Annotated in this window: 54 protein-coding genes, 1 tRNA gene, 3 pseudogenes and 1 riboswitch (2 of these 59 only partly in view); of the genes and pseudogenes, 34 read left to right on the plus strand and 24 right to left on the minus strand. The window is 62.0% G+C overall.

The genetic code is table 11. The features are described 5' to 3' along the window. The 4 genes from ETW23_RS01845 to ETW23_RS01860 all read left to right on the plus strand — a co-directional run. Positions 1 to 936, plus strand: the 3' portion of a protein-coding gene (locus ETW23_RS01845; protein ID WP_134828935.1) for an ABC transporter ATP-binding protein. The gene continues 60 nt to the left of window position 1, outside the view; 936 of the gene's 996 nt are visible here — the last part of the coding sequence; the start codon falls outside the window, past its left edge; the stop codon is at positions 934 to 936. Next, on the plus strand, positions 933 to 1,976 hold the full coding sequence (locus tag ETW23_RS01850; protein ID WP_129372166.1) for an ABC transporter ATP-binding protein: 1,044 nt from the start codon (positions 933 to 935) through the stop codon (positions 1,974 to 1,976). Before ETW23_RS01845 ends, ETW23_RS01850 begins: the two co-directional genes overlap by 4 nt. Positions 1,977 to 1,990: 14 nt before the next feature. Further along, entirely contained in the window at positions 1,991 to 2,911 is a 921-nt protein-coding gene (locus tag ETW23_RS01855; RefSeq protein WP_134828936.1) for a LysR family transcriptional regulator, read from the plus strand. 347 nt (positions 2,912 to 3,258) lie between these two features. Then, complete coding sequence (locus tag ETW23_RS01860; protein ID WP_134828937.1) at positions 3,259 to 4,254, plus strand: SEC-C metal-binding domain-containing protein; 996 nt, start codon at positions 3,259 to 3,261, stop codon at positions 4,252 to 4,254. Between the two features lie 61 nt (positions 4,255 to 4,315). On the opposite strand, the gene ETW23_RS01865 is transcribed toward ETW23_RS01860, so the two are convergent. Continuing rightward, entirely contained in the window at positions 4,316 to 4,873 is a 558-nt protein-coding gene (locus tag ETW23_RS01865) for a 3TM-type holin (RefSeq protein WP_134828938.1), read from the minus strand. Next, the gene (locus ETW23_RS01870; RefSeq protein WP_134828939.1) at positions 4,864 to 5,421 is read right to left on the minus strand and encodes a holin-associated N-acetylmuramidase; all 558 of its coding nucleotides are present in this window, start codon (positions 5,419 to 5,421) and stop codon (positions 4,864 to 4,866) included. Before ETW23_RS01870 ends, ETW23_RS01865 begins: the two co-directional genes overlap by 10 nt. Here ETW23_RS01870 and ETW23_RS01875 point away from each other — a divergent pair. Beyond that, a complete protein-coding gene (locus tag ETW23_RS01875; RefSeq protein ID WP_134828940.1) occupies positions 5,420 to 6,031 on the plus strand; it encodes a hypothetical protein in 612 nt (203 codons plus the stop codon). The two genes, ETW23_RS01870 and ETW23_RS01875, sit on opposite strands and share 2 nt — an antisense overlap. A gap of 46 nt (positions 6,032 to 6,077) precedes the next feature. On the opposite strand, the pseudogene ETW23_RS25595 reads toward ETW23_RS01875, so the two are convergent. Beyond that, positions 6,078 to 6,722, minus strand: a pseudogene (locus ETW23_RS25595) (transposase); the annotation flags it as partial. After that, a pseudogene (locus ETW23_RS25600) lies at positions 6,723 to 7,165 on the minus strand (transposase); the annotation flags it as partial. It abuts the pseudogene before it with no gap. A gap of 14 nt (positions 7,166 to 7,179) precedes the next feature. Between ETW23_RS25600 and ETW23_RS01885 the strand changes: the two are divergent. Then, positions 7,180 to 7,389, plus strand: a complete 210-nt coding sequence (locus ETW23_RS01885) for a hypothetical protein (RefSeq protein ID WP_134828941.1) — start codon at positions 7,180 to 7,182, stop codon at positions 7,387 to 7,389. A 54-nt stretch (positions 7,390 to 7,443) separates the two neighbouring features. Here ETW23_RS01885 and ETW23_RS01890 read toward each other — a convergent pair. The 8 genes and pseudogenes from ETW23_RS01890 to ETW23_RS01925 form a co-directional block, all read right to left on the minus strand. Beyond that, positions 7,444 to 7,520 (minus strand) — tRNA-Pro (locus ETW23_RS01890). A 184-nt stretch (positions 7,521 to 7,704) separates the two neighbouring features. Next, positions 7,705 to 8,808 carry a 3-isopropylmalate dehydrogenase gene (gene leuB, locus ETW23_RS01895; RefSeq protein ID WP_129372161.1) on the minus strand — a complete coding sequence of 368 codons (1,104 nt, stop codon included), beginning with the start codon at positions 8,806 to 8,808 and terminating at the stop codon, positions 7,705 to 7,707. 120 nt (positions 8,809 to 8,928) lie between these two features. Further along, positions 8,929 to 9,975 (minus strand): endonuclease/exonuclease/phosphatase family protein, encoded by a 1,047-nt coding sequence (locus ETW23_RS01900; RefSeq protein WP_134828942.1) that lies wholly within the window; start codon positions 9,973 to 9,975, stop codon positions 8,929 to 8,931. Next, positions 9,972 to 10,808, minus strand: a complete 837-nt coding sequence (locus ETW23_RS01905) for a hypothetical protein (protein ID WP_134828943.1) — start codon at positions 10,806 to 10,808, stop codon at positions 9,972 to 9,974. Before ETW23_RS01905 ends, ETW23_RS01900 begins: the two co-directional genes overlap by 4 nt. 390 nt (positions 10,809 to 11,198) lie before the next feature. Then, positions 11,199 to 11,795 (minus strand): annotated as a pseudogene (gene leuD / locus ETW23_RS01910) (3-isopropylmalate dehydratase small subunit); the annotation flags it as partial. Beyond that, positions 11,795 to 12,622 (minus strand): hypothetical protein, encoded by an 828-nt coding sequence (locus ETW23_RS01915; RefSeq protein ID WP_134828944.1) that lies wholly within the window; start codon positions 12,620 to 12,622, stop codon positions 11,795 to 11,797. The pseudogene leuD and the gene ETW23_RS01915, both read right to left, overlap by 1 nt. A gap of 16 nt (positions 12,623 to 12,638) precedes the next feature. Continuing rightward, positions 12,639 to 14,042 carry a 3-isopropylmalate dehydratase large subunit gene (gene leuC / locus ETW23_RS01920; RefSeq protein WP_129372156.1) on the minus strand — a complete coding sequence of 468 codons (1,404 nt, stop codon included), beginning with the start codon at positions 14,040 to 14,042 and terminating at the stop codon, positions 12,639 to 12,641. 53 nt (positions 14,043 to 14,095) lie between these two features. Further along, positions 14,096 to 14,194, minus strand: a complete 99-nt coding sequence (locus ETW23_RS01925) for an isopropylmalate isomerase (protein ID WP_245602898.1) — start codon at positions 14,192 to 14,194, stop codon at positions 14,096 to 14,098. 174 nt (positions 14,195 to 14,368) lie between these two features. Here ETW23_RS01925 and ETW23_RS01930 point away from each other — a divergent pair, with 174 nt between their 5' ends. The 3 genes from ETW23_RS01930 to rlmH all read left to right on the plus strand — a co-directional run bounded on the left by ETW23_RS01930 (position 14,369) and on the right by rlmH (position 16,825). Further along, positions 14,369 to 15,745, plus strand: a complete 1,377-nt coding sequence (locus ETW23_RS01930; RefSeq protein ID WP_134828945.1) for a mechanosensitive ion channel family protein — start codon at positions 14,369 to 14,371, stop codon at positions 15,743 to 15,745. A gap of 167 nt (positions 15,746 to 15,912) precedes the next feature. After that, positions 15,913 to 16,293 carry a ribosome silencing factor gene (gene rsfS, locus ETW23_RS01935; protein WP_129372154.1) on the plus strand — a complete coding sequence of 127 codons (381 nt, stop codon included), beginning with the start codon at positions 15,913 to 15,915 and terminating at the stop codon, positions 16,291 to 16,293. A gap of 61 nt (positions 16,294 to 16,354) precedes the next feature. Further along, a complete protein-coding gene (gene rlmH / locus ETW23_RS01940; RefSeq protein ID WP_129372153.1) occupies positions 16,355 to 16,825 on the plus strand; it encodes a 23S rRNA (pseudouridine(1915)-N(3))-methyltransferase RlmH in 471 nt (156 codons plus the stop codon). Between the two features lie 38 nt (positions 16,826 to 16,863). Here rlmH and ETW23_RS01945 read toward each other — a convergent pair whose 3' ends face one another. Together ETW23_RS01945 and ETW23_RS01950 are read right to left on the minus strand one after the other, a co-directional pair. Beyond that, entirely contained in the window at positions 16,864 to 17,220 is a 357-nt protein-coding gene (locus ETW23_RS01945) for a hypothetical protein (RefSeq protein ID WP_134828946.1), read from the minus strand. Between the two features lie 36 nt (positions 17,221 to 17,256). Beyond that, complete coding sequence (locus ETW23_RS01950; protein WP_129372151.1) at positions 17,257 to 17,979, minus strand: DUF599 domain-containing protein; 723 nt, start codon at positions 17,977 to 17,979, stop codon at positions 17,257 to 17,259. 93 nt (positions 17,980 to 18,072) lie between these two features. On the opposite strand from ETW23_RS01950, the gene ETW23_RS01955 reads away from it, so the two are divergent. The 7 genes from ETW23_RS01955 to ETW23_RS01985 all read left to right on the plus strand — a co-directional run bounded on the left by ETW23_RS01955 (position 18,073) and on the right by ETW23_RS01985 (position 24,892). After that, positions 18,073 to 19,509, plus strand: coding sequence for an FAD-linked oxidase C-terminal domain-containing protein (locus ETW23_RS01955; RefSeq protein ID WP_134828947.1), 1,437 nt, complete (start codon positions 18,073 to 18,075; stop codon positions 19,507 to 19,509). A 52-nt stretch (positions 19,510 to 19,561) separates the two neighbouring features. Further along, positions 19,562 to 20,668, plus strand: a complete 1,107-nt coding sequence (locus tag ETW23_RS01960) for an FAD-binding protein (RefSeq protein WP_167738056.1) — start codon at positions 19,562 to 19,564, stop codon at positions 20,666 to 20,668. Positions 20,669 to 20,672: 4 nt separating this feature from the next. Further along, a complete protein-coding gene (gene glcF / locus ETW23_RS01965; protein ID WP_134828949.1) occupies positions 20,673 to 21,995 on the plus strand; it encodes a glycolate oxidase subunit GlcF in 1,323 nt (440 codons plus the stop codon). A gap of 150 nt (positions 21,996 to 22,145) precedes the next feature. Beyond that, the gene (locus ETW23_RS01970) at positions 22,146 to 22,904 is read left to right on the plus strand and encodes a serine protease (protein WP_247676900.1); all 759 of its coding nucleotides are present in this window, start codon (positions 22,146 to 22,148) and stop codon (positions 22,902 to 22,904) included. Further along, on the plus strand, positions 22,901 to 23,716 hold the full coding sequence (locus tag ETW23_RS01975) for a serine protease (RefSeq protein WP_134828951.1): 816 nt from the start codon (positions 22,901 to 22,903) through the stop codon (positions 23,714 to 23,716). The genes ETW23_RS01970 and ETW23_RS01975 overlap by 4 nt, the downstream gene beginning before the upstream one ends. Positions 23,717 to 23,849: 133 nt before the next feature. Beyond that, on the plus strand, positions 23,850 to 24,314 hold the full coding sequence (locus tag ETW23_RS01980) for an Hsp20 family protein (protein WP_129372145.1): 465 nt from the start codon (positions 23,850 to 23,852) through the stop codon (positions 24,312 to 24,314). A 179-nt stretch (positions 24,315 to 24,493) separates the two neighbouring features. Then, positions 24,494 to 24,892 (plus strand): globin domain-containing protein, encoded by a 399-nt coding sequence (locus ETW23_RS01985; RefSeq protein WP_129372144.1) that lies wholly within the window; start codon positions 24,494 to 24,496, stop codon positions 24,890 to 24,892. 34 nt (positions 24,893 to 24,926) lie between these two features. Here the strand turns inward: ETW23_RS01985 and ETW23_RS01990 are convergent, their stop codons facing one another. After that, positions 24,927 to 26,399 (minus strand): NAD-dependent succinate-semialdehyde dehydrogenase, encoded by a 1,473-nt coding sequence (locus ETW23_RS01990; protein ID WP_134828952.1) that lies wholly within the window; start codon positions 26,397 to 26,399, stop codon positions 24,927 to 24,929. Between the two features lie 196 nt (positions 26,400 to 26,595). Here ETW23_RS01990 and ETW23_RS01995 point away from each other — a divergent pair, with 196 nt between their 5' ends. After that, positions 26,596 to 27,381 (plus strand): alpha/beta hydrolase, encoded by a 786-nt coding sequence (locus ETW23_RS01995; RefSeq protein ID WP_134828953.1) that lies wholly within the window; start codon positions 26,596 to 26,598, stop codon positions 27,379 to 27,381. Positions 27,382 to 27,592: 211 nt separating this feature from the next. After that, the gene (locus ETW23_RS02000; RefSeq protein ID WP_129372141.1) at positions 27,593 to 28,801 is read left to right on the plus strand and encodes an aminopeptidase P family protein; all 1,209 of its coding nucleotides are present in this window, start codon (positions 27,593 to 27,595) and stop codon (positions 28,799 to 28,801) included. Between the two features lie 98 nt (positions 28,802 to 28,899). Here the strand turns inward: ETW23_RS02000 and ETW23_RS02005 are convergent, their stop codons facing one another. After that, positions 28,900 to 29,394, minus strand: a complete 495-nt coding sequence (locus tag ETW23_RS02005; protein WP_134828954.1) for a heme-binding protein — start codon at positions 29,392 to 29,394, stop codon at positions 28,900 to 28,902. Between the two features lie 80 nt (positions 29,395 to 29,474). Here ETW23_RS02005 and ETW23_RS02010 point away from each other — a divergent pair, with 80 nt between their 5' ends. The 10 genes from ETW23_RS02010 to ETW23_RS02055 all read left to right on the plus strand — a co-directional run bounded on the left by ETW23_RS02010 (position 29,475) and on the right by ETW23_RS02055 (position 39,416). Further along, entirely contained in the window at positions 29,475 to 30,110 is a 636-nt protein-coding gene (locus tag ETW23_RS02010) for a Crp/Fnr family transcriptional regulator (RefSeq protein ID WP_134828955.1), read from the plus strand. Between the two features lie 231 nt (positions 30,111 to 30,341). Next, the gene (locus tag ETW23_RS02015; RefSeq protein WP_129372138.1) at positions 30,342 to 31,082 is read left to right on the plus strand and encodes a phosphatidylcholine/phosphatidylserine synthase; all 741 of its coding nucleotides are present in this window, start codon (positions 30,342 to 30,344) and stop codon (positions 31,080 to 31,082) included. A 25-nt stretch (positions 31,083 to 31,107) separates the two neighbouring features. Beyond that, the gene (locus ETW23_RS02020) at positions 31,108 to 31,731 is read left to right on the plus strand and encodes a class I SAM-dependent methyltransferase (RefSeq protein WP_129372137.1); all 624 of its coding nucleotides are present in this window, start codon (positions 31,108 to 31,110) and stop codon (positions 31,729 to 31,731) included. A gap of 171 nt (positions 31,732 to 31,902) precedes the next feature. Next, positions 31,903 to 32,985, plus strand: coding sequence for a hypothetical protein (locus ETW23_RS02025; RefSeq protein ID WP_134828956.1), 1,083 nt, complete (start codon positions 31,903 to 31,905; stop codon positions 32,983 to 32,985). 421 nt (positions 32,986 to 33,406) lie between these two features. Beyond that, positions 33,407 to 34,528, plus strand: coding sequence for a hypothetical protein (locus ETW23_RS02030; RefSeq protein WP_134828957.1), 1,122 nt, complete (start codon positions 33,407 to 33,409; stop codon positions 34,526 to 34,528). 104 nt (positions 34,529 to 34,632) lie between these two features. Beyond that, entirely contained in the window at positions 34,633 to 36,567 is a 1,935-nt protein-coding gene (locus ETW23_RS02035; protein WP_134828958.1) for an ATP-binding protein, read from the plus strand. A 3-nt stretch (positions 36,568 to 36,570) separates the two neighbouring features. Further along, complete coding sequence (locus ETW23_RS02040) at positions 36,571 to 36,936, plus strand: hypothetical protein (RefSeq protein ID WP_134828959.1); 366 nt, start codon at positions 36,571 to 36,573, stop codon at positions 36,934 to 36,936. A gap of 196 nt (positions 36,937 to 37,132) precedes the next feature. Beyond that, on the plus strand, positions 37,133 to 38,494 hold the full coding sequence (locus ETW23_RS02045) for a DUF6638 family protein (protein ID WP_134828960.1): 1,362 nt from the start codon (positions 37,133 to 37,135) through the stop codon (positions 38,492 to 38,494). After that, a complete protein-coding gene (locus ETW23_RS02050) occupies positions 38,495 to 38,761 on the plus strand; it encodes a hypothetical protein (protein ID WP_129372131.1) in 267 nt (88 codons plus the stop codon). A 10-nt stretch (positions 38,762 to 38,771) separates the two neighbouring features. After that, a complete protein-coding gene (locus ETW23_RS02055; RefSeq protein ID WP_134828961.1) occupies positions 38,772 to 39,416 on the plus strand; it encodes a DUF1523 family protein in 645 nt (214 codons plus the stop codon). Positions 39,417 to 39,490: 74 nt separating this feature from the next. Here ETW23_RS02055 and ETW23_RS02060 read toward each other — a convergent pair whose 3' ends face one another. Together ETW23_RS02060 and ETW23_RS02065 are read right to left on the minus strand one after the other, a co-directional pair. After that, positions 39,491 to 40,042, minus strand: a complete 552-nt coding sequence (locus tag ETW23_RS02060; RefSeq protein WP_129372129.1) for a TetR/AcrR family transcriptional regulator — start codon at positions 40,040 to 40,042, stop codon at positions 39,491 to 39,493. Positions 40,043 to 40,045: 3 nt separating this feature from the next. Then, entirely contained in the window at positions 40,046 to 40,582 is a 537-nt protein-coding gene (locus ETW23_RS02065; RefSeq protein ID WP_134828962.1) for a dihydrofolate reductase family protein, read from the minus strand. Between the two features lie 272 nt (positions 40,583 to 40,854). Next, a riboswitch (cobalamin riboswitch) is annotated at positions 40,855 to 41,056 on the plus strand. A 104-nt stretch (positions 41,057 to 41,160) separates the two neighbouring features. Here ETW23_RS02065 and ETW23_RS02070 point away from each other — a divergent pair. Then, the gene (locus ETW23_RS02070) at positions 41,161 to 42,396 is read left to right on the plus strand and encodes an SRPBCC family protein (RefSeq protein WP_134828963.1); all 1,236 of its coding nucleotides are present in this window, start codon (positions 41,161 to 41,163) and stop codon (positions 42,394 to 42,396) included. Between the two features lie 4 nt (positions 42,397 to 42,400). Further along, complete coding sequence (locus ETW23_RS02075; protein WP_134828964.1) at positions 42,401 to 43,486, plus strand: hybrid-cluster NAD(P)-dependent oxidoreductase; 1,086 nt, start codon at positions 42,401 to 42,403, stop codon at positions 43,484 to 43,486. 52 nt (positions 43,487 to 43,538) lie between these two features. Here the strand turns inward: ETW23_RS02075 and ETW23_RS02080 are convergent, their stop codons facing one another. After that, a complete protein-coding gene (locus ETW23_RS02080) occupies positions 43,539 to 45,146 on the minus strand; it encodes an ABC transporter substrate-binding protein (protein WP_134828965.1) in 1,608 nt (535 codons plus the stop codon). A 147-nt stretch (positions 45,147 to 45,293) separates the two neighbouring features. Continuing rightward, positions 45,294 to 46,952, minus strand: a complete 1,659-nt coding sequence (locus tag ETW23_RS02085; protein ID WP_134828966.1) for a BCCT family transporter — start codon at positions 46,950 to 46,952, stop codon at positions 45,294 to 45,296. Between the two features lie 119 nt (positions 46,953 to 47,071). On the opposite strand from ETW23_RS02085, the gene ETW23_RS02090 reads away from it, so the two are divergent. Further along, complete coding sequence (locus ETW23_RS02090; RefSeq protein WP_134828967.1) at positions 47,072 to 47,839, plus strand: LysR family transcriptional regulator; 768 nt, start codon at positions 47,072 to 47,074, stop codon at positions 47,837 to 47,839. 38 nt (positions 47,840 to 47,877) lie between these two features. Next, entirely contained in the window at positions 47,878 to 48,003 is a 126-nt protein-coding gene (locus tag ETW23_RS26540) for a hypothetical protein (RefSeq protein WP_302657716.1), read from the plus strand. A gap of 13 nt (positions 48,004 to 48,016) precedes the next feature. On the opposite strand, the gene ETW23_RS02095 is transcribed toward ETW23_RS26540, so the two are convergent. Then, positions 48,017 to 49,420: an MATE family efflux transporter gene (locus tag ETW23_RS02095; RefSeq protein ID WP_254695113.1), complete on the minus strand. Its 1,404-nt coding sequence runs from the start codon at positions 49,418 to 49,420 to the stop codon at positions 48,017 to 48,019. 123 nt (positions 49,421 to 49,543) lie between these two features. Then, the gene (locus ETW23_RS02100) at positions 49,544 to 51,121 is read right to left on the minus strand and encodes a DUF5928 domain-containing protein (protein WP_134828968.1); all 1,578 of its coding nucleotides are present in this window, start codon (positions 51,119 to 51,121) and stop codon (positions 49,544 to 49,546) included. A gap of 143 nt (positions 51,122 to 51,264) precedes the next feature. Here ETW23_RS02100 and ETW23_RS02105 point away from each other — a divergent pair, with 143 nt between their 5' ends. Beyond that, the gene (locus ETW23_RS02105) at positions 51,265 to 52,083 is read left to right on the plus strand and encodes a sulfotransferase family protein (RefSeq protein ID WP_134828969.1); all 819 of its coding nucleotides are present in this window, start codon (positions 51,265 to 51,267) and stop codon (positions 52,081 to 52,083) included. Positions 52,084 to 52,426: 343 nt separating this feature from the next. Here ETW23_RS02105 and ilvD read toward each other — a convergent pair whose 3' ends face one another. Together ilvD and ETW23_RS02115 are read right to left on the minus strand one after the other, a co-directional pair. Continuing rightward, on the minus strand, positions 52,427 to 54,271 hold the full coding sequence (gene ilvD, locus ETW23_RS02110; RefSeq protein WP_134828970.1) for a dihydroxy-acid dehydratase: 1,845 nt from the start codon (positions 54,269 to 54,271) through the stop codon (positions 52,427 to 52,429). A gap of 133 nt (positions 54,272 to 54,404) precedes the next feature. Further along, positions 54,405 to 55,583, minus strand: a complete 1,179-nt coding sequence (locus ETW23_RS02115; protein ID WP_134828971.1) for a benzoate/H(+) symporter BenE family transporter — start codon at positions 55,581 to 55,583, stop codon at positions 54,405 to 54,407. Positions 55,584 to 55,688: 105 nt separating this feature from the next. Here ETW23_RS02115 and ETW23_RS02120 point away from each other — a divergent pair, with 105 nt between their 5' ends. After that, positions 55,689 to 55,697, plus strand: the beginning of a protein-coding gene (locus tag ETW23_RS02120; protein WP_129372119.1) for a helix-turn-helix domain-containing protein. Its footprint extends 552 nt past the window's final position; only the first 9 of its 561 coding nucleotides appear in the window; its start codon is at positions 55,689 to 55,691; the stop codon falls past the right edge of the window.

The raw sequence follows: 55,697 nt of genomic DNA on the forward strand, positions 1-55,697 counted from the left end.
ACAGCCCTCAACGGCATTTCCTTTGATCTGGCCAAGGGCGAGCGCTTGGGCATCGTCGGCGAAAGCGGCGCCGGCAAGTCGATCACCGGGTTTTCGCTGATGAACCTGCTCAGCCGCCCCGGTTACATCGACAATGGCCAGATCCTGTTCGATGGCGATGATGTCGTGCAGATGAACGACAAGCGCCTGCGCACCATGCGCGGCAACCGGATGGCGATGATCTTTCAGGATCCGATGGTGACGCTGAACCCGGTGCTGACCATCGGCCAGCAGATGGTTGAAACCCTGCTGGCGCACCGCAAGCTGAGCCGCGAAGAAGCGCGCCAGATCGCCATCGTCAAGCTGCGCGAAGTTTATATTCCGTCGCCGGAAGAACGTCTGGAACAATACCCGCACGAGCTGTCGGGCGGCATGCGCCAGCGGATCATCATTGCAATTGCGCTGCTGCTTGATCCGCAGCTGATCATCGCGGATGAACCCACGACGGCGCTGGATGTGACCATCCAGGCCGACATCATGGAGCTGCTGCTGGAGCTGTGCCAGTCGAACCAGGTGGGGCTGATCCTGATCACCCATGATCTGGGCGTGGTCAGCCAGATGACCGAGCGCACGCTGGTCATGTATGCCGGCCGCATCATCGAGGCGGGGCGCACGCGGGAAATCATCAATGATCCGCAGCACCCCTATACCCAGGGTCTGATCAACGCGCTGCCGCAGCAGACCGTGCCCGGCCAGCGGCTGAAGCAAATCCCCGGCAACATGCCGGGCCTTACCAATGCACCCGCAGGCTGTGCCTTTAATCCGCGTTGCAAATACGCCACCGACCTATGCCGCAGCCGGGTGCCGGAAACCGTGCAATACGGTGAGGTCGAGGTGGCCTGCCACGAGGTGCAGCGCCTGCACAGCGACGAAGACCGTAAGGAGGCACGGGCATGAAAGACGCAAAGACTGACCGCCCGCTGCTGCAGATCAAGAACCTGGAAAAACGGTTCGATCTGGATCAGGGCTTCCTTGAGACGCTGAAGTTCAAACAGGGCAAGATCGTGCGTGAAAGCCGTGCGGTCCATGCGGTGAACAATGTTTCGCTGGAGGTGGGCCGCGGCGAGGCGCTGTGTGTGGTCGGCGAATCGGGCTGCGGGAAATCCACTGTGGCGCGGCTGGTGGCGGGCCTGCTGACCCCCACCGCAGGCGAAATCCATTATGACGGCCAGCGCATTGATGACCTGTCGCGCGGCGCTATGCAGCCCCTGCGCAAGAAGATCCAGATGATCTTTCAGAACCCCTATGCCTCGCTCAACCCGCGCATGACCATCCGGCAAGCGCTGGAGGAACCGGTGCGCCATCACAACCCCGGCGCCTCGGCGGCCGAGGTGCGCGACAAGGTGACCGAGGTGATGCTGTCGGTGGGGGTCGATCCTAGCTGGGCCAAGCGCTACCCGCATGAATTCTCCGGCGGCCAGCGCCAGCGGATCGCCATTGCCCGCGCTCTGACAGTGGACCCGGAATTCATCATCGCGGATGAGCCGATCAGCGCGCTGGACGTGTCGATCCAGGCGCAGGTGCTGAACCTGATGCTGGAGGCCAAGGAAAGCCGTGGCCTTACCTATCTGTTCATCACCCACGACCTGAGCGTGGTAGAGCATTTCGGCACCCGTGTTGCGGTTCTGTACCTTGGGTCGGTTTGCGAGGTTGCGGACACGGCAACGCTGTTCTCCAACCCCAAACACCCCTATACTCGGGCCTTGCTGTCCGCAGTGCCGCAGCTGAAGGATGACCGGCCGAACCACATCCGCCTCAAGGGCGAGATCCCGACGCCGATCAATCTGCCGCAAGGCTGTCCCTTCCAAAGCCGCTGCGCCTTTGCGGACGCACGATGCAAAAGTGAACAGCCAAAAGCCATTCACCAGCCCGATGGCAGCACCGTTGCTTGCCATGCTGTCGAGGAAGACAGGCTGGATGCGGTGGCCGCCGGTTAAGACGGGACACCCAGTTGGACATCATCTGGCTTAAGGATTTCGAAGCTTTGGTCGCGTGCAAGAACTTCTCGCGCGCGGCCGAGGAACGCAATGTCAGCCAGCCGGCCTTCTCCCGCCGCATCCGGGCGCTGGAGAATGAGATCGGCGTGCGGCTGATCAACCGCGAAACCCTGCCGCTGACCCTGACCCCGGCGGGCGAGGTGTTCCTGTCCCAGTCCCGCATCATGCTGCGCACCTACGAGGAAACCATCGAACGCTGCCAGACGATTGATGCGGCGGGCGAAAATGTGATCCGCTTTGCCGCCTCGCAGTCGCTTTACATGACGCATTACAAGACGCTGATCGCGCCCCTGGCCAGCGAGGGAGGGGTGGATACCGACCTCAATTCCACCTCCTGGGCCGCCGACCAGTTCGTCAGCGCGCTGCAGCAGGGCTATTGCGATGTGATCCTGACTTACTGGCATCCGTCGATGGATTTCCTTGGGCCCCTGGAAGTCGCCAACTTCGAGCATCTGACCCTGTCCACCGACCGATATGTGCCGGTTTCCCGCACAACCCCTGACGGCGTGCCGGAATTCTCCTTTCCCAAAGGCGGCAAGGACGCGGTGCCGCTGTTGTCTTATGGCGCGGTCTCGGCGCTGCGCTCGGTTCAGGAATTCGCACTGGCACAGCTGTTGCCCGGCCAGAAGGTCTTTGTGGTCAACCAGAACGCGCTGGCCAACAGTGTCAAGGCGATGATCCAAGAGGGCTTTGGCATGGGCTGGCTGCCCCTCAGCCTGTGCCGTGAGGAAATCAAGCAGGGGCGCTTTGCGGTGGTGGACGACCGGCTGGCCACCGATCTGGAAATCCGCCTTTACCGCGATCCGCGCAGCACCAAGCCGGCGTTGGATGTTCTGTGGAAAAAGCTGCATATGTCCGCGCTGGCAAAGGTCTGATCCCACCTCCAGAAAGCACTGAGCACCGCTTCAAAAAACCACCCTAAGGCACCTTGTTATATTGGCCGGAGCGCGAGAGTTTGAACCTCCCGCCCCTGTCTTCCGAAGACAGTTCAGCGGGGGTGGGGCTTTGTTTTGTTGGGTTCAAGGGGATCTTAGGCGCCGCTTGAGGGCTTTCAATGTCGGTATTTCCTGGCAGTGCCAAGAAACACCGCTAGGACGGCTCCGAGACGCTACTATCCGTAAGCGGTTGTGGCACCGCCGTACCACTGGAAAGACTGTTCGAAGTCCCGTAAAGGTTGCGGTGCCTGTTTGAGTATCACCCAATCATTTGCGAGTACCGAAACATGGAAAACAAGCACGGACTACCAAGGCAAATTGACGCAGATACGTGCAGAACGATCCGACAGGAAGCAGGTTTCGGATGTGTGATCTGTGGCCACGCAATCTGTGATTACGAGCACATCGACCCGGTCTATAGCGAAGCTAAAAGCCACGACGCGGGGAGGATGACCCTCTTGTGCAAACGGTGTCATGGCAACGTCACCAGTAAGCTATGGTCCAAGGAAAAAGTTTGGGAGCACAAGAGTAAACCAGCATGTCACAGAGACGGGTTTTCACACGGTATTTTCGACTTTTCAGGCGAGATGCCAATTGTGAAACTCGGACCAGTGACGGCTAAGAATTGTGATTACATTCTTACTATCAAGAATGAGCCGGTTCTTTGGTTCAACCCACCTGAAGAGAACGGCGGCCCGATCCGTCTGAACGCTGACTTTAGAAACTCTGGTGGCAAGTCTATTCTCAAGATCGAAGATAACGAGTGGCGGTCTGACGCTGAAAACTGGGATGTCGAGCAAACCTGTAACGCACTAATCTTTAGAAACGGGCCAGGAAGTGTCGCTCTTAAACTTAGGGTGGTCCCCAGGTCCAAAATTATTGTCGAGAGTATGGATCTTTCAAGTTTCGGGTACCGTCTGACTTGCGACGGTAAGGACTTAGGAATTACAAATCCAGATGGGTACCATCAGCATGCGGCCGGCCAGAAAATCAACGATTGCGTTGTGGCTTTGGGTGTCGGTGACGATAGAGTGGCGTATGACCCTGCCGTACCTCTCGCAAGAGGCCAGGGTGCTGCATTGAGCCTTGCGGGAATCGACTATGGAAGAGGAATGAAGCCCGGTAGCGTAGTTGAAAGTGGCCGAATAAATGTAGGTGCGCCAGTATCGCCAAAGATCAAACGCACCCAAACGTTGGCAGCAAAAGTGGGACGGAAGCTTGGTCGTAACGCCGCCTGTCCTTGCGGAAGTGGCCAAAAATTCAAACGCTGCTGCGGACAGTAGAGTACCTTAAATGCGCCCAGGGTAACTCCCCAAGGCACAACAAGTCTGAGCGGCTGAGGTTTCAGATTTGGTTGCCCAATTTCCATGCGGCTACTGCAGCGTTTTCTTCGCCGTCCCGCGGATCGTCGTCTGCTTCGGCTTCGCCGGGTGACAAATGGTCGCGCAAACGTCGCATGTTCTCGATAACCTGGGGCGCCCGGGCGACGGCATCGGAAACGGATCGTTCGAAGTCCTGGGCTTTCAGCTGCATTCGCCCGCCGTAGTAAAAGCCGGTAATCACGCTCACCAAGGCCCAGTAGCCCGTCGGCAGGAGCGCGAGTGCAGCGAAGGTGACGGCCATCTGTTCAGGCCACAGCATCACCGCCGGGATCACGCCCAGGACGGTCAGGGTTATCACGGGCCGCACCATGCGGTTCAGGCTGTCCATCAGGCTGTCGAAACATGTGCGCTGCTGGTGGGCTTGGAACTCTGCCGCGTATTGCGACAGGGCGGCAGCGTCAATGTCATGCGCCCGCGCGGCGGACGCCTCCGCATTTGGGCGAAAAAACCCGCCGACCCGCTCCACGGTCGCCCCGATCTGCTCGGCGCCGCCGCCAATAAGCCACTTGATCAGCCCCATGTTGCTACCCTCTGTTTGAACTGCGTTTCGGTCAGGCGGTACTTTGGCGCCATGAATTCTTCGGCGCGTTTGATCCACCCGTCTTTATCGCCTGCGCGGACCCGGGCGTATTTGCGCGACGCCGGGCGCTGGTCTGCCAGCCGGAAAGTATAATCGCGCCAGGCGATGCCGTAGGCATCGACCAGATACTGCCCGGCCTTTGCAAAGGCGCGATTTGTTGTGCCGATGGATTGCGGTCCCAGCGCGCCGTCAACGGTCACACGCTCGCCAAATTCAGCCATAAGCCGCTGCAAGATCCGCACACCATTGGAACCAGTATCAACTTGCATGTCGTAGACGCTGGCCTGTAGCGGCGCGGGCTGCTGGTCGATCTTGGGGCCGTAGAAATAGTGACGCTTGTAGATTTCGACCGCCTCAGACACGTTCAGCGCCCGGACGTCTGCCGCCGTGGCAGAGCCGCGAAGACGGCGCAAGGTGCGGATCGTGACGCCGTATTCGGTCGGGCCGCCGGGGTCGTTGGGGTCGTTCACATACGCCAATACCCGCATGGTCTATGTCGACACCAAGCATGAACGCCCCGCGGCGCCGAACACGGTTCGTCGGGAACTGGGCTGCCTCGAAACGGCGCTGCGGTATTTTGTGAGGGAAGGACACCAGACCCAAGCTTCAAAGGTAACGTTGCCCGCGAAAGGGGAGGCCAAAGAGAGCTGGCTGACCCGGGACAAGGTCGCGAAACTGATCCGGGCGGCACGCGCCCGCCCGACGGAGGACAGCACAAAGAGCAAGAGCCGGCATATGGCGTGGTTCATTCTGGCGGGGGTCTACACGGGCACGTGCAAAGAGGCGTTCTTGAACACCAAGCTCGAACACCAGACCAAAGGTGGCTGGATCGACACCACTACCGGGACCTACCACCGGAAGGGCGTCGAAGAACGCACGACTAAAAAGCGGCGCGCTCCAGCGAAGTTGCCCCGAAAGTTCCTGGGGCATGTTCGGCGCCTGAAAGCGAACGGCAAGATCTGGCTGGTGGAACACGACGGCGCCCGTGTCGGCTCCATCAAAACGAGTTGGCGGACGATTCGTCAGAATGCCGGGCTAGGGGGCGACGTCACGCCGCACACTCTCAAACACACAACGATTACCTGGGGTGGGCCCTGATGCACAAATCGGGGTTTGACCGTAGTTCCCCTTTCCCCGGACGGACTTACCCCACGGGCCGCGTAACAGATATGCCAAGCGCAGTGTAGCCGTTCAGCACGGCGATACGGACCTGCAGCTCGGCGACTTGGCGTTCGAAGTCTCGTGCCATCAAGGATTGGCCAAGGAGTTTGATGCAATTCATACAATCGTCGGGAAAAGGATCCCCCGGATCCTTTTCTGATCCTCCTCATATCTCGACACGGCTCCGGCGGTGGCAGCCGCTCCACCGTCGCCAGACGGCACGGCCCAAGTCCTTCGAGGCTCGCAGCGCTGCGTTGCGGGCGACGGCGCCGGGACTCGTTGGTTTCCAAGGCTTTGCGTTCTTGCGGGGCGGTATGACAGCGGCAGCATTTCGGGCAGCGATTGCCTCGTGGCAATTTCTTGTGCCGCAGGCCCCGTCGGCTGTGACCGGCGCGACGTCCTGATCCGCTCCGGTCTGGCCCAGCAGTTCCGGTAGTATGGGGGCGTCGCCGATATTGCTACTGGTGACATCAACCGCCCGAACTTCCAGCGTTTCCTCATCAATTCCCCTCTCGGGATCATGCTGTGCATGACCCTGACGGGCAAGGGATGTGTATCTTGCGCCAGATGCGCCGCTTGGAGCCACCCGCTGCCCGGCAGCACATGCAGGGCATGTGCGAGAGGGGGGCTTTCGGGCATTCCACTCACCTTCGCCCTCGGCCTTGATCCCGGTGCTGTCCGCTGCCCGGCAGTGCATCACGCAGTGATGTCACGAGAGGGGATCAACAGGTTCAGCGGGCCTTTCCCTCCACGGTAGGGGATGGCCACGTTCAGCTTCCGTCGGCGACGGCACAAGGGGCTGAAGTCCGGGACCGGCCAGTCCAGCCCGACCAGCCGCAGGAGGCTTTCGACGAACCCAGCCGTCTGTCGCAACGGCATCGCGAACAGCACCTTCATCGTCAGGCAGGTCTGGATTGCGGCATCGCTGAAGCTCGGCTGCCGTCCCGTCGGCGCAGGTCTCCACACAATGTCGGGATCAAACCACACCGTCAGCGAACCGCGCCGCCTTAGTGCCTCATTGTAAGCCGGCCAGTTCGTGGTCTTGTACTTCCTAGCGGCCCAACTGCTCATGGCTCACAGCTAGCATGCTGGTTTCACGCAGTGAATCCCTCGCCCGATTTTTGCAACAAGGCCCCGGGGCGATGCAATCCGGCCTGAAATTGGCGGTTGCGGCCAATTTTTTTTCGACCTCAATTGAGACATCAGAGCGCGTTTGTTACCACCACCACCCGGAGTTCCAAACCGAAGCGGCGGAGCTTATGAACGGCAAAATCGAGGGGTTTCTGGGTGACTAACCAGAAACGCGCCGCCTAAAAATAAAAAAGACGCCCTAAGGCGCCTTGTTTTATTGGTCGGAGCGAGAGGATTCGAACCTCCGGCCCCTGCCTCCCGAAGACAGTGCTCTACCAGGCTGAGCTACGCTCCGACCGTGGAGGGCGAAATAGCTCAGGGGCGGGGTTTGACAAGGGCGATTCCGTAGAAAGCTGTGGTTTTCAGGAATTCTTTTTGCGGGCGCCAAAGGGGCCTGCGCGATCATGGGAGGGGCATAAAAAAAGCCCCGCGCTGACGGTCAGGCGGGGCTTTGAAACGTGCTTGGACCTGCCTCAATATCAGAGGCTTGCCTCCAAGGCGGCAAGCACGGCATCGCCCATCTGGCTGGTGGAAACCGGCTCCACGCCGTCTTCACCCAGCAGGTCGGCAGTGCGCACGCCGTCGGCCAGCACCTTCTCAACCGCGGCTTCCAGTCGGTCGGCCTCGGCGCCCTGATCAAAGCTGTAGCGCAACGCCATCGCAAAACTCAGGATGCAGGCGATCGGGTTGGCCTTGCCCTGACCGGTGATGTCGGGGGCGGAGCCGTGCACCGGTTCGTACAACGCCTTGGGGCGGCCGTTTTCCATCGGTGCGCCAAGCGACGCAGAAGGCAGCATGCCAAGCGAGCCGGTCAGCATCGCCGCACAGTCGGACAGGATGTCGCCGAACAGGTTGTCGGTCAGGATCACGTCGAACTGTTTAGGCGCGCGCACCAGCTGCATCGCACCGTTGTCGGCATACATATGGCTCAGCTCAACCTCGGGGTAGTCAGCCGAGACACGGGTCACCACTTCACGCCACAGAATGCCGCTTTCCATCACATTGGCCTTCTCCATCGAGCAGACCTTTTTGCCCCGGCGCATCGCCAGCTCAAACGCGGAGCGGGCGGCGCGTTCGATCTCGCTCTCGGTGTAGCGCTGGGTGTTGATGCCGACGCGTTCGTTGCCTTCTTCAAAAATGCCGCGCGGCTCGCCGAAATAGACGCCCGAGGTCAGCTCGCGCACGATCATGATGTCGAGGCCGGCCACGATGTCCTTCTTAAGCGAGGAGAAATCTGCCAGCGCGTCAAAGCACTGCGCCGGACGCAGGTTGGAATAGAGGTCCATTTCCTTGCGCAGACGCAACAGGCCGCGCTCGGGTTTTACCGAGAAATCCAGATCGTCATAGGCCGGGCCGCCGACGGCGCCGAGCAGAACAGCGTCGGCCTCCTGGGCCTTGGCCATGGTTTCATCCGCCAGCGGTAGCCCATGCTTGTCATAGGCCGCGCCGCCGACCAGATCCTCGCTCACATCGAACTGCAGGCCGCGCTTGCCGCCGAACCAGGAGATGATCTTGCGCACTTCGGCCATGACTTCGGGGCCGATCCCGTCGCCGGGCAGAATCAAAATCGATGGGTTGGGCATGGGAGTCCTCCTAAAAACAGCTGGCAAGGGCGTAGCGGGACAGCGGGGCAGGGTCAACAATAGGCCCTGAAATTAAAGGGGTTTGGTTGGGATTCGCGCAGGCCGGGCCGGGTCCTGGCCCTAGTCCAGCGCGATATCGGCCCAAACCAGCCGGTGGCGGCTGGCAATGGCGGCTGCTGCACCCGGAGCATCCGGCCAGACAACGCCGCTGCCGGTGACGGTCAGCCCGGCAGAGGGCAGCACATAATCCACCCGCATCCGCCCGGCGCCCTGCCACTCCACGGTTGCAGTTCCGGCTTGCGGGCTGAGCGGCTGCGGGTCCTGCAGCCGGGGATCGCCCAGCAGATTGCGGATGGCGTCCTTGCGGCCTTCACCGCGTTCGGGGTCGAGATTGGCGTCACCGGCAATCACAAAGGGCGCTTGGGGTACGGCGCCCAGTCGGCCATCCAGCAGCAGCTGCCACAGGCGGATTTCATCGCGGTTGCGCCGCCCGTTGCGGTCTTCCGGCCCGTCAAACACTGGCGGCGTAGCGTGGAATGTCATCACGTTCAACTGGCCGCCGCCGGGCAATTCCAGCGGCACCAGCCAATGCGCGGTGGCAGACAGGCGCTGCACCTTCTGCACCTCGCTGGAGGGAAACGGGCGCCCGTCCGGGTGTTCAGGCAGCAGCGCGCCGGGCAGGTCCCGCCACAGCAGGGCCGAGAATTCGCGGATACCGTCGCGATCAACCGGCAGCCGCGACAAAAGCGCAATACCGCCCTGGCCGCGGAACCGGCCATAGCCCTGATTGTCACGCGGCCCGCCGGTCCTGCCATTGCCATCCATATCCAGCAGGGCCGGGGGCGGCAGCCCGGTATTGGGCTGCAGAAAAACACGGTAAGGATAGGCGGCCCCGGCCTCTGCCAGCAGCCCGGCCAGGGCGGCAAGGCTGCGGCCTTCGTAGTCCCAATCAATCCCCTGCAGTGCCAGCACATCCGGCTGTGCGGCAGAGATCACCTCTACCACCGCGGCAATTTGCGGATCGCCGCCGCGCTCGATGTCGCGCAGCAGCAGGCCGGGCCCGTCCCGTGACAGCTCTGTGTTGAAGGTTGCGATGCGCAGGGTGCCGGCCTGGCCTGCTCCGGCGGCAAGGATCAGAAGAAGGAGGCTCGCCGCCAGCCGCCTCATGCGGTTTGCAGCGCCTCGTCCGCGGCGCTGCCGGCGGCGCGCCGTTTGTGCATGATCAGCCCGGCGATGCGCTGCATGGCCATGCCGCGCATGATCATCGAGGCAGGCACCAGCGCCCAGGCGCTGATCACCCAGATCAGCATATGCGGGGCTGCCAGAATTCCGGGATCGACCAAGCCCGAGGCCATCTTGACCGCGGCGGGCAGGGCAAACGGCAGCAGCACGCCGCCGATGACATTGACCCGCGCGTCGCGCTGCAACCGCTGCACCACATCGCCGCCAGTGGTGGGGTCGAACAGCGGCAGGTTGACCCACACATTGAAAGCGCCGCTGCCGACAGGCCAGTGGCCGACACGGATCACCAGCGCAAAGCCGGCAATCGCGGCGCCGGCGATCGCATAAACCAGCCCGGCGGCATCGCGCACCATCAGCATTGTGGCTTCCGGGACCTGCGGCGGCAGCATCAGAACCGTCAGCTGCACCGGCGAATAGGCAAAATCCAGCTGTCCGCCCAGCCAGCCGCCAAGACGGTGGATCAGCGCGGTCAGCCCGGTCGGCTCCAGCGGATGGGCCGCCAGCAGGCTCAGCGCGCCGACAGACGCAGCACAGGCGGCAAAGCGCATCCGGTTGATCGGCGGCGCATTGCGGAAATCCACGAAGCTGGGGAAGTGCGAGTTGTATTCGGTGAAGGCCAGGGCCGACCCCAGGAGCGCAATGAACAGGATGATTTCCGGCGACTCGGTGGCCGATGCCGGCAGGATCAGCGTCGGCATGGCAAACAGCATAGCCACCAATATGCCGCGGAACGCCGCGCCTGTGATGCGTGCAAACACGTCTCTCAATCCCTTCAAACTGGAACGGGCGTTTTCGCCTCTGGGTCCAGAATTGAAGCCCCCGGGAATGGCCCAGGGCGCTCTGCCTCATTTTTGCCCTATTGTTGCCGGGCGGCGGCTTTCCGCTCAAGGCCCGGCGGCAGGGCAGGGGCCACTTTCCCCGCGGCACTGGTGCCCGATTGCATCAGGGTTTTGGTGAAAAACAAACGGGGTGGGGGCCGCCTACCAGATGCAGTGGAAGAGAGCCGGGGGAGCACAACGAAAGGGTCAGAGCTGAATTGCGGCGGGAATGCGGCGCGAATCTGGCGGGCGAAAACAGAAGAGCCGCCCGGGCCGGGCGGCTCTGAAGTGTTTTTGGCAGAATGCGGGGGCAGACCCAGGGTCAGACCCAGGGCGGGCCTGCGCGGTCTTGTCTTCAAATGTCTTGATGGCGTCCGCTTTTTCCATCGTCAGGCCGATATCGTCCAGACCGTTCAGCAGGCAGTGCTTTTTGAAAGCATCCACTTCAAAAGAGATCACTTCGCCGTCCGAGGTGGTGATCTCCTGCGCTTCCAGGTCCACGGTCATGCGGGCGTTGGCGCCTTTTTCCGCATCGGCCATCAGAAGGTCGACCTGTTCCTGCGGCAGCACGATCGGCAGGATCCCGTTCTTGAAGCTGTTGTTGAAGAAGATGTCGGCAAAAGACGTCGAAACGATGCATTTGATGCCGAAATCGGCAATTGCCCAGGGCGCGTGTTCGCGCGAGGAACCGCAGCCGAAGTTGTCGCCCGCCACCAGAATCTCAGCGTCCCGGTACTGCGGTTTGTTCAGCACGAAATCCTCGATCTCGGTGCCGTCGCGGTTATAGCGCATCTCGTCGAACAGGTTCTTGCCGAAGCCGGTGCGCTGAATGGATTTCAGGAACACCTTGGGGATGATCATGTCGGTGTCGATGTTCACCAGCGGCATCGGGGCGGCGATACCCTGCAGTTTCTGGAATTTTTCCATTACTCGTTTCCTTGTTTCTGGTGCTTCAGACCGCTGAGATCAAAACCGATCTCCTGCGCGTGGCGTGCGATGAAGCTGTGTTTTTCGGGCCGGTGCGTCTTGTGGTAGCGGCGCACCATGGATGCGTAGAGATGAACGGCCAGCGTGTTTTCGGTGAGCCAGCCGTCTTCCTGGCACTGGCCGCTGAACAGCACGTCGGTCAGAACGCCGCGGATCGGATAGAATACCTCCGGCTCGCGGACGTGTTCGACCTCGCCGGTCAGGTTCAGCGTGTAATCCAGTGCCCGGGGGCCAAGCGACGGGCGCTGCAGTTCAAAGGCTGCCAGCAGGCGCTTGCCGGGCGGAGCGGCCTCCACCTCCTTGCGGATCTTGCGGCCCAGCCAGGGCGGCACCCATTCGGGATCCTCAAACCAGTCCAGCAGATGGTTCAGCGTTGCGGAGCCTTTCGGCAGCCGCAGCACCGCGCCGTTGATCGAGCGCGTCGGCTCATAGCCCACGTGATAGTCCACGTCCGGCAACGGCCGGCAGCAAAGCATATCTGTGTCGATCCAGATCATCTCCGTCTGTTTCAGCAGATACAGGCGGAACAGATCCGACAGCATAGACGCAGGCGCCTCCCCGTGCCCCGCCTGGACGGGGTCCCAGATTTCCGCTGCCGGGCAGGTGCGGACACCTGGCGGCACCGGCGGCGCCGCAGGCCCGGTGTGGAACAGCACAACCTCGTGGCCGCGCTGCACGAAACTGGCCAATGACAGCTCGTGCAGCCAGTTCAGGCTGTCACCGATCCACAGGCTTGCGACTGCGGGAAGGGAAGGGCTGGACGGCATCGGTGCCCCCTTAGGCTCAGATCAGCTCACGCACATCGGTCAGCTTGCCGGTCAGTGCAGCGGCGGCTGCCATGGCTGGCGACACCAGATGGGTGCGGCCCTTGTAGCCCTGACGGCCCTCGAAGTTCCGGTTCGAGGTTGCGGCGCAGCGCTCGCCCTCGGACAACTGGTCAGGGTTCATCGCCAGGCACATGGAGCAACCCGCAAGACGCCACTCGAAACCGGCAGCCTCAAAGATCCCGGCCAGGCCTTCTTCTTCGGCCTGGGCACGCACCAGGCCGGATCCGGGAACGATCATGGCGCGCATGCCGTCCTTGATCTTCTTGCCCTTCACCACCTCGGCCACGGCGCGCAGATCTTCGATGCGGCCGTTGGTGCAGGAACCGATGAATACGGTGTCGATCTCGATGTCGGTCAGTTTCTGACCGGGGGTCAGCCCCATGTATTCAATCGAACGGCGGGCCGCCTCAACCTTGCCGCCGGTGAAATCCTCAGGTGCGGGCACCACACCGGTGATCGGCAGCACGTCCTCAGGGCTGGTGCCCCAGGTCACAACCGGCTGGATGTCTTCGCCCTTCAGGGTGACAACCTTGTCGAAATGGGCGCCTTCATCGGTGAACAGGGTCTTCCACCAGGTCAGCGCGGCTTCCCATTGGGCGCCTTTGGGGGCGTGCGGGCGGCCTTTGACATAATCATAGGTGGTCTGGTCCGGGGCGATCAGGCCGGCACGGGCGCCGCCCTCGATCGCCATGTTGCAGACCGTCATGCGGCCTTCCATCGACAGATCCCGGATTGCTTCGCCGCAATACTCAATCACATAGCCGGTGCCGCCGGCGGTGCCGGTCTCGCCGATCACAGCCAGAGTGATGTCCTTGGCGGTCACGCCCGGCTTCAGCTTGCCGGTGATCTCCACCTTCATGTTCTTGGACTTTTTCTGAATCAGCGTCTGGGTGGCCAGCACGTGCTCGACCTCGGAGGTGCCGATGCCATGCGCCAGCGCGCCAAAGGCGCCGTGGGTGGCAGTGTGGCTGTCACCGCAGACCACGGTCATGCCGGGCAGGGTCCAGCCCTGTTCCGGGCCAACGATATGCACAATGCCCTGGCGGACGTCATCTACCGGGTAGTAATGCACGCCGAATTCGCGGGCGTTCTTGTCGAGCGCCTCAACCTGGATGCGGCTTTCCTCGTTCTCGATGCCTTTGGCACGGTCGAGCGTGGTCGGCACGTTGTGGTCCGGCACCGCGATGGTTTTATCCGGGGCATGTACGCCGCGGCCGGCCATGCGCAGGCCTTCGAACGCCTGCGGGCTGGTCACTTCGTGGACCAGGTGGCGGTCGATATAAAGCAGGCTGGTGCCATCCTCGGCTTCATGCGCAACATGCGCATCCCAGATTTTGTCATAGAGTGTTTTGGGGGACATGGGTCCACTCCCGTATGTATTTGGGTATGCTGGCTTTGGGCTGGGCAACGGCCTTATAGGCGCGCCAGGACCGTGCGGGCGGCGCCATAGAACCGTTCGCGCAGCCGTGCGCGGTCTTGCAGTTCTATCTTTTGCGCCAATACGAGGGTCATGGCTGTCAGATACATCCGCAAGGGCCGGCAATCAAGATTCGTTCTAACGCCGGGGTGATGCAGGCGGCAGAGACATCAAACCGCCGTGCCGTCTGCCCACGGCCGGGCGCCGCCCTTGTCTCATCTTGATCAAAGCATTCAGGAGCGGCACACTGGCGGAAAAAAGGGGGCGTGATGGAGCCGGAAGAGCAGACCCTGCCAAAGGACGCAATCGCGGAAAGCACCGCCGACGCGCTGGAATTCGGGCAGCAGATCTGGGACTTGCTGATGCAAGGGGGCGAGCTTCTGCTAAGGCCTTGGAACGCCTATCAGGTTGGCATTGCACTGGCGGTGTTCGTGCTGGCTGCCCTGATCGCCAAGCCGTTGGGCAGCGCGTTCCATGACTGGCTGCGCGGGCGCGAGGGCTGGCCGCGCTGGCGGATGCGGGTGGGGCTGGTGCTGCACAAACGGATCCGCGGCATCCTGTTTGTGCTGCTGATCTGGCTGGTGGTGCTGATCATGCAGGAGGCGACCTGGCCCAGCCGCTCGCGGCTGCTGGAGCTGATCGGCAACCTGTCGCTGGCCTGGCTGATTGTCTCATTTGCGACCAGACTGGTCGGCAATCCCTTGCTGCGGAACCTGGTGAAATACGGCGCCTGGACCTGGATCACCCTGCGTATTCTGGGCATCACTCAAGAGGCAATTCATCTGCTGGACGGCGTCGCCATCGAATTCGGCGACCTTAGGATCTCGCTCTATCTGGTGGTTCAGGCGGCGGTCATTCTTGGCGTCATGCTGACGCTGGCGCGGGTGATTTCATCGGTGGCGGCCAACCGTATCCGCGGCAACGCCGATATCTCCCCGTCAATGCAGGTGCTGGGCGCCAAGATGGCGCAGATCCTGCTGTTCGGCGGTGCGTTCTTCATTGGCCTTAAGGCCATCGGCATCGACCTGACCGGGCTGGCAGTGCTGTCCGGCGCCATCGGTGTGGGTCTTGGTTTCGGCCTGCAAAAAGTGGTGTCGAATCTGGTGTCGGGCCTGATCATCCTGTTGGACAAGTCAATCAAACCGGGCGATGTGATCAGTCTCGGCGATACCTTCGGCTGGATCAACGCGCTGGGTGCGCGCTATGTCTCGGTCGTGACCCGCGACGGGCGGGAATACCTGATTCCTAATGAGGACCTGATCACGTCGCAGGTGGTGAACTGGTCGCATTCCGATAAATTCGTGCGGCTGGATCTGACGTTCGGCACCAGTTACGGCGACGACCCGCACAAGGTGCGCAAGATCGCGATAGAGGCGGCCTTGGGAGTGAACAGAGTGCTGAGCGCAGGCGGCAAGAAGCCGGTCTGCCATATCACCGGTTTTGGCGACAGCAGCGTTGATTATGTTCTCAGAATCTGGATCGACGATCCCACTGGCGGCCTCACCAATATCCGCGGCAATGTCTATCTGGCGCTGTGGGATGCGTTCCAGGCCGAAGATATCTCGATCCCCTTCCCGCAGCGGGAAGTGCGGATGCTGAACGACCCGCTGCCGGTCAGGGTTGCACCTGCCGGAAATGAGGGATAAAGCACAGGGCTTGCATCGCCGGAGCGGGGTTTCATTGAAAATTCACCATCTGGTTGCTACATTATTAATAGGCCCGGCGCCGGGGCTTGGCGGCGCGTTGCAAGGAGGACTCTGTCCTGTCACCCGTACCTCAAGCGGCGGATGCCGCTGTCAATGGGGCAGCCGTGATGGCTTCCCAGTCCCAGCCCACCAGCGAACAGCTGCTGGAGCGGATTCTCTCCTCACTCAGCGATGACAAAGCCGAAGATGTGGTGCAGATCGACCTGCGCGGCAAGACGGCGATCGGCGATTACATGGTGCTGGCCTCGGGCCGCTCCACCCGCCAGGTTGCCGCCATGGCTGAAAAGCTGACCGACCGGCTCAAACAGGAATACCAGCTTGGCTGCAAGGTCGAAGGCAAGGATACCGGCGACTGGGTGCTGATCGACACCGGTGATGTGATTGTCCATATCTTCCGCCCGGAAGTGCGCGAGTTTTATCAGCTCGAGAAGATGTGGATGCCCACAGGCACTGCGGCAGCCCCGTCAACCCCGGCTGCCGAGGGCTGATCCAAGGCTGATTTGATGCAGGCCCGCGCCTGGGTGCGGGCCGGATTGCTTTTGGAATTTCATGCGACTGCATATCTGCGCGGCCGGCCGGTTGCGGGCTGGCCCTGAAAAATCCCTCATCGACGACTATATTGCCCGGTTTGACCGGACCGGCCGCGCGCTGGGCCTGGGGCCTGCGCGGGTGGTTGAGATTGAGGACAAGAAGAATGGCGGCATGGCGGCTGAGGCAGCATTGCTGCGCAAGGCCTTGCCTAAGGGCGCGGTGATCTGCACCCTGGATGAGCGCGGCAAGGTGATCTCTTCCCCGGATTTTGCGGACAGGCTGGCAGGCTGGCGCGACAGTGGCCGTCAGGACCTGGCGCTGATTATCGGCGGGGCAGACGGGATTGATCCCGGCTTGCGGGCCGAGGCCGATTTCTCGATCTCCTTTGGCAAGATGGTCTGGCCGCATATGCTGGTGCGGGTGATGCTGGCCGAGCAGATCTACCGCGCAGCAACCATCCTGGCGGGCAGCCCGTACCATAGGGTCTGAATGCGCCTGCGGCGCGAGTATTTTCAGAAAGATGAAGATCAGGGCAGGGTGAGGACGTATGTGTCCTGGCTCCACCCGTCCACCAGGCAGCGGGCCTGAATTTGAACTTGGGTAGTGCCATCCGGGACCTGCACACCGCTGAGAGACCGGGTAAAAGGCTGTTCGTGTTCATGCGGATGCGCCAGCACGCGCAGGCCCAGCTCCTTGCCCGCCATGTCCAGCACCCGCCATCCGTCGGCATAATGACCCCAACCGGTATCGGGGTGGGAAAGAGTGACGCTGACCGTCCAGCCGCCGCCGGATTGACGGGCTGTTGCATTTTCGATCACCGGCTCTTCCGCAAGGGCAGGAATCGCGATGGAGCAGAGTACGAAGACGGCAAGGGTCTGTTTCATGGCGCTACCTTAGCCGCGCGCCCGGAAGAGGTGCAGTCACGAAACTGTGTCCCCTTTGCTGATTGGCGGGATGCGCAGCAGGATTGTGCGGGAGTGCGAGGCAAATTCCCGCCGGTACAGCACCGCAAAGGTGATCACCGCGGCGCCTGCCAGCGGCAGCGCGCCCGCCAGCCAGGCCACGGCAGCCAGCGCAAAATACGTCGCCCGCATGCCGCGGTTGAAGCTGCGCGCGGCGGTGATGCTGATTTCGGCGGCCTGCGCGGCGCGGGGGTAGGCAAGCGGATCCTTGCGGTCATTCGGCACTGCGGCCATCAGCACCGCACAATAGCCGAACAGCCGGTGTGACCAGACAAATTTCAAAAACGCATTTGATAGAAACAGCAGCACCACCAGGATCTTAACCTCCCAGACAAAGGCCGGGGCGCTGTCCTGGATCAGGTCTTCGGCCACTCCGGCAAGCTGCTCGGTATTGCCGATCAGGGCCAGCCCGCCGCCAATCGCTATCATCGCGGCGGAGGCAAAGAAGGCCGTGGCCTGGCGCAGGTTGCCCGCCAGCTGCGCATCAAAGATCCGCGGATCGCGTTCGACCATCTGTTTCATCCAGTCGCGCCGGAAATCCGCCATCAGCCAGGACACCGAGGGCCGCCCCGCAGGCGGGTTCTCGATCCGCCAGCCGATCCACAGCCAGCCTGCAATCAGCAGGGCGAGAGCGGCAAGGTCGAACAGGGAGAATTGCGCAAGGCGGGTGGTCCAGATCATGGCCCGACACTAGGGGGCTGATCCTGGCGCGGCAATCCGTCTCTTGCCAGGTGGCGTAATTGGTAATATTACTTTACCAAATAGGAGAGCGCCATGGAGATGCCACCCCCGAACCCCGCCATTCTGGCCCGCAAAGCGCGGCTTGCCGAGCGGCTGCTGGCTGTGCTGCCTGATGATGCGGTGATCCAGGACGCGGCAGAGACCCGCGCTTATGAATGCGACGCGCTGACGGCCTATAAATGCCCGCCGCTGCTGGCGGTGCTGCCGCGGAGCACGCAGGAGGTCTCGGACATTCTGCGGATCTGCCACGCGGAAGGCGTGCCGGTAGTGCCGCGCGGTGCTGGCACGTCGCTGGCGGGCGGGGCGCTGCCGACGGCGGATTGCGTCATCCTTGGCGTGGCGCGGATGAACGGGGTTCTGGAAACCGATTACGGCAACCGCATCATCCGGGTTCAGACTGGGCGCACCAACCTGAGTGTTTCCGGCGCGGTGGAGGAGGAGGACTTCTTCTATGCGCCCGACCCGTCCTCGCAGCTGGCCTGTGCCATTGCCGGTAATATCGCAATGAACTCGGGTGGGGCGCATTGCCTTAAGTATGGCGTGACGACGAACAACCTGCTGGGCGTCACCATGGTGATGATGGACGGCACCGTGGTGGAGATCGGCGGAGAGCATCTGGATGCAGGCGGGCTGGATCTCCTGGGTGTGATTTGCGGCAGCGAAGGCCAGCTGGGCGTGGTGACAGAGGCCACCCTGCGGATCCTGCGCAAGCCCGAAGGCGCGCGGCCGGTGCTGATCGGGTATGACAGCAATGAGGTGGCCGGTGCCTGTGTCTCGGACATCATCAAGGCGGGTGTCTTGCCGGTGGCGATCGAATTCATGGACCGCCCCTGTATCGAGGCCTGCGAGGCCTTTGCCAAGGCTGGTTACCCGATGTGCGAAGCGCTGCTGATCGTCGAGGTCGAGGGCAGTCCCGAGGAAATTGATCACCAGCTGGGGCTGATAACTGAAATCGCCCGGTCCCACAATCCGGTGGAGCTGCGCGAGGCCGGCGATGCGGAAGAGGCCGGCCGGATCTGGCTGGGCCGCAAGTCGGCCTTTGGCGCGATGGGGCAGATCAACGACTACATGTGTCTCGATGGCACTATCCCGGTGTCCTCGCTGCCGTTTGTGCTGCGTCGCATTGCTGAGATGAGCCGGGAGTTCGGATTGGATGTGGCGAATGTGTTCCATGCCGGGGACGGCAACATGCACCCGCTGATCCTGTTTGATGCCAACAAGCCCGGCGATCTGGAAACCTGCGAGGCTTTCGGGGCAGAGATCCTGAAACTCTGTGTCGAGGCCGGCGGCTGTTTGACCGGTGAGCACGGGGTCGGGATCGAAAAACGCGATCTGATGCTGCATCAGTACACGGCGGCGGACCTTGAGGCGCAGTTGAAGGTCAAGGATGTGTTCGACCCGAAGTGGCTGCTCAACCCGGCCAAGGTGTTTCCGCTATCGGTGAGCGAGGGCCGCCGGGCGGCGGCATAGGCGGCTGAATGATTGGGGCTTTGCCCCAAACCCCAGAGTATTTTTTGGAAAGATGAAGATGCTGACACCTCAGAGCGAGGCCGAACTGGCCGAAATGCTAGCAGGAGCAAGCGGACCGCTGTGCGTCCAGGGCGGCGGCACCCGCGGGCTGGCCATTGACGGCGAAGGGCTGAGTACCAGAGGCCTGTCCGGCGTGGAGCTTTATGAACCCGGCGCGCTGACGCTTGTGGTCCGGGCGGGCACGCCGGTGGCTGAGGTCGAGGCACTGCTGGCCGCGGAAAATCAGCAGCTGGCGTTTGAGCCGATGGATCATCGCGGGCTGCTGGGCACCGAGGGCGAGCCGACCATTGGCGGGGTGATTGCCGCAGGCGTCTCCGGTCCCCGCCGCATCCAGTCGGGGGCGGCGCGGGACCACTTGCTGGGAGTGCGCTTTGTGGATGGTTCCGGCCAAGCGGTGAAGAACGGCGGCCGGGTGATGAAGAATGTCACCGGCTATGATCTGGTGAAACTGATGTGCGGCGCCCATGGCACCCTGGGAGTGCTGAGCGAGGTGTCGATGAAGGTGCTGCCGCGCGCCGAGGCGTCGGCAACAGTTGCCATTGAGGGCGCTGATCTGGCTGCCGCGGTGGCGGCGATGTCCGCGGCGTTGGGGTCCCCCTATGACGTGACCGGCGCGGCCTATGATCCGGAGAAGCAAACCGCCTTTGTCCGGGTCGAGGGGTTTGCGGACTCAGCGGCCTACCGGTGCCGCAAGCTGGTATCGGAATTGGGTGGCTTTGGCAGTCCGCAGATCGAAAGCGAGGACGCCGGCCTGTGGCAAGGCATCCGCGATGGCGCGGGCTTTCACGGGCGGGCAGGCGATGTTTGGCGGATTTCGGTGAGACCCTCCGATGCCGTTGCGCTGGCACCGCGGCTGCAGGCCGAGGTGCTGCAGTTCGACTGGGGCGGCGGGCTGATTTGGGCACTGGTGCCTGCGGGCACCGATCTGCGCGCGCGCATCGGCGTGCCGGGCCATGCCACGCTGGTGCGGGCCTGCGCGGACACCCGCAAGCGGCTTGGCGTGTTCCAGCCGCAGCCCGGCCCCCTCGCGGCAATCTCCGAAGGGCTGCGGCGCCAGTTCGACCCGAAGGAACTCCTCAACCCCGGACTGATGGGATAAGCACATGCAGACCACCTTTACCGATGCGCAGCTGCAGGATCCGGGCACCCGGCGCGCCAACGAGATCCTGCGCTCTTGTGTGCATTGCGGATTTTGCACGGCGACCTGCCCGACATATCAGGTGCTGGGTGATGAGCTCGACAGCCCGCGCGGCCGCATTTACCTGATCAAGGATATGCTGGAGAACGCACGGGTGCCGGACGAAAAGACGGTCAAGCACATCGACCGCTGCCTGTCGTGCCTGGCCTGCATGACCACCTGTCCCTCGGGCGTGCATTACATGCATCTGGTCGACCACGCCCGCGCCTATATCGAAAAACACTATGACCGGCCCTGGAGCGACCGCGCCCTGCGCTGGCTGCTGGCCCGGATCCTGCCTTATCCGGGCCGGTTCCGCCTGGCGCTGTTTGGCGCGAAACTGGCGAAACCCTTGAAGGGGCTGATGCCGGACGCACGGCTCAGGGCGATGCTGGATATGGCGCCGGGGCACATCCCGCCGGTCAGCCGCAACGACGATCCGCAAAGCTTTGCCGCTGCTGCAGTCCGCAAGAAACGGGTGGCGCTGATGACCGGCTGCGCGCAAAAGGCGCTGAACACCGATATAAACGACGCCACCATCCGGCTGCTGACCCGGCTGGGCTGCGAGGTGGTGGTGGCCAAAGGCGCGGGCTGCTGCGGCGCGCTGACCCATCACATGGGGCGCGAGGACGAAAGCCACGCCACCGCAGCAAAGAACATCCGCGCCTGGGGTGCGGAGATGGACGGGCAGGGGCTGGATGCCATTGTCATCAACACCTCGGGCTGCGGCACCACGGTCAAGGATTACGGCCATATGTTCCGCAATGATCCGCTGGCCGCGGATGCTGCGCGGGTGTCGGAACGCACCATGGATATCTCTGAACTGCTGATGCAGCTGGAGTTCCCTGAGGGTGCGGATAAGGGGCTGACCGTCGCCTACCACGCCGCCTGTTCGCTGCAGCATGGCCAGCAGATCAAGACACACCCCAAGACGCTCTTGAGGCGTGCAGGGTTCACGGTGGTGGAACCCGCAGACAGCCATCTGTGCTGCGGATCGGCCGGCACCTACAACCTGATGCAGCCGGAGATTTCCACCGAACTGAAGGCCCGCAAGGTCAAGACGCTGGAAGCCAAGCAGCCCGATCTGATCGCCGCGGGCAATATCGGCTGCATGATGCAGATCGGTTCCGGCACAGAACTGCCCATTGTGCACACGGTGGAGCTGCTGGACTGGGCAACTGGCGGGCCGCAGCCGCCCGCGCTGACGGCGCCGGGCAAACGCGCGCCGGGGGTGCCGGTCCTGCGTTAAAGCGCGCAAAAGGAATCGGGCTGCATAAACTGCGCATTTGCCCTAATTTTGCCTGAACGGACCCGTAGTCTCCCAACCGGTGGATAAGAGGAGAGACATGTGAGGCAATGGATTCTGGCGGTTCTGGCAGCCGTGCTGCCGGCGGCGGCGATGGCGCAGGACAGCCTTTTGCAGCGGATGGACACAATGGATGCGGGCCGCAAATGGGAAGCGGTCGGGCGTCTTGATGTGAACGGCGAGGGGTTTTGCACCGGCGCGCTGATTGCGCCGGATCTGGTGCTGACCGCCGCCCATTGCCTTTATGACAGCCAGACCAAGGCGCGCATCGACCCTGCCACCATCGAATTCCTGGCCGGCTGGCGCAACGGGCGCGCCTCGGCTTACCGCAGCGTGCGGCGGGCGGTTGAACATCCCTCCTATGTCTATGACGGCGAACTGTCGACCGACCGGGTCCGCAACGACATTGCCCTGCTGCAATTGCAGCGCCCGATCCGCAACACCACCGTGACACCCTTTGAAACCGACGAGCGCCCGCGCAAGGGGGCCAGCATCGGTGTGGTTTCTTATGCGCATGACCGGTCCGAGGCGCCGTCGCTGCAAGAGGTCTGCGCGGTGATGGCGCGCCAGCAGGGCGTGCTGGTGATGTCCTGCGACGTCGATTTCGGCTCCTCCGGCGCTCCGGTATTCTCCTTTGAGGGCGGCACTCCGCGGATTGTCTCGGTGATCTCCGCCAAGGCCGAAGTCAGCGGCGAGCGGGTCTCGCTTGGTTCTGCCCTGGCCGAGGAACTGACCCTGCTGCAGGCGCAGCTGACGGGTGTGAATACCCGTGGCCGCCTGCCGCCTGGTGTTGGCCGGGTGAAGGTGGGGGAGGGGCGCAGCTCCTCAGGTGCGAAGTTCATCAGCCAATGAATTGGCGGGCACTGATGCTGGCTGTTGCCACCCTGGCGTACGCTGGGCAGGCAACGGCCCAGGGCGCCGGTCTGCGGCGGCTGACTGACCGCGATGACCTGCTGGGCTGGGAGGCCGTCGGGCGGCTTGAGCTGAACGGCCAGGGCTTTTGCACCGGCACGCTGATCGCACCGGAACTGGTGCTGACCGCAGCGCATTGCGTCTATGACCGCAACAGGAATTTGCGCGCGGCTGAGCAGATCACCTTCCGCGCGGGTTTGCGCGACGGGACAGCCATAGCCGAACGCCGGGGGCTGCAGATCGCCGCGCATCCGGGGTTCAACCCGCGGGGACGGCTTGATTCGAATAACATCCGTCACGACGTGGCGCTGATCCGGTTGACTGCACCGGTGCTCAGCGGTCAGGCAGATGCTTTTGCGCTGCATTCGGGACGCGAATACGGCAGCGATATCTCTGTCACATCTTATGGGCAGGGCCGCGCCGAGGCGCTGTCGCGGCAACGCCAGTGCAACCTGATGGGGGAAAGCGGTGACGTGCTGATGATCGACTGCAATGTCACTTTCGGCTCTTCCGGGGCGCCGGTGTTTTCGCAAGTGGGCGGGCGCGGGCGAATCCTGGCGCTGGTCTCGGGCGGCGGCAATTTCCGCGGCAAGCAGGTGGCGTTCGGCATGAAACTGCCGCAACGGGTGGCGGAACTGAAGGCGCAGCTGCGCCGCAATCCGGTGGCCGCGCCCGACCGGCGGATCAAGCGCGTCCGGGTAGGCGGCGGCGCGTCGGCGGGCGGCGCGAAGTTTGTGACCGTGGGCGACTGATCCCCCTCTTGAAGCCGCATTTTGCGTTCCTATCTCAGGTCTATCCGGGCCGCCGCTGATTGGGGCCCGGAAAAGACCAGCCTGTCCCTGCGGGGAAGGCGCCCTGAAATCGCTCATGAATGAGGATGACACTATGCGTACGTTTGATTTTGCACCGCTGCACCGCGCCACCATCGGTTTCGACCAGATCGCCAGCCTGATGGACCGCGCCCTTAGCGCGGATGCCGCCCAGTCCAGCTACCCGCCCTATAATATCGAAAAGACCGACGCCGACAGCTATCGCATTTCGATCGCGGTTGCCGGTTTTGCCGAAGACGATCTGAATGTCGAGGTTAAGGAAAACGCGTTGGTGGTGACCGCCAAAAAGGCCGAGGACGGCGATGACCGCTCCTTCCTGCACCGGGGCATTGCCACCCGCGCCTTTGAGCGCCGTTTCACCTTGGCCGACCATGTCCGCGTGACCGGTGCCAGCCATGAAAACGGTATGCTGCATATCGATCTGCACCGCGAAGTGCCCGAGGCGCTGAAACCGCGCCGGATCGAAATCTCCTCCTCCCGCCCGAACCGCGCCGAGATCGAGGCCACGGCGGTCAACTGATCCCGCGATCAAGGTTCGAGTGCTTCAGCCCCCTGGTTCTGCCAGGGGGTTTTTTCGTTTCACCGGGTTGTCCCCGCGGGGACAGCTGCGGGTATGGTTGAAGGCGTAAATGTTTCTTTAGGTATTGGGAGGCAGGATCGGAGGCAGAGTAATTGGTGCCGCAGCGCAAAGGCGGATTGATGAACCCTCAGGAAATCCAGCATGTTCAGCAAAGCTTTGCCGGGATCTTTGCCCGCAAGGCGGATCTGGCTGAGCGTTTTTATGTGCATCTGTTCACCCGCCTGCCAGAAGCACGCGGCATGTTCCGTGGAAATTTTGTGAAGCAGAAGGCAATGCTGACAGCGATGATTGCCGCCTGCGTGCGCAATCTGGACGATCCGCGCACATTGGAAGACCTGGGCGCGCAGCTGCTTCAGGCGCATGCGCATCTGCAGCTTGGCGCGCGGGAGAGCGAGGCGGCAAAGCGGGCGCTGATTGCCGCTTTGCGCGATGTTTTAGGCCCGGCGCTGGACACAAAGACGGAAACCGCCTGGGCCAGCGCCATCAGTCAGGTGGCCGGGACGCTGACCCGGCACTGACACGATACTGCCCTGGTGCTGACCGCCAGCCGGGTCAGACTGCCATGCAGATGTATTTCATCTCCAGGTAATCCTCGATGCCGTGGTGGCTGCCTTCGCGGCCCAGGCCCGATTGCTTTACGCCGCCGAACGGGGCCACCTCGGTGGAAATGATGCCGGTGTTCACACCCACAATCCCGTATTCCAGCGCCTCGGCGACCTTGTACACGCGGCTCAGATCCTTGGCATAGAAATAGGATGCCAGGCCAAAGATGGTGTCATTGGCCATCGCGATCACCTCGTCCTCGTCCTCAAACTTGAACAGCGGAGCGAGCGGGCCAAAGGTTTCATCCGTGGCGAATGCCATGTCGCGGGTTGCGCCCTTGACGATGGTCGGCTGAAAGAAGCTGCCGCCCAGTTCCGACGGGTTGCCGCCCAGGATCACTTTGCCGCCTTTGGCGGTTGCGTCGGCAATATGCTCCTGCACCTTCTCAACCGCTTCCTTGTTTATCAGCGGGCCGAAATGGATGCCGTCGTTAAGGCCGTCGCCGACGTTCATCTTCTCGACCGCGGCTTTCAGCTTCTCCGCAAAAGCATCGTAAACGCCGGCCTGCACATAGATCCGGTTGGCGCAGACGCAGGTCTGGCCGTTGTTGCGGAACTTGCACATGATGGCGCCTTCGACCGCTGCGTCCAGATCAGCGTCGTCAAACACGATGAACGGCGCATTGCCGCCCAGCTCCATCGAGCATTTCATCACGGTGTCCGCGGCCTGGCGCATCAGGATGCGGCCAACCTCAGTCGAGCCGGTAAAGGTCAGCTTGCGCACGGCGTCGTTCTCGCAGAACTCCTTGCCGATCTCCGAGGCGCGCGACGACGGCACGACGTTGAACACGCCCGCCGGAATGCCTGCGCGATCCGCCAGCACCGCCAGAACGGTGGCCGACAGCGGGGTTTCGGCGGCGGGGCGGGCGACAAAGGCACAGCCTGCGGCCAGCGCCGGGCCGGCCTTGCGGGTGATCATCGCATTGGGGAAGTTCCACGGCGTGATCGAGGCGGCCACACCGATCGGCTGCTTCAGCACGGTGATCCGTTTGTCGCGCTGATGGCCGGGAATGGTCTCGCCGTAGATCCGCTTGGCCTCTTCCGCGAAAAACTCAATGAATGACGCGCCATAGGCGATCTCGCCGCGGGATTCCGCCAGCGGCTTGCCCATCTCGGCGGTCAGGATCACCGCCAGGTCTTCCTGGTTTTCCATCATCAGGTCGTACCACTTGCGCAAACAGTTGGCGCGTTCCTTGCCGGTCCATTTAGCCCAGTCTTTTTGCGCGGCTTCGGCCTGGGCGATGGCGCCTGCCACCTGGGCGCGGCTGATATCGGCCATCCTTGCAATCACGTCGCCGCGGGCCGGATTTTTCACGTCAAAGGTGCTTTCGCCTTCAGCGAATTGACCGCCGATATAGCCGCGGGTTTCCAGCAGGCTGGGATCTTTGAGCAGGGATTTCAGGTCTGTGGTTGCGTCGAGCATTGCGGGCCTCCCGGATGTTTTGTCGCTGGAATGCAAATCAGCTGTGCTTAAATAAGTCCAGAATCATCGATGAGTCCAGAATTTGATCAAATCCTACGCCGCGGGGTGCAGCTGGAGTTTTTCAGACGGGCAATTTGACATGTCCTGTGTCAGACTGTCAGGTAGCCGCAAAGAATAAAAACAGGGGAGATCGGGCATGGAATTGGATGATGCCTATGCCAACGGGGCATATATCGAAAATGCGGACAGCTACCCGCCGCGCTGGGCGGCCTCGGCTGAGGATTTCCGCAACAGCCTGCATGAGCGCGCCCGGCTGGACCTCCCCTATGGCGAGGGCGCGCGGCAGCGGTTCGACCTGTTCCTGCCGGAAGGAACGCCCAAGGGGGTCTTTGTCTTTGTCCATGGCGGGTATTGGCTGGCCTTCGACAAAAGCACCTGGTCGCATCTGGCCCGTGGTGCGATGGCGCATGGCTGGGCGGTGGCGATGCCGTCGTATGATCTGTGCCCCGAGGTGCGGATTGCGGATATCACCCGGCAGATTGCTGCGGCGGTGACCCGGATTGCGGAAGAGGTTGCGGGGCCGATTGCGCTGGCGGGCCATTCGGCGGGCGGCCATCTGGTGGCGCGGATGCTGGACCGCGTGCTGCTGCCGGCAGATGTGGGTGCGCGGATCAAGACGGTGATTCCGATTTCGCCGTTGTCGGATTTACGCCCCTTGCTGCGCACCACGATGAACCAGAAGTTCCAGATGGATTCCGCGGCTGCGATTGCCGAAAGCCCGGTGGACATGCAGGACCGCTACCCTGCAGACGTGACGGTCTGGGTCGGCGGCGAGGAACGCCCGGCGTTTCTGGATCAGGCGGTCTGGCTGGTGGAGGCCTGGGAGGCTGATCACGTGATCGCCTTTGGCAAGCATCATTTCAATGTGATCGAGCCGCTGGCGGACCCGGAAAGCGATCTGGTGATGCTGATCGTGAATTGAGACCTCTTGTCCGGCCGGCTGACCGGACAAGTAGGCCAGACAAGGATGCGGCAGGCGGCAGGCAAGATTTCACTTGCCAGAATCCCGTTTCCGCCGCATCTTCTGCGCAAGGGCCAGGCGATGGCGTCGCCGCATGGAATACATGCCGCCCCCAGCATTCCAAAACCGTCCTGAACGCCGGGACCTTTCTTGTAAGAAGGAAGGGTCTGATATGACTTCACGTCCTGAAATGTACCGTTTTCACAATGGTGAAAAAGCACCGCTGCAATTTGCCGTCTCGGAATACGAGGCACGCATTGCCGGCCTGCGCAAGATCATGGCTGAGACCGGCGTGACTGCCGCTGTCTTCACCTCGATGCACAACATCTCGTATTATTCGGGCTTCACCTACTGCGCCTTTGGCCGCCCTTATGGCATGGTGGTGACCGCCTCCGAGGCGGTGACCATTTCGGCCGGCATCGACGCGGGCCAGCCCTGGCGCCGGTCGTTCTGCGACAACATCACCTATACCGATTGGCAGCGCGACAACTTCTGGCGTGCAATCAAGTCGGTCAGCGGCGCGGGCGCGGTGGTCGGTTTTGAAAGCGATCACTTGACCCTGATGCAGAAGGCCAAGCTGGAGAGCTTCCTGGAGCCGTCCAGCCTGGTTGATCTGTACCACCCCACCATGGTTCAGCGGATGGGTAAATCGGCTGCGGAACTGGACATGATCCGTGCCGGTGCCGCGGTGGCAGACGTCGGCGGCTTTGCAATCCGTGACGCAGTCAAGGAAGGCGCGCGCGAGATTGATGTGGCGATGGCCGGCCGGGACGCGATGGAGCTGGAGATTGCCAAGCGGTTTCCGGATGCCGAATACCGTGACAGCTGGGTCTGGTTCCAGTCCGGCATCAATACAGACGGCGCCCACAACCCGGTGACAGGGCGTACCCTGCAGCGCGGCGATATCCTGTCGCTGAACACCTTCCCGATGATCTCGGGCTATTACACCGCGCTGGAGCGGACCATGTTCGTCAAGGAAGTGGACGCCGAGAGCCTGCGCATCTGGGAGGCCAATGTGGCGGCCCATGAACTGGGCATCTCGCTGCTGAAGCCGGGTGCAAGCTGTGCGGAAATCACCCATCAGATCAACGCCTTCTTTGAAGAGCAGGATCTGTTGCAATACCGCACCTTCGGCTATGGCCACTCCTTTGGCGTGCTGTCCCACTACTATGGCCGCGAGGCCGGGCTGGAGCTGCGCGAGGACATCGATACGGTGCTGGAGCCGGGCATGGTGATCTCAATGGAGCCGATGCTGACCATCGCCGACGGCCAGCCGGGGGCCGGCGGCTACCGTGAGCATGACATCCTGATCATCCATGAGGACGGCAACGAGAACATCACCAAATACCCCTATGGACCGGAGTTCAACGTCGTCGGCTGAGGCGGGCAGAATGCGAAAAAGCAGGGGGTGCATGTGTGCCCCCCTGTGCACCGGCGAGGAGAGCCAGTCTGGTTGAGTGAGGGATTTAAAGCGGCCTGTCAGCCGTCTTTGCTGTCCAGAACTTTTGCGATTGCGGCTTCACCGCAGGCCTCTTCAATGTTCGGGTCCGGCGCACCCGAAAGACCGATCGCGCCGATCAAAGTGCCCTCGTGGAACAGCGGCAGGCCTCCGGTGAGCAGCAGGATGTCGTCTTCCATTTTCCCCAACTGGCTGAAACCGTCCGCCTGCGGCGCCATATTGAGAACTGAAGTAGGAATTTTCAGGGACGCGGATGTGTAGGCCTTCCGGAAGCTGGTATGAATGGTGTTTGCACCAGTGCCTTCACCCCGGAAGAAATAGAGCAGCCGTCCTTGGTCATTCACGACCGATACCGATACCGATGTCTCTTTTGCGCGGCAATCTGCAAGCGCTTCTTTGGCGATTGCTTCGGCAATTTCGGTTGTCAGAGCCGGGCGGTTCGGAATTTCAACCGCTGCGGCGGTAGAAGCTGCGAGTAAACCGGCCGCAGCCGCGCCGAAGAGTACCATTTTCATCTATTTGAATCCCTTGTAGCAGATGCTGCGGACACTACGTGTAAAGCCGGAATGAAAAGACAATCTGGGTTGTTTTCCCGATGAAAAATGTGAACTTCCGGAATTGGCTTGACCATTGCTCTGATGAAACCAGGCAGGCGGTGCATGGCAAGGCACGGGGGAGGTGCATCCCCAAAGACGGCTTGGTTCACGAAATCGCTGATCCTGCGCAGGAGCTGTACTTTATTGAAACTGGAACGGTACGGTTCGGGGCGACACACGAGGGCGGCAAACAGCTGATCGTCCGCGACCTTGATGCAGGGGACTGGTTTGGTTTCATCGGGTGCCTTGGGTCCGGTCAGAGGCCGAATGCGGCCTATGCAGTAACGGAGACCCGGTTGCAGGTGGTCGGTTGGAAGGACATCGAGGAAATAGGTCAGGCAGATCCAAGCCTATGGCAGGCGATTGCAGCTGTCCTGGCCGGGCTTGCTGGTCATTTTTATAAGAGTTACGAGAATACGGTTTTTCTCTCGCTGGAACAAAGACTGAAAGCCACGCTGCAACAGATTTCCATTTGGCAGAACTCGCGAAAGCTGCAAATCAGCCAGGAGGAACTGGCTGCCATCTTGGGCGTGACCAAAGAAGCTGTGGGCCTTCATCTGAACGGCTTGAAGGCCAAAGGCCAAGTGCAGCTGGGATACAGGAGCATTCACTTGCTGGAGAAGACTGGACCTTAGCCGGATGGCAGCGCGTCAGGCTAACGCCGGCATATATTGGACCCGGCAGACGCGGGGCGCATGAATGAAAAGAATGTAGCTTGGTCTCCGGGCAAATGGCCTTTTGGCACGGACGTTGCGCCGGGGCGGGTCTTGGGGCATATGTTCCGCCACTGCATCGCCAGCCTATATGTTACCCTCTTGCAGACGGCGCACGCACGTGCGCCCCGCGAGGAAGAAAGAGCCACCGCCATGTATGACGCCCCGGAAAAGAAGAAATCGGAATTTGCGCTGATCCAGCTGATGCCGAACATGATGACCATTGGCGCCATCTGCGCTGGCTTGACGGCGATCCGCTTTGCGGTGTTCGGAAATTACACCCTGGCGGTGATGATGATCATCCTGGCGGCGATTCTGGACGGTCTTGACGGGCGGCTTGCCCGCGCCCTGCACAGCGAAAGCAAGATGGGCGCCGAGCTGGACTCGCTGGCGGATTTTCTGAACTTCGGCGTCGCGACACCGCTGGTGATCTATTTCTGGGCCTTGCAGGACGTGCGCGGCGCCGGGTGGATTTCGGTTCTCGTGTTTTCTGTTTGCTGCGTGGTGCGGCTGGCGCGGTTCAATGTCAGCACCAAATCCGAGGAGGCGCCAAAGGGGCGCAGCGGCTATTTCGACGGCATCCCGTCGCCCGCCGGCGCACTGCTGGCATTGCTGCCGATGTTTGTCGCCTTTGCCTTTGACGGCAAGGTGCTGCTGCCGGAGCTGCTGATCTGCCTGCATATGGTGGTGATCGGATTGGCAATGATCAGCCACATTCAGACTTGGTCGCCAAAGGCGGTTAAAATCTCCCGCGAGAATGTTAAGTATCTGCTCGTTGGCTTTGCCTTCATGGCTGCGGCATTACTGACCTATGCATGGACCGTGCTGGTTGTGCTATGCCTTGGCTACGTAGTGATGGTGATTTGGGGGCTGGTTTCAAAGCCAAAGGACTAGCCCGTGACGTCCGGGGAGGGACGAATTGGATATCAAGGCAGTTGAAGAATCTTACGCGCGCTGGGCGCCGGTCTACGACAAGACCTTTGGCGCGGTGACGCGCTCGGGCCGCCGCCGCGCGGCCCGCTATATCAACACCCGTCAGGGCAGCGTGCTGGAGGTTGGCGTCGGCACCGGGCTGTCGCTGAAGCATTACGCACCGCATCTGCAGGTGACTGGCATTGATTTCAGCCATGACATGCTGAAGAAGGCGCAAAGAAAGGTGCAGGAGCTGGGCCTGAACCAGGTCAAGCAGCTGCGCCAGATGGATGCGCGGTGCTTGGACTTTCCGGACAATTCCTTTGACACCGTGGCCGCGATGCATGTGCTTTCGGTGGTGCCGGATCCTGAACAAGTGATGCGCGAGATAACGCGCGTCCTGAAACCCGGCGGCGAGGTGGTGATCACCAACCATTTCAAAAGCGGCAAGGGGGTGCGGGCGTCGCTGGAGAAACTCTCGGCGCCGCTGGCCAATGTGATCGGCTGGCATTCGGATTTTGCGCTGGAGACGGTGCTGCAGGAGGACCGGTTGAGCATCAAGCAGCAAGAAAGCATTCCGCCCTTCGGGATGATGACTTTTCTGGTTCTGGGCAAGCAGCAAACCATGTGAAACGGCGCAATTCAGCGAAGCGGCCCCGGAGTGTTCTCCGGGGCTTTTCTTTGTGCGGCCTCTCTGCAACAGTGCGTTTGAACCAGGCGGAATTGCACCGCCTCAGGGGATGTAAATGCTTTTTACATGCCTATATCCGGATCATGAATTTGAGGGGAAGGAACGGATACTATGAGTGTTTCCCAATTTGAGAAGATGGTGGCGGAGAGCCAGGAAAAGGTCCGGGAGTCCCAGGCCAAGATCGGGGCGCTGACCTCACGCATTGAGACCGCGCGCAACAAGATCGAGGCGGGCGAGGATGCCAGCATCGACATCGAGAACGCGACGCTGGAGGATGTGCACGCCCACACCGACGTGATGAACGCCAATATCGCCGAACTGATTATGGGGCTGGACGATGTGACGGCGGCGTTCTCGAAAGATTTTGACGAGATGCGGGGCAAGACCGGCTGGGAGAGCTTTGTCGGCTTCTTCAGCAGCGGCAAATCGGATTCGATGCGCCAGGAGCGGATGCGCACCGCCAATATTGATGACAAGCTGCAGGATCTGATTGCCAAATCCGATGTGATCGTGAAGCTGCTGGAGGGACAGCTGGCGACGCTGGAAGAGCAGCGCGAAAAGGTCCAGGCGAACCTGACGGCCACCCTGGACGACCGCGAGTTCACGGTGCAGGAGCTGGAAGCCGTACGGGCCGGGATCGTGGCGCTGGACCCGCAGATCATCGCGCTGGAGAACAAGATATCGGTCGAGCAGGACGCCGCCGCGCGCACCAAGCTGGAGACCGAGCTGGCGGATCTGAATGCGAAGTATAACGCGATGGTGCAGGAGGAGCAGGTCAAGCTTGCCAAGTCCCAGACGCTGGAGCGCTATATCGAGAAGGGCAAGACCTGGGTCGACAGCTTGCAGAACCAGGCGGCAACGCAGATGGTGCTGATCAACAAGCTGCGGACGGACACGGCGCAGCGGGTGGTGCTGTATGACGCGCTGACCAAATCGCTGAAGACCGCACAGCAGCAGGATGTGGCGCACCGGATCAACGAGATCGGCGTGCAGACCGACAAGGAAGCCCAGACCGCGATGGCCGCGATCGGCACCGCGACCAACCAGAAGATGGCCGACATGCTGGAAGCGCATGAGGACAACATGGTGTTTGCCCGCGATGTGCTGGAGAAGAAGGCCAAGGCGGATGAACGCTTTGCCCGCCGGTTTGCGGCGATTGTCGAGAAGCACGACAAGAACCTGTATGGGGGGTGAGACGGTTGCGTTTTCCTTTGTTGCAAAACCCGAAGAGCTGGCGTGACTGGTGGTTGGACTTCTGCTGCCTCGCTCTGCTTTTGATGGTGCTTGGTGTATTTACCTCCCTTTCCAAAGCCATACTCATTGCGGCGGGAGTAGGCAGTATGATCGGCACAGCACTTCATCTGCGGTCGCGCTTGAAGAAAGCCCAAAGTGAGAATCCCCTTGAGGGGGCTGGGTGATTTTTCCGCGCTGCGGAAAGAACTTGGGAAAGCCGGAGCAAGATGTCGCCATTGAATTTGAGAAATGAAACGGGACAGCTCCCGGCCGCGGATGGGGGCGTAGTGCCCGCCGTTTTGCCGGAGGCAAACCTGCGGTTTGGAGAGGGCGGCCGGGCGCTGTCCGTGCCGCAAGCGGCACGTCCGGAAAGGGGGCTGGCATGACTGATCCCGCACACGACCACGCAGGCCTCAGCGATACCTTCGCCTCGCGCCGGTATTTCAAGAAGTTCGAGACCATCATCCGGCATCTCACCCGGGTTGCGGCGGCGATGCAGGCGGAGGGGCGGCTCAGCAAGTCCGATGTGAAGGTGCTGACCGGCTACCTGATGCGGCTCAATTTCACCTTCCGCGCGCTCTCGATGAAATACCTGATGGCGGGGCGGGACACGGGCAGGTTCTTTGGCAGCCTGGCGATGGACAAGCGCGACAGCGGCTTTCCGGTGGCGGCCGAACTGATGACTATGGCCAATGACGCCCAGCAGGCGGAGCGGCACCTAGCCAATATGGCCAGCGAGGCGCAGTTGAAGGATGATATGGTGCGCACCATCATCGCTGACCGCACGGTGCCGTCAAAGCTGCAATTCGCCCTGTCGCAGCGGCTTTATTATCAGGAACTGCTGAAGGGGCAGCTGTTCTGGACCCAGAACGACCCGGAATGCGAATGGCTGGAAAACATCGGCGAGCGCCGCCGGCGCTTTCTGCTGCATTGGGCCGCCTATGACAGCCAGGTGAACCTGCCGGTGATCTACCTGATGGAGCTGGAGGACAGCGGCAAGGTGGCGCTGCCCAAGGATGAGCGCCGCTGGCCCGAGGTGCAGGCGCATCTGATGGCTCAGGCGCTGGCCGGGTTGAAGCTGGTGACCATTGCCAAGGGGTTTGACGAGGATTTCGACGATCTGCATCCCAAGCAACTTCGACGCTATCACGTGGGGCCGATGTATTCCTCGGCCTATACCGAGCAGTCCGGCCCGTTGCACCAGGTGCTTGAGGAGGCAGAGGCGCCGGCGGGCCAGGACTGGGCGCTGGCCTGGACGCTGGAAGAGTTGGAAAGCGAAGAGGTGCGCGAGGAGCGCTCCGGCTGGTTCGGCACCGTGGAGCGGGAGATTTTTGCGCTCGATCCCTTTGGCGGGCGTGGTGCGGATACCGGGGCGACACGCACCCAGCGGGCCATTATCCTGCCGCAGCGTCCGTTCCAGGTGCTGGCAGAGCTGGACCCGCCTGGGTTCGGGGATGTGCAAAAGTTTGTGGTGAGCGAGGCGGGGCAGGTGCTGCGGTATTGAGGCCTGCGCGTGTTGCCGGTGCGGGAGCCTCCGGCGGGAGTATTTTGGGAAAGATGAAAAGCGGGCCGGATTTAAGGCTGCGCGCTGCGGATTGAGAGGGTGAGATGAGCATTTCAGGCAATCAGATGGAGCTGCGGGAAGAAGATATCCGCAAGCATTACGCCGCTGCGGCGGCGCTGCTGGAGGGGTTTGACCACACCCCGCGCATTGCCAAGCCGCAGGCAGAGGGCAAGGCGCCGGAGCGGTCGGCAGGGATTGGCTCGCGGCGGCGGTTCCGCTCGACCACGCCGGGGCTGGTGACGCGTTCCACCGCGCGGCCCGAAGGGGTGCATCTGATTGCCCGCATCGAGGCGGCGGATGAGGAGGATCCGCTGACCTCGCCGCTGCAGGCGACCTTGCAGCATGCCTTGCGCCGGGCGCTGGCGATCTCATTGGCGATGGGGGAGGCTTATGCGGATGTGTCCGGTCTGGGTGAACTGAAACGGGCCAATCTGGCGGGGTCCTTGGACGCGGCCCGCAAAGGTGAGTTCACCGAGCTGCTGGCGGCGGAGGCGCTGGTATCGGCGCATGTCTTTGCCAATGCCGTGGCGTTTTTGCTGGCGCCGCACGGGTCCGAAGCGCAGGCTGAGGTGGGCGAGGCGGAGGAACTGCTGACCGACAATGCGCCGCTGGCCCTGCACGGGGCGCTGTGGGAACTGGACCAGAAGCTGGCGCTGTATGGCACTGATGATGCGCATCTGATTGCGGCTGCGGCAGCTTATGCCGAGCAGCTGCTGGAGAAGGCTGCTTTGCGGGCGCAGAATGCAGGCCGGCTGGAAGCCTTCACGTCCGCCGCCTGGAGGGTTGAGGCGGATGACCTGACCATCAGCGGCTTTGACGCCGCGGCCAAGGCGAAATCCGCCACCCTGACCATGACGTTCAAGAAGCCGCATGAGGTGGTTGGCAACCATATTGCCAAATATCAGGCGCTACGGCTGTCGAAGATGCTGATGGCCTATGACTTTGACCGCCGATTGAACCCGTTTGCCGAGATGGGCGGATTCATCTTTACCTTCATGGGCGATGGCAAGCCGGGCACCGGTAAGACAACCCTGATTCAGATGATGGCGGGGCTGATGCATGATTATTGCCAGAATGCAGGCTATGCCTTCCGCTATCAGAATTTCGGCATCGACAATATCGACAGCTATCAGGGTAAATCGGGCCAGAACGCCAAGTCGTTCATCCAGAACGTGATCGACCCCGGCGTCATCGGCTTTGGCACCATCGACGACATTGACCAGATCGCAGGAAAACGCGGCGACCGGCAGTCCAGCGCGGGCCAGCAGGAGGTGACGGCGGTCTTCATGGAGGCCTTTGCCGGCGCCAACACCGTGGTGCGGGGCAATTGCACCTTTGGCATGTTCTCCAACTATCCGGAGAATGTGGACGACGCCCTGCGCCAGCGGGCGGGCGCGCGGTTCCTGGTCGACGGGCCGCAGACGCGGGAGGATTACATCGACATCCTGACGCTCTTGATGGGCAAGAACCATGCGATCCCGCTGGGGGAGCATGATCTGTACGGTGCGCAGGAAATCAGGAAGGCGGTCGCGCGGTCCTTCGAGGCCTACAACCGCCCGCAGGAGCCGGGGCTGGCGGAGGTCTTTGGCCGGGTGCAGGATCAGCTTGGAGAGCTGGATGATCTGGCCAAGCTCGGCACCTATCTGAAGGCGATCCAAGCCGCGGATGAACGGTTCACCGGGCGGGCGATCAAGAACATCACCGATGCGGTCAAGGTCCGGGCGATGGATTTCGAGCTGCCGGATGAATGGATGGAGAACCCGGAGCTGTTCCTGTTCAAGGATTACGAGACCAAATCCGCGATGATTGCTGAACTGCGGGTGCCCATCACGGTTGACATGGTGGTGCAGGAGATCAACCGCTACGCCGACAGCGAGTTCCGCTATGCCGACAAGTCGGATGAGGTGGCGATTGAAAACATGGTGCGTGACTTCGGGCGGCAGGAAGAGGCCAAGCGGCGGTATCTGGAGGGGAAGTGACCGTTGGGGATTGCTCTCTTATATCTCGGAATTGTGGTGACGGTTTTTGCCGCGCTCTTCACCCTTCCAGCCGCGTGGGTCAACGGCGACAGAGTTGGGAACAAGGAGAGGGTTTGGTGGCGGGCAGCAGGCTTTACACTATTGACAGCCGGGATCATTTGCTTTGCGGCCTATGGTCTAGCTGGCATTGCCTTTTTGCCTGGCTTGTCTCCTGGTCCAGTTAGCGCCTTTGAGTATTTGCAGTTTGCGGCAGCCGGAACGGCAGCATCGTGTGTTGTGCTGGTTCCAATCTCAGCGCTCGTTTTTGGTGCGGCTTGGTTCCTGGGCAGACGATCATTCACCCGTGCACGGGTGCAGGAGAAGGCCTGATGAGTGTTGAGCAAAACAACGGGGCAGAACATGTCCGTGGGTGGAAGCGGAGCGCCCGCCCGTTTTGCCGGAGGCAAACCTGCGGTTTGACGGGGCGGACGGGCGCTGCCCGAGCCGCAAGCGCCTCGGGCGGCGAAATTGTGCAGCCGTTCTCACAACAAATGCGCCACTTTCGTGATGCACACAGGAGGACAGTATGAAACGCCTCATCCAGCATGGCCTGATGTTCGGCAATCTCTTCCATGTGGCTTCGCCCGCGCTGGTGGAGCGGTATAGGCGCGCGCTGAAGCATCTGACCGGCAAGACCACGGACCTCACGGATTTCCACGTCGATATCTCGGGTTTTTCGCCCGAAATCGGGGATGAGCTGGGGGATGATCACTATCTGAACCATGCAGGCGTGAACCGGCAGTTCATTCTGCTGTCGACCGAGCAGAAGCGCTGCCCGCTGCTTCACGTGAAATTCTCCACCAGCCGGGACATTCTGCGCCGATTCATCGAGGTCAATGAACGCCAGCTGTTTGCGCTGACGGCGACGGATGCGGTGGCAGGCGAGCTGGTGAATTCGGTGTTTGAGGTGCCCTCTCCGGCCAAGCTGTTCGACATCCGGCAGGTGCGGATCGAGGCGGATACCACCAAGGGCACCTTGCGCCATGCGGACCACCTGGCGCAGCTGGTGGAGCGGTTCAAAACGCATGAGGATGCCTGGTTTGACGATGCGCTGATCGGGGAGATGATTGCGACGGCGGAGAAGACCGGCGATGTGACCCGCAATCCGGTGCATCTGGAGCATGAGGTCTTTGAGCAGTCGAACTTCTGGACTGCGCATTTCGGCGGGCTTTATGTGTTTCAGGACGTTGAGCACCCGGCGGTGATTGCCAGCGGAGCGAAGCCCGAGGACGTGCCGCTGGCCCGCGTGTTTGATCTGAGCGAGCGCAATGCGATTGCCAAGTTTCTGGAACTGAACGGGCTGGCAGAGCCGGTGATCCGGTCGCGCGGCGTCGATGGCGCGGCGATCCTGCGGCAGAAAATGGGGTTCCTGGCGGTGAGCGTGCTGACCGGGAAGGGCCGGGACCTCACTGGCCTGTCGCGCGGTGACCTGCGGCGGATGGCGGCGCGGCATGCGGATGAGCTGCCGGCGGAGTTCGAGGGGCTGGCGGCGCTGGTGCGCTGGGCCGAGGGGGGCGGCAAATGGCCGAAGATCCGCTCGGACCATCCGGCCTATTTCTATTCCTTGCGGGCGTCGGACACTGCCCAGCGGGACTTGGTGAATATGCTGCTGGCGGAGCTGTGCCCGCATGACTTCCGGCAGATGTTCATCTGCCACAAGGAAGAATTCTACCGTCAGTACCGGGGCTGGCCGGAGACGAAAAAGGCCTATGCGGCTGAGTTCCTGGCGCGCGAATATGCGGTGGACAAGGCCGGCGCGCGCGCCGCGCTGTTCGGGCATGAGCCGGATATGCAGGACCGTCTGCCCAAGCTGCCGCGGGTGCAGCGCAAGGGGATGGTCGATCGGGTCGGCCCCTGGGGCGCGGTCAGCCGGGTAAGGGACCGCTGAATGTTCGGTTTTTTTCGCCTGATCCTGATCCTGCTGGTGGTGCTGACCGTGGCCTATGGCACGGTGTCGCTTTATTCGCGTGAGGTGCGGCGGGCGAAACTGAAACGCCGCTGGAAAGAGAAGGGGTTGACCGGCGACCGCTCCGCCTTCATCCAGCGGGGGCTGAAACAATACGACCGCTCGTTCCGGCGCAAGCTGATCCTGCTGGTCTATATCATTCCGCTGGGGGCGCTGGCGTTTCTGGTCTATGTCATTAACTTCATGTGAGGTGCAGCAGATGCGTTTCATCAAATGGGCTTTCCTGATCACCATCTGGGTGCTGTTCGGGGCCTTTCTGCATTATACGCTGCCGCAGTACGATGTGGTGCGGATCGTCAATACCTACGAGGAGCGGCAGGAGCTGAACGACTGGACGCGGGTTTTCTGGTCGCAGCCGGATGACCAGTCGGCGGAGCTGATCAACCGCGATGTGCAGTTCATCCAGGCGGTGCGCCCCAATGGCCGCAATATCGTGTACCGGAATGAGGATACCGGCTGGAATTGGCCGCCCTATTTCAAGTTCGATACGGCCAATCTGTATACGGATGCCAATGACAGCATCTCAACCAAGGCGAACCCGGAATGGGTGGCGGTGATGCACTATGGCTGGCGCAATGAATTCCTGTCGGTCTTTCCCAACGCGGTGACGATCAACCCGGTTGCGGGACCGGAGGACAAGCCAGCCAACTGGTTCACGATCATTGTTCTGGTGCTTCTGGCGGCGGTATTCTGGGCCGTCTATGTGCGCTGGCGCCGCTTCCGCCGGGCGCGGATCGACCCGATGGTCGAGAATGTCGAAGACAGCCTGTATGCCGCCGGCGATGCGCTTGCCGAGCGCAGGGGACGGTTCCGGCGCTGGCTGGACAGCTGGAAGTCGAAGTGACGAGAGGGGCCGCGGACCGGGCGGCTCTGAAACTTGCAAACGGATGCGCGGGCCTGAACGGGCCCGCATTTTTTTTATTCGATACGGTCGAGCACCCAATCCAGCGCCGGGGTGAAATCGCCAGCCGAAAGCGCCCCGCGTGGTGCCGCGGCGGCAGCAAAGGCGAAACCGTGTGTGTAATCCACCAGCAGGCAGAGAATGGTGCGGGCCTCTGCGCCAGATACGTCTGCGGCGGTGATTTCCGCCTCGATCAGCCGGGTCAGCCCGGTCAGGGAGGGGCCGATCAGGGCCGGGTTTTCCAGGATGCACTTTGCAAGCTCCGGATGCTTGGTCACCTGGGCGCAATAGCGTGTCATCAGGTCGCGCAGCCGCAGTTTGGGCGTTGCCGCTTCTGACGGGGTGTCTGAACCTGCAAACGCAATGGCGACGAGGGATGCAATCATCTCGTCCTTGGTTCCGGCGTGATGGGCAACGGCCATCGGGGTGACGCCAAGCGCCTTTGCCAGTGCTTTGAAGGTGAGGGCCTTGCTGCCGCCCTCATCGAGCAGCTGCAGGGCCGTTTTCAGCACATCATCCTTGCTGAGGGTCCGGCTGCCCCTGGGCGGGCGGCCCATGCGCGGGGGCATTGGTCAGGCTACCCGGAACGTGGTCTGGACCATGCCGGTGGGCAGGATGCGGGAGCTTGCCGCCTGGAGGTCGATGTCCCGGTCCAGGCTGCCGAACAGCGGAATCCCGATGCCGATCAGAATCGGGACCGTTGTGATGGTCAGATCGGCGATAAGCCCCTGGCGCAGGAAGGACTGCACCATCCGTCCGCCGTCGATATAGGCGCGGGTCCAGCCCTCTTCTTGCAGCTCCTGCATAAGGTCTGCGGGCGCGGCGGTGCTGAGGCGCACCTTGTCCTTCAGCTCCTCGGGAATGTCCTGTTCGGTCAGGCTGCTGCTGAGGACCACAACAGGTTTGCTGTAGGGCCATTGGCCGAACCCGAGCAGGGTGCGGAACGATCCGGTTCCCATGACCAGCCCGTCGACGCTGTACATGAAGGCGGCAAAGCCGCCATCGTCATCTTCGGCAACAGGCTGTTTGTGCAGCCAATCCAGCGAATGGTCCTGGCGGGCCACAAAGCCGTCGAGGCTGGTGGCGATGAAGACGTGGCCGGTGGTCATCGGGTTCTCCTGTGCATGCGGTTAATTATACGACATATAATTAACCGCATGCCGCGTTCCAAGGGGCTGACGCAAGATTCACTGCGTGCGAATCGATTCGGTGGGATCAGCCGCGGGTAACCGCATGAAAGATAAGCGCTTGCCGCAAACGGGCTGGCGGATGCCGGTTTGAGTTTCTGGACATCCCTGTCCCGCCCGGCGCGGTAAACCTGCATGTCTTATTCCGGTTTCGCCGGGTCGGTTTTGTTTCCGATGGCCGGAAATTTTTCAGGCAATACCGCAGATAGCAAGGTGCCGTCCTTCGGGCGGAGAATTGGGAAGCTGGTGAAACTCCGGCACTGCCCCCGCAACGGTGACCCCGGGCAAGGCATGGCAAACAACCACTGAAGCCAATGGCTTCGGGAAGGTGCCAGGCCCCGCCGCCAAAGCGGCCCCGGGACAGTCCGGAAACCAGCCTTGCCATGTAAACGTCAACCGCGGACGGCGGCGGGGCGGTTGCGGCGCGTGTCCGCAATCCCTTTGCTTATGCCTGCACCCAAGCCAACACGCCGCGGGGATGCGGCAGAGGAGAGAAGCAGATGCTTCACGACAGCGAAATTCTGGCCAAGCTGATGGCGCGGCAGAAAAACTATTCTCTGGAACAGGCGTTCTACACCGATCCGGGTGTTTTGGATCTGGACATGCGGCAGATCTTCTACCGCGAGTGGCTGTTTGCCATTCCCGCCTGCGAAGTGCCGAAACCGGGCAATTATGTGACCCATCAGGTGGGATCGTATAACGTCATCATCGTGCGTGGCACTGATGGCGAAGTGCGTGCTTTCCACAACGCCTGCCGCCACCGCGGTTCGGTTGTGTGCAAGGCGAAAAAGGGCAATTCGCCCAAGCTGGTCTGCCCTTACCACCAGTGGACCTACGAGCTGGACGGCAAACTGCTGTGGGCGCGTGACATGGGGCCGGATTTCGATGCCTCCAAACACGGGCTGAAGCCGGTGCATTGCCGCGACCTGGCCGGGCTGATCTACATCTGCCTGGCGGATGAGGCGCCGGACTTCGACGCCTTTGCCGCTGTGGCGCGTCCCTATCTGGAGCCGCATGATCTGGGCAATGCCAAGGTGGCCTTTGAAAGCTCGATCATCGAGAACGGCAACTGGAAGCTGGTCTGGGAGAACAACCGCGAGTGCTACCACTGCGGCGGCAACCACCCGTCGCTGTGCCGGACCTTCCCCGAGGACCCTTCGGTCACTGGCGTAGAGGGCGGCGAGACCCCGCCGCATCTGCAAAAGCACTTTGACCGGATTGAAGCGGCAGGCTGCCCGGCGCAGTTCCGCATGGATGCGCGCGGCCAGCACCGGCTGGCGCGGATGCCGCTGAATGAGGGCGCGGAAAGCTACACCATGGACGGCAAGGCGGCAGTGGCCAAGCCGCTGGGCCGGGTGCCCTTTGCTGATGCCGGCACGCTGCTGAAGTTCCACTATCCGACCACCTGGAACCACTTCCTGCCGGATCATTCCCTCGTGTTCCGGGTCACTCCGATCAGCCCGACCGAAACCGAAGTCACTACCAAATGGCTGGTGCACAAGGATGCGGTCGAGGGCCAGGATTACGACATCAAGCGCCTGACCGAGGTCTGGATGGCGACCAATGACGAGGATCGCATTGTGGTCGAAGACAACCAGCAAGGCATCAACTCCCCCGCTTATGAACCCGGTCCCTATTCCGAGGTGCAGGAAAGCGGCGTCATCCAGTTCTCCAACTGGTATGCTGAACACCTGACCCGCGCGCTGACCGGCCGCCATCTGATTGCGGCGGAGTAAGATCATGGGATTGCAGGCCAATTTTGAGACTCTGGACGAAACCCTGGCGTGGAAGGACGACGAGATGCTGGAATGCGTCTCGGTTGTTCCGGAAGCGCCGAACACCGCCACCTTCAGCTTCCGCGCGCCGTCGGGCGCGTGGTTCAAATACCAGCCGGGCCAGTTCCTGACGCTGGAGCTGCCGGTGCCGGAAGGGACAGTCTGGCGCACCTATACCATCAGCTCGTCGCCCTCGCGGCCCTTGTCGATCTCGGTCACGGTCAAGGCCCAGGGCGACAGCATCGGCACCCGCTGGATGCTGGACCATCTGCGCCCCGGCAGGATCCTGCGCGCCTCCGGCCCGGCAGGGGTGTTCACCCTGCCAAAGCGTCCGAATGGCAAGTTTCTGTTCATCTCCGCAGGCTCGGGCATCACACCCAGCCTGTCGATGACCCAGTATCTGTTCGACCGCGGCCAGTCGCCCGACATCTGCTTTATCAACTGCGCCAAACGCCCCAGCGAGATCATCGCCCGCCAGCAGCTGGAAAGCATGGCGTCGCGGCTGCCGGGGCTGAAGCTGAACCTGGTGGTGGAGGAGGACGACCCTTATCAGGTCTGGACCGGCTACCGCGGCCAGCTGAACCAGATCATGCTGGGCCTTATCGCGCAGGATTACCTGGAGCGCGAGGTCTACTGCTGCGGGCCGGAACCCTTCATGCAGGCGGTGCGCGACATGCTCAACGGCCTGGGCTTTGACATGGAGAACTACAACCAGGAGAGCTTTGGCGCGCCGGTTGAAACAGCCGCTGATGTGCCAGAGATCGACGATGTGGTGCCGGAGGAAACTGCTGCCGCCGAGATCAGCTTTGCGGCTTCCGGTGTTATGGCAACCTGCACCGAAACAGATACGGTGCTGGCGGTGGCCAAGGCCTCGGGTCTCAACATTCCGTCGGGCTGCACCTTCGGAATCTGCGGCACCTGCAAGGTCAAGAAAACCGCAGGCGAGGTGCATATGGTCCACAACGGCGGCATTTCGGAGGAAGACGTGGAGGCCGGTTTCATCCTGGCCTGCTGCTCCAACCCGATTGGCCGGGTTGAGGTCGATATCTGATGAAAACGGGCGCGCGCCGGATCTGGTGCGCGCCCTTGTTTTCGGGGCCTGATCAGGCTTCCAGTGCCAGCTTGTGCACATGGATTTCGTTGATCGGATGGCTCTCGGCGCCGATAACTCCGGGGCGGGCGTGGCGGTAGAGCGAGCGCCAGTAGGGCTGGATCACGGTGCCGTCGTCGCGCATGAACTGCTCGATCTTTTCCATGTGGCCGCGGCGGACATCGGCGTCGGCAATGGCCGAGGCAGCCTCCAGCATGGTATCGAACTCGGCGCTGGCAAGGCCGGTTTCATTCCAGGCCACCCCGGTTTTATAGGCTAGTGTCAGCACCTGCACCCCCAGCGGACGGTGGCCCCAGTCGGTGGAGCTGAACGGGTATTTGTCCCAGTCGTTCCAGAAGGTGTTGCCGGGCAGAACCGTGCGTTTGACCTTTAGGCCTGCGTCGCGCATCTGTGCTGCCAGCGCGTCGGTGGTATTGCGCCGCCAGTCGTCGTCGATTGAGTACAGCTCATGCTCGAAATCGAGCATCCCGGCCTCCTCCATCAGCGCGCGCGCGGCTTGCGGGTCGCGCACCGGGGCGCCGATATCGGCGTATTCCGGGTGGATCGGGCAGACGTGGTGGTTTTCCGCCAGGGTGCCGCGGCCGTCATAGCCAAGTTCCAGCAGCACCGCGTTGTCGCAGGCCAGCGCCAGGGCGCGGCGGACGCGGGCATCGGCATAGGGCTGCGCGCCATCGACCTCGGCGTCGCGGTTGGTGCGCAGCACCAGCGTGTTGGCCGAGATCGACTCGCTCACGTTCCAGCCGATGGAGGTGAAGATATCGACGTATTCCCCCACGGTTTCATAGACCATGTCGATTTCTTCGGCCTCGGCGGCTGACAGATGCGTGGAGCCGTCGGTGCCGAAGTCAACAAACTCGATCCGGTCCAGATGGGCGCCTTCGCCCCACCATTCGTGGCCGGTGTTCTTTTCCAGCGCCACTTTGACGCCGACCTCGTATTCCACCAGTTTGTAGGGGCCGGTGCCGACCGGGTCGGCGCCCGGATCGCCCGACCAGCCGTCCGGCACAATGGCCGCGGGGTATTCGGTCACTGCCGGGATGATGGTGATGTCGGGGCGGGTGAGCTTCACCTTCAGCGTCAGATCGTCGACCACCTCCAGCGCGCCCTCGGCGGGGCCGTCGCCGGCCTCGTTCTGCAAGGAACCCATGCGGGCCGCCATTGAGTTGCCTTCCCATTTGCCATCGCACCAGCGGGCAAAGTTATAGGCCACGTCCTTGGCGGTCAGGGTGCCGCGGCCGTCGTTCCAGTTCACGCCGGGGCGGATGTGCAGCAGGTATTCGGTGGCATCCTCGTTGACCTCCCAGCTTTCCAGGAGGCGCGGCTCAAAGGTGCCGTCTGCGTTGTACTGCACCAGATATTCCAGATAGCCGCGCACCAAGTTGCCAAGTTGCGGCCAGTTGAACAGCGGCGGATCAAGCAGCGCCCGTACCACCTGCTGGATGCGGATGGTGCCGCCCTCTTGGATATTGGCCGCCGCCTGCACCGGCTGACTGAGGCCGATCATGCCATAGGCCGCGGATGCGGTTACACCCAGCGCGGTTGCGCGGGACAGGAACTCGCGGCGGTCCAGTTTGCCTTGGGCTGTTTCCTCCGCATGCATGCGCACTGCGGGTGGAGGGTTTCCCTGTTATAGTATTGGGTCATTTTGCTTCCTTTGTTGCTGTGTTCAGCGCCGGAAAAGATGCGGGCAGCAGTGGAAAGGGTGTGAATGGCTGCCCCGCCCGCCAGCAGCCATCCGCCGGGGGCTTTATTCCGCCGGCTCCTGGATGATTGTGGTGGCGATCCCTGCCTGTTCGCGGCGGCCGTCGTTGTAGATTGCCTTGATCAGGGCCGCGCATTGCAGCACCATCACCACCGAGAAGGGCAGGGCGCCGATCACCATAGCGGTCTGGATCGCCTTCAATCCGCCGACCAGCAGCAGCGCCGTCACCACCGCGCCAAGCGCCACACCCCAGAAGATGATATGCGGGCGGGCCTTGGGGCCTTCGTCACCGGCGGCGTTGATGGTGTTGACGATCAGCACCGCGCTGTCCGCCGTGGTCACCAGATAGGTCATCAGCAGGATCACGATCATCACCGACATCGCCCAGCCGACCCAGGGCGACAGCATGTATTGTACCATGGCAAAGATCTTGTCGCCATCAGGTGCCGAGGAGATCTGGCCGCTTGCGCCGCCGTTCAGTTCCAGATCAATTGCCGTGCCGCCGGCCCAGGTGAACCAGACAAAGCACATCAGCGACGGGACTATCATGGCGCCCAGCACAAATTCGCGGATGGTGCGGCCCTTGGAGATGCGGGCCAGGAACAGGCCGACAAACGGGGCAAATGCAATCCACCAGGCCCAGTAAAACACCGACCAGGCGCCCTGCCAGCCTTCCAGCTTTGTGGCTACGCTGTCCGGGCTGCCGTCGCCGGTCCAGACGCGGAACATCATATCCGGCAGTGCAATCAGGTAATCCCACAGGCCGACAACCAGCGCCTGCAAGCCAAAGAAGGTGGAACCAAACAGCAGAAAGAAGCTGAGCAAGGCGATGCTCAGCACCATGTTGATGTTCGACAGCCACTTGATCCCCTTGCCGACACCCGACAGGGCCGAGGCAGTGGAGGCAGCCATAATCACCAGGATTGCCACAATCACCCCTGCGGTATTGGCGGTGCCGGCCTCGTTGGTCAGCCCGTCAATGCCAATACGGGTGAGGCCGGAGACAAACTGTTCCACCCCGAAACCCAGGGTCTGCGCCACGCCAAGGATGGTGGCGACCACGGCGACGATATCCACCACATGGCCGATGGATCCGGACAGCCGGGCGCCGAACAGCGGTGTCAGCGACGAGCGCATGGTCAGCGGCAGCCCGCGGCGGTAGCTGAAGAACCCCAGCGCCAGCCCGGCAATTGCATAGCAGGCCCAGGCACCTAGCCCCCAATGCAGGAAGGACCATTTGTAAGCCATGCGGATATTGTCCGCAGCACCGCCATTGGTCAGGCCTTGGATCACTTCGGGGTTATTGTTCCAGTGGTAGATCGGCTCGGCCACCGCCCAGGTCAGCATGCCGACCCCGATGCCGGCCCCGAACATCATCGAGAACCACGAGAAATTGGAGAATTCGGGTCTGTCGTCCGGCTGCCCCAGTTTCAGTTTGCCCGCCGTTGGCCAAATGGCCAGCGCGATGCAGCACAGCACGAACAGTGCCACGGTCCAGATGTACCAGGCGCCGAAGGACGCGAGGAGGAAACCGTTGATCGAATTCAGCACCGCACCGGATTGTTCGGGAAAGGCAATGGCCCAGACCACCAGCCCGCCGATCATCAGTTTTGACGAAATGGTGACGATCTGGCTGAAGCCCCGGTAAAATCCGCTGTCGGATGTGCCGATCGGCAGATCCGTTAAAGGAGGTTTGATTGACATGAAAATTCCCTGTTTCTGTTGATCTGCCCGTTGATGCCGCCCGGGGCTACGGCTTAGCAGACCTTACACAGGGCATTTTCTGGTACAAAAATTCTGCATTTTGCAGTAGGCAATAATTTATGAATGACATTAGCAGCATTAATAGGAAGCTGAGCTATAACCTGGTCGCGCTGCATAGTTTCGACCTGGTGGCCCGGCATGGTAATTTCACCGGCGCAGCCGAGGCGCTGGGGCTGACACAATCGGCGGTCTCGCAGAAAATCAAGGGTCTTGAGACGGAATTGGGCATTGCTTTGTTCCGGCGCGAGCACCGCGGTGTGTCGCTGACCAACGAGGGTGTGCGGCTGTTGAATGTGGTCCGTCCGGCGATGGCGCAGATGGGGAACTCGGTGGCGTCGCTGCTGGAGCGGAAGTCCCGGCCAAGGGTGCGGATTTCGGCGGATTTTGCCTTTGCCAGTTTCTGGCTGTTGCCACGGCTGTCGCATCTGCGCGCCGAACTGGGGGATGAGATCGAAATCCAGATCCTCGCCTCGCAGGTAGCGCCGGACGACTATGGCGAGGATTGCGATATCAAAATCCACGTCGGCCCGCGCAGCAGTATGGGTGACGGCGATGTGATGCTGCTGCAGGAGCGCGTCGGGGCGGTGTGCAGCCCGGCCTATCTGGAACGGCATGGCCCGGTATCTTCAGCAGCAAGCCTGCTGGACTTTCAGCTGCTCAGCTTGTCGAAACCGGCCTCGGCGGAGTGGCAGACCTGGCAGGGCTGGTTCGACCGCTTGGGTATCGCGGGGGAGCGGTCGAAAAACTACATCAGTTTCAACAACTACGACATGGTGGTGCAATCCGCAGTTTCGGGGATGGCATCGCCCTGGGCTGGCTGGGGCTGATCGACCGGCTGCTGCAGAACGGGTCGCTGGTCAGGGTGGTGCCGGATGTGGTGGTCAGCGATGCCGGCTATGTGATGTCGCGCGACTATTCCAGCCGCCTGCGGGGGCCCAGCCTGGTGTTCGACTGGATCGCCGAACATCTGGCAGGTTCCGCCGTGATGTAGGGCTGGTGCCGGACTACCAGCCGCGGCGCCCCAGCAGGGCGTGCAGCCGGTTCTGCGGGGCAAAGGCATCGACCGCGGCAGGCCGGGTCAGCCGCAGCAGCACCCGGCGCACCAGCAGCCCGCCCAGGCAGGCAAAGATCACCCCGCCGGCTGCCTGGCCCAGCAGAACCCCCGGTGCGCCACCCAGGGTGCCGCCCAGCACCGCCAGCGGCCAGGTGCCCAGGGTGTGGCGGCCCCAGTTGATCCAGGTGGAATAGACCGGGCGGCCCAGATTGTTGAAGCTGGCGTTTTCGACAAACAGCACCCCGTTGAAAAAATACGCCAGCGCCAGCGGCCCGCAGAACAGGTAGATCAGCGCGCGGGTTTCACCCGTGGCCGAGAACAGATCCGCAATTGGCACCCGCAGGGCAAACAGCACCGCCGCCATCAGCAGCACGTAGACCGCGGTAAAGGCGATGCCGGCCAGAAACGCCTGGCGCACGCGGGCAAACTGCCCGGCGCCAAAGTTCTGGCCGATGATCGGGCCGATGGCGCCGGACAGCGCAAAGATCACCGAAAATGCCACCGGCATCAGGCGCCCGATCACCGCCATCCCGGCGACCGCCTCAGTTCCGAACTGGGCGATTTCGCGGAGCACAATAGCATTGCCGAGCGGGGTTGCGACATTGGTCAGCACCGCAGGCACCGCAATTGCCCGGATCGTCCGCAGGTCGCCGCCGATCTGCCGCAGCGAGGGCCGCATGAAGCCCTGATGCACCCTGATGGCGGGCCAGAAGGCGGCCCCCAGCATACAGGCCCGCGCCAGCACCGAGGCAATGGCTGCCCCGTCCAGCCCCAGTCCCAAACCAAAGATCAGCAGCGGGTCCAGCACCGCGTTTAAGCCGCCGCCGTACAGCGTCGCCATCATCGACCGGCGCGCATCGCCATGGGCGCGCAGCACCGCCATGCCGGTCATTGCCAGCGCCATTACCCACATCGTCGGCAGAATGATCCAGACATAGCGCATGGCCAGCCGCAGCACCTCGCCCTCGGCGCCGAGCAGCGCCAGGATCTGTTCCAGAAAGGCCAGCACCAGAACCGGCATCAAAAGCCCGGCCAGCACCCCGATGGCGGCCACGCTGGTGGCGTAGTGCTGCGCCTGATCCGGCCGCCCCGCGCCCAGCTCCCGCGCCACCAGCGAACCTGCGGCGATCGACAGTCCGATATTGATCGAATTGGTGAAAAACAGCAGCGTTCCGGCATAGCCCACCGCAGCGGCCAGAGAGTCGTTTCCCAGCATCGCGATAAAGGCTATGTCGACGAAATCAACCGCAAACATCGCCATCAGCCCGATGCTGGCGGTCAGCGACATGCGGGTGACATGCCGCATCAGGCTGCCGGTCAGGAAGACGGCTTTGCGGTCCGGCTGGTCTGCCATCGTTCATTCCTTTCGGTCTTCTTGGCCCAGGTCCGGGGGGGCGGGCAAATCCGACCGCCGGCCTAAGGCAAAGCCGCAATCCCGGTCTTGTCAATGCGCGCTGCCGCGCACGCGGCGGCCGGATCAATCTGCGAACAGGTAATGGGTTCCTGCAATCTGCATGGCTTTCTCCTCGGTCAGCCCCAGGAAACCGCGCAGCTGCCCGGCGTTTTCCTCCGGGCTGCTGCTTTCCCGCATATGAAACAGCTGGCTGAACCCGGCATCGCGGATGCGGTCGTTTTCATGCAGGATGTCGTTGCGGATAGTCGGCAGCAGGCGCTCCAGCGTCAATTGCGGTGTGCGCTCACCCGCCAGTCCGACCCGGTGCGCGTGGCCGGTCAGATAGTCGTTGCTGAACTCGCATTCGATCTGCAGGAAACGGGTCGAGGAGCGGTCGGAATCGAAATCGTTCATCAGGTCGATGGCGCCGGGATCCAGGCAGATGATCAGCTGATCGGATTCGTAGTATTCGAACAGCATCCGCATCAGCGCGCGGCGGTGCCGGGTGCGCTTCATCAGCGCCGCCTGGATGCCGCCGAGGTCGGGCAAAGGGGTGTCTTCTTCGTTGAACAGGTATTCGATGGCCGGGATATTGGTCACTTGGCGGATCTGCTCCAGCAGCCGCTTGGCCACGTGCCATTTCTTGCAGATCACGATCAGCAGCTCGCGTTCACGCCCCAGCGAGCTTTCGGTCTCCCAGAACCGCGGTGCAAACCGGCGCCCGATCCGGCCCCGCTGGACCAGGAATGTATACAGGCTGCGCCCCTCGTTCGAGATTTGGAAGTCGATGCCTTGCGCCGCATAAAGCCGCCCAAGCCGCGATTTCAATTCTGTCGCTTCGGGGCTGATCTTGCGGGCGAATAAAAAGTCCTGGCTCAGCAGCAGGTCGTAATGGTCATTGTGGAAATTCACCGGCATCCCGTAATCGGTGAACATCAGGAAGGTGAGGGTCCGGGTCTCGATTTCTCCTTCCGGGATCAGGTGGCGCACCAGGGTCTGAAAGAAGGTTTCATCCGGGATCCAGGTGGTGCGGAAGAACCGCATCACATCGCGGCGCCTGCGGGTGAAATCCAGGATCCACTCCACCGTGCGGCGGCGCAGGCACCACCACTGGCTGCCGATCTGCACCTGGATATCGGCCGGCACCTCGCGCTGCAGCCCCAGGCGTTTCTGCAGGCCGTGGCTCCAGTAGAACAGCTGCTTGTGCTTGCGCTCGTTAAAAATGTGCCGGTAGATCAGCCGGTCTTCCTTCATGCCGGTCTTGATCCAGTCGCTTTCGAAGAAATCGAAGCTTTCGATGAAATCCTTGTCATGCTGATCAAGGAACCGGTGGGCATACTCCGCAGTTTTCACCGCCATGCAATCGCCCGACAGCATGTAGAAATGGGTGGCACGCGGGAATTCATCAACCGCGCTGCGCAGCGCGTGCAGCGTCGCCTCGACCAGCGACCATTCCCCCCAGCCGCATTTGATCCGCTTTTTGGCAAAGGTCACATTTGGATTGTCTGCCAGTTCAGCCCGGATCAACTGGTAGTCTTCCGGCGCCGCCCGCCCGTCAAAGTGAATCGCCATGTAATCACCAGCCGCGGTCAGCCGCTCAGCCTGCTGGATGATCGCCTCGGGGTCTTTATGGCAGAGCAGAATATATGCGATTTTTGCCATGGCGTGGACGGATTGCCTTGTTTTGCCTGATTGTTTCCCTTGATAAGCGGGCTTAAGGCACGAATAAACCAGATAGTTCCCGTTTCGGTAAACATATGCGAATACTGCTGGGGACAAGGCAAGAATAATCAAGAGGGCAGCGGATGGGGTTTCCCGGCACTTGGATGACGGAAAGTGAAAGTGTGGTCTACCGGGTGGTGCCGAAATGCGCCTGCTCGACGATCGGGCAGATCCTGCATTACTCCGATCATGGGCAGTTTTTCGATGGTGACATTCATGACGCCAAGCAGGGCCTGCACAAATGGGCGCTGGAACACAGCCAGGGTCCGATCACCCGCAATGTGCAGGGGCATCGGTCTTACGCCTTTACCTGTGTTCGCAATCCTTACACCCGCGTGCTCAGCTCGTTCTTTGACAAGATCTGCGGCATCCAGCGCAACGGGCGGCGTTACCGCGGCAATCTGGTGCCCAAGCTGGCCTATGAATACGGCATCGAGGTCGGCGGCGACGACGGCAAGCAGGAATTCGACCAGATCGCCAGCTTCCGCCGGTTTCTGCTGTTCGTGCGCGACACCATCCGCTGGCGCCGCCCGATGGACCCGGACATCCACTGGTCGGCGATGTCGGGGCATGTGTCCACCTTCATCCTGAACGGCGGCCGCTACAACCGCATCTTCTGGACCGAGGATTTCAACGCCGGCATGCAAGGGGTGCTGGACAGCATCGAAACTCCGCATGCGGTAGATTTGGCGTCGATCCCGCGCTTCAACGAAAGCGAAGGCCACGGCCCCAAGCGCGCGCACGCCGTTGAGGACTACTTCGACGACCTGTCGATGCATCTGGTCTACGAGATCTACAAACGCGATTTCGAGCTGTTCAAATACGATTTCGAGAACCCGGGCAACAAGATGCCGGTGGGCGAAATCGACCTGGACGAGGTGCACGCCAAGCTGGGGGAGTAGGCCGCAGGGAGAAAAAGGGGCTCCCGCGCCTGAGCCGCAGCATCAAAGATGCAGCGGCAAGCCTTGGGCCGGGCGCCGCTGGCGCGGCGCGGCGGCGCTCCTGAAATGTCTGCACAGCTTCTTTCTGGTTCCAAATACTCACCGCCGGAGGCACGCCGCGCGTTAGCGCGGCGCTTGGCCCAACGCCGCTTGGCGCGCTGGCGTTAGCTAGCGGGGCGTAGCGGGGGCGGGAGTTTTTTGCTGAAACAGGAATGATGCTGAGAGGCGGTTCAGGGACAGGCGCCAAAAGAAAACCCGCCGCGTTTTTTGCGGCGGGTATTGAATGTTTCGTGACTGAAGGGCTTCAATCCTCGTCGGGCAGCGCGCGGACGGCGCCCTTGGCGGCGGAGGTGGCCAGCAGTGCATAGGCCTTCAACGCCTTGGAAACCTTGCGCTTGCGCGGCTCGGCGGGTTTCCAGCCTTTGGCGTCCTGTTCCTCGCGGCGTGCCGCCAGCTCTTCGTCGGAGACTGCCAGGTGGATCGAACGGTTGGGGATGTCGATCTCGATGGTGTCGCCCTGTTGCACCAGGCCGATCAGACCGCCCTCGGCAGCCTCGGGCGAGACATGGCCGATCGACAGGCCGGAGGTGCCGCCGGAGAAGCGCCCGTCAGTCAGCAACGCGCATTTTTTGCCGAGGCCTTTGGATTTCAGGTAGGAGGTCGGGTAGAGCATTTCCTGCATCCCCGGACCGCCGCGCGGGCCTTCATAGCGGATCACAACCACGTCGCCTTCTTTGACCTTGCCGGTCAGGATGTCGTTGACCGCCGCGTCCTGGCTTTCGCAGACATAGGCCGAGCCGTTGAAGGTGAGGTTGCTGGCATCGACACCGGCTGTTTTCACGATGCAGCCGTCCAGCGCGATATTGCCGAACAGCACCGCAAGGCCACCGTCCTGGCTGAAGGCGTGCTCTTGCGAGCGGATCACGCCGCCTGCGCGGTCCACGTCCAGCTCTTTATAGCGGTTCGACTGGCTGAAGGCTTGCGTTGTGCGCACGCCGCCGGGGGCTGCCTTGAACAGCTCTTCGGCTTCGGGGTTATTGGCAACCTTGACGTCCCACTTGGCAATCGCCTCGCCCATGGTCGAGGAGTGCACGGTGCTGCAATCATTATGCAACAGGCCTGCACGGGACAATTCACCCAGGATCGAGAAGATACCGCCGGCCCGGTGCACGTCTTCCATATGCACATTTGCCGTGTTCGGCGCCACCTTGCACAGGCAGGGTACCTTGCGGCTCAGCTGGTCCATGTGGGACATGTTGAAGTCGACTTCGCCCTCATTGGCGATGGCCAGCAGGTGCAGCACCGTGTTGGTGGAGCCGCCCATGGCAATGTCCAGGCTCATCGCGTTCTCAAACGCCTTGAACGTGGCAATCTCGCGCGGCAGCAGGCCCTTTTCCTCGCCGACATAGTGACGCTTGGTGATGTCGACGATCTTGCGGCCGGCCTCCAGGAACAGGTGCTTGCGGTCAGCGTGCGTTGCCAGCGTCGAGCCGTTGCCGGGCAGCGCCAGGCCCAGGGCCTCGGCCAGGCAATTCATCGAGTTGGCAGTGAACATGCCCGAGCACGACCCGCAGGTGGGGCAGGCGTTCTCTTCGATGTGCTGGACCTGTTCATCGGTGAACTTGTCATTCGCTGCGGCGACCATCGCATCGACCAGGTCGATCTTCTTCATGTCCAGATCGGCAATGTCGATCTTGCCTGCTTCCATCGGGCCGCCGGAGACAAAGATCGCCGGGATGTTCAGCCGCATCGCGGCCATCAGCATGCCCGGAGTGATCTTGTCGCAGTTGGAGATGCAGACCATGGCATCGGCGCAATGGGCGTTGACCATGTATTCGACGCTGTCGGCAATCACTTCGCGCGACGGCAGTGAATACAGCATGCCGTCATGGCCCATGGCGATACCGTCATCCACCGCGATGGTGTTGAACTCCTTGGCGACGCCGCCGGCCGCCTCAACCTCACGGGCGACCATCTGGCCCAGGTCCTTGAGATGCACGTGGCCGGGCACGAACTGGGTAAAGGAGTTGACGATGGCGATGATCGGTTTGCCAAAATCATCGTCTTTCATGCCGGTGGCGCGCCACAATCCGCGCGCGCCCGCCATGTTGCGGCCATGGGTGGAGGTTCTGGATCGGTACATTGGCATCAGGCTATTTCCCTTAGTCTTTGCCCTCATGGACACGATTTGCGCAATAAAGGCAACCTGCCGGGGGGCTGTTCGGTAATTTTGGCGCAGTTGGCGCCGGATTTCAGCGGTGAAATGTCTCTCGGGTTGTTTCTCAGGCGCGGGCGGGCGCTGGTTCGGGGCTTTTCAGCCAGTGATTCACCGCCAGTCCCAGCACCAGCGCCCAGAACGGCGCACCGATTCCAAAGAAGCTGACACCGGACACCGTGGTCATAAAGGTGATCAGTGCCGCCTCCCGGCCTTTGGCATCTAACAGCGCGGCAGACAGGCTGTTGCCGATAGTTGACAGCAGCGCAAGGCCCGCGACGGTGGCCACCAACGCCTTGGGTGCGATCAGAAACAGGCTGATCACGGTGGCGCCGCCCAGACCCACCAGAATGTAGACGAGACCCGTCATGACACCGGCCAGATAGCGGGTGTCCGGGTTCTCATCCGCCTCCGGCCCTGCGCAGATCGCAGCTGTGATGGCGGCGAGGTTGAAGGCAAAGCCGCCGAAGGGCGCAAGGATCAGCGAGGCCAGCCCGGTGACGGTCAGGCTGGCGGAGACAGGGGGCGCGTATCCGCAGGCCTTCAGCGCGACCACACCAGGCATGTTCTGCGAGGACATGGTGACGATGTACAAGGGCAGGCCGATACCGATCAGCACAGGCAGCGAAAAAGCCGGCATTATGAATTCGGGGCGGGCCAGGGTGAGGTCCAGCGCCTCCAAGCTGCCAAAAGCTCCGGTGCCTGTGCACCAGGCCACACCTGCCGCCAGCACCGCTGGGATTGTGTAGCGCGGAAACAGTTTGCGGCCCGCAAGGAAGGTGAGACCCATCACCGTCACCAGCGCGGTGTCACTTTGCAGCGACGTGAAAGCCGAGAGGCCGAACTGGAACAGAATGCCCGCCAGCATAGCGCTGGCCAGGCTGTCCGGGATAAGGCGGGAGAGGGCGGCAAACCAGCCAGTGACGCCGGTAAGGGTCAAGAGCACGGCGCATAACAGGAAAGCGCCGACCGCCTCAGCCAGCGGCACGCCGTTCAGGCTTACCGCCAGCAGCGCCGCGCCGGGGGTGGACCAGGCTGTCAGGATCGGCATCCGGTAGATCAGCGACAGGATCAGGCAGGTGATCCCCATGCCCAGCCCCAGCACCAGCATCCAGCTGCCCGCCTGGGACGGGGTGGCGCCGACGGCCTCAATCGCCTGAAAGATGATCGCAACCGAACCGGTATAGCCCACCAGCACGGCCACCGCGCCGGAGACAAGATGCGAGAGTTTCAGATCCTTGAGCATGCGGCTTTTCCTCTGGCGCCAGATCGGCTAGGGGTGTTGTGCGTTATAGCGCACACTACACATCGTGCGCTATAACGCACAAGTGTTTTTTGAGCGGCGGATCTTATGAGCGAT

Origin of the sequence: Leisingera sp. NJS201 (assembly GCF_004535885.1) — a bacterium.
In the GTDB taxonomy this organism is placed as follows: Bacteria; Pseudomonadota; Alphaproteobacteria; order Rhodobacterales; family Rhodobacteraceae; genus Leisingera.

Coding starts and splice junctions, on each gene's coding strand:
- ETW23_RS01850 (WP_129372166.1), top strand. CDS start 933: ATGAAAGACGCAAAGACTGACCGCCCGCTGCTGCAGATCAAGAACCTG.
- ETW23_RS01860 (WP_134828937.1), top strand. CDS start 3,259: ATGGAAAACAAGCACGGACTACCAAGGCAAATTGACGCAGATACGTGC.
- ETW23_RS01865 (WP_134828938.1), bottom strand. CDS start 4,873: ATGGGGCTGATCAAGTGGCTTATTGGCGGCGGCGCCGAGCAGATCGGG.
- ETW23_RS01875 (WP_134828940.1), top strand. CDS start 5,420: ATGGTCTATGTCGACACCAAGCATGAACGCCCCGCGGCGCCGAACACG.
- ETW23_RS01870 (WP_134828939.1), bottom strand. CDS start 5,421: ATGCGGGTATTGGCGTATGTGAACGACCCCAACGACCCCGGCGGCCCG.
- ETW23_RS01885 (WP_134828941.1), top strand. CDS start 7,180: ATGCTGGTTTCACGCAGTGAATCCCTCGCCCGATTTTTGCAACAAGGC.
- leuB (WP_129372161.1), bottom strand. CDS start 8,808: ATGCCCAACCCATCGATTTTGATTCTGCCCGGCGACGGGATCGGCCCC.
- ETW23_RS01900 (WP_134828942.1), bottom strand. CDS start 9,975: ATGAGGCGGCTGGCGGCGAGCCTCCTTCTTCTGATCCTTGCCGCCGGA.
- ETW23_RS01915 (WP_134828944.1), bottom strand. CDS start 12,622: ATGCCGTCCAGCCCTTCCCTTCCCGCAGTCGCAAGCCTGTGGATCGGT.
- leuC (WP_129372156.1), bottom strand. CDS start 14,042: ATGTCCCCCAAAACACTCTATGACAAAATCTGGGATGCGCATGTTGCG.
- ETW23_RS01925 (WP_245602898.1), bottom strand. CDS start 14,194: ATGACCCTCGTATTGGCGCAAAAGATAGAACTGCAAGACCGCGCACGG.
- ETW23_RS01930 (WP_134828945.1), top strand. CDS start 14,369: ATGGAGCCGGAAGAGCAGACCCTGCCAAAGGACGCAATCGCGGAAAGC.
- rsfS (WP_129372154.1), top strand. CDS start 15,913: ATGGCTTCCCAGTCCCAGCCCACCAGCGAACAGCTGCTGGAGCGGATT.
- rlmH (WP_129372153.1), top strand. CDS start 16,355: ATGCGACTGCATATCTGCGCGGCCGGCCGGTTGCGGGCTGGCCCTGAA.
- ETW23_RS01945 (WP_134828946.1), bottom strand. CDS start 17,220: ATGAAACAGACCCTTGCCGTCTTCGTACTCTGCTCCATCGCGATTCCT.
- ETW23_RS01950 (WP_129372151.1), bottom strand. CDS start 17,979: ATGATCTGGACCACCCGCCTTGCGCAATTCTCCCTGTTCGACCTTGCC.
- ETW23_RS01955 (WP_134828947.1), top strand. CDS start 18,073: ATGGAGATGCCACCCCCGAACCCCGCCATTCTGGCCCGCAAAGCGCGG.
- ETW23_RS01960 (WP_167738056.1), top strand. CDS start 19,562: ATGAAGATGCTGACACCTCAGAGCGAGGCCGAACTGGCCGAAATGCTA.
- glcF (WP_134828949.1), top strand. CDS start 20,673: ATGCAGACCACCTTTACCGATGCGCAGCTGCAGGATCCGGGCACCCGG.
- ETW23_RS01970 (WP_247676900.1), top strand. CDS start 22,146: ATGGCGCAGGACAGCCTTTTGCAGCGGATGGACACAATGGATGCGGGC.
- ETW23_RS01975 (WP_134828951.1), top strand. CDS start 22,901: ATGAATTGGCGGGCACTGATGCTGGCTGTTGCCACCCTGGCGTACGCT.
- ETW23_RS01980 (WP_129372145.1), top strand. CDS start 23,850: ATGCGTACGTTTGATTTTGCACCGCTGCACCGCGCCACCATCGGTTTC.
- ETW23_RS01985 (WP_129372144.1), top strand. CDS start 24,494: ATGAACCCTCAGGAAATCCAGCATGTTCAGCAAAGCTTTGCCGGGATC.
- ETW23_RS01990 (WP_134828952.1), bottom strand. CDS start 26,399: ATGCTCGACGCAACCACAGACCTGAAATCCCTGCTCAAAGATCCCAGC.
- ETW23_RS01995 (WP_134828953.1), top strand. CDS start 26,596: ATGGAATTGGATGATGCCTATGCCAACGGGGCATATATCGAAAATGCG.
- ETW23_RS02000 (WP_129372141.1), top strand. CDS start 27,593: ATGACTTCACGTCCTGAAATGTACCGTTTTCACAATGGTGAAAAAGCA.
- ETW23_RS02005 (WP_134828954.1), bottom strand. CDS start 29,394: ATGAAAATGGTACTCTTCGGCGCGGCTGCGGCCGGTTTACTCGCAGCT.
- ETW23_RS02010 (WP_134828955.1), top strand. CDS start 29,475: ATGAAAAATGTGAACTTCCGGAATTGGCTTGACCATTGCTCTGATGAA.
- ETW23_RS02015 (WP_129372138.1), top strand. CDS start 30,342: ATGTATGACGCCCCGGAAAAGAAGAAATCGGAATTTGCGCTGATCCAG.
- ETW23_RS02025 (WP_134828956.1), top strand. CDS start 31,903: ATGAGTGTTTCCCAATTTGAGAAGATGGTGGCGGAGAGCCAGGAAAAG.
- ETW23_RS02030 (WP_134828957.1), top strand. CDS start 33,407: ATGACTGATCCCGCACACGACCACGCAGGCCTCAGCGATACCTTCGCC.
- ETW23_RS02035 (WP_134828958.1), top strand. CDS start 34,633: ATGAGCATTTCAGGCAATCAGATGGAGCTGCGGGAAGAAGATATCCGC.
- ETW23_RS02045 (WP_134828960.1), top strand. CDS start 37,133: ATGAAACGCCTCATCCAGCATGGCCTGATGTTCGGCAATCTCTTCCAT.
- ETW23_RS02050 (WP_129372131.1), top strand. CDS start 38,495: ATGTTCGGTTTTTTTCGCCTGATCCTGATCCTGCTGGTGGTGCTGACC.
- ETW23_RS02055 (WP_134828961.1), top strand. CDS start 38,772: ATGCGTTTCATCAAATGGGCTTTCCTGATCACCATCTGGGTGCTGTTC.
- ETW23_RS02060 (WP_129372129.1), bottom strand. CDS start 40,042: ATGCCCCCGCGCATGGGCCGCCCGCCCAGGGGCAGCCGGACCCTCAGC.
- ETW23_RS02065 (WP_134828962.1), bottom strand. CDS start 40,582: ATGACCACCGGCCACGTCTTCATCGCCACCAGCCTCGACGGCTTTGTG.
- ETW23_RS02070 (WP_134828963.1), top strand. CDS start 41,161: ATGCTTCACGACAGCGAAATTCTGGCCAAGCTGATGGCGCGGCAGAAA.
- ETW23_RS02075 (WP_134828964.1), top strand. CDS start 42,401: ATGGGATTGCAGGCCAATTTTGAGACTCTGGACGAAACCCTGGCGTGG.
- ETW23_RS02080 (WP_134828965.1), bottom strand. CDS start 45,146: ATGCATGCGGAGGAAACAGCCCAAGGCAAACTGGACCGCCGCGAGTTC.
- ETW23_RS02085 (WP_134828966.1), bottom strand. CDS start 46,952: ATGTCAATCAAACCTCCTTTAACGGATCTGCCGATCGGCACATCCGAC.
- ETW23_RS02090 (WP_134828967.1), top strand. CDS start 47,072: ATGAATGACATTAGCAGCATTAATAGGAAGCTGAGCTATAACCTGGTC.
- ETW23_RS02095 (WP_254695113.1), bottom strand. CDS start 49,420: ATGGCAGACCAGCCGGACCGCAAAGCCGTCTTCCTGACCGGCAGCCTG.
- ETW23_RS02100 (WP_134828968.1), bottom strand. CDS start 51,121: ATGGCAAAAATCGCATATATTCTGCTCTGCCATAAAGACCCCGAGGCG.
- ETW23_RS02105 (WP_134828969.1), top strand. CDS start 51,265: ATGGGGTTTCCCGGCACTTGGATGACGGAAAGTGAAAGTGTGGTCTAC.
- ilvD (WP_134828970.1), bottom strand. CDS start 54,271: ATGCCAATGTACCGATCCAGAACCTCCACCCATGGCCGCAACATGGCG.
- ETW23_RS02115 (WP_134828971.1), bottom strand. CDS start 55,583: ATGCTCAAGGATCTGAAACTCTCGCATCTTGTCTCCGGCGCGGTGGCC.